Annotated in this window: 52 protein-coding genes and 3 pseudogenes (1 of these 55 running past the window's edge); 42 read left to right on the forward strand and 13 right to left on the reverse strand. The window is 56.5% G+C overall.

Features of this window, described 5'->3' with window-relative positions; translation table 11 throughout:
* Positions 1–237: pseudogene (locus ACQY4M_RS00835) on the reverse strand (molecular chaperone DnaJ); the annotation flags it as partial.
* A gap of 73 nt (positions 238–310) precedes the next feature.
* Here ACQY4M_RS00835 and ACQY4M_RS00840 point away from each other — a divergent pair.
* Positions 311–568: a BolA family protein gene (locus tag ACQY4M_RS00840; RefSeq protein ID WP_428539632.1), complete on the forward strand. Its 258-nt coding sequence runs from the start codon at positions 311–313 to the stop codon at positions 566–568.
* On the opposite strand, the gene ACQY4M_RS00845 is transcribed toward ACQY4M_RS00840, so the two are convergent.
* Entirely contained in the window at positions 569–886 is a 318-nt protein-coding gene (locus tag ACQY4M_RS00845) for a hypothetical protein (protein WP_428539635.1), read from the reverse strand.
* Between the two features lie 175 nt (positions 887–1,061).
* Between ACQY4M_RS00845 and ACQY4M_RS00850 the strand changes: the two genes are divergently transcribed.
* Entirely contained in the window at positions 1,062–2,105 is a 1,044-nt protein-coding gene (locus ACQY4M_RS00850; protein ID WP_428539227.1) for an IS5 family transposase, read from the forward strand.
* Between the two features lie 79 nt (positions 2,106–2,184).
* Here ACQY4M_RS00850 and ACQY4M_RS00855 read toward each other — a convergent pair whose 3' ends face one another.
* Positions 2,185–2,793, reverse strand: a complete 609-nt coding sequence (locus ACQY4M_RS00855; protein WP_428539638.1) for a cytochrome-c peroxidase — start codon at positions 2,791–2,793, stop codon at positions 2,185–2,187.
* 274 nt (positions 2,794–3,067) lie between these two features.
* Between ACQY4M_RS00855 and ACQY4M_RS00860 the strand changes: the two genes are divergently transcribed.
* From ACQY4M_RS00860 to ACQY4M_RS00920, 13 genes are all read left to right on the forward strand, one after another.
* Complete coding sequence (locus ACQY4M_RS00860) at positions 3,068–4,294, forward strand: IS256 family transposase (RefSeq protein ID WP_428539895.1); 1,227 nt, start codon at positions 3,068–3,070, stop codon at positions 4,292–4,294.
* Positions 4,295–4,321: 27 nt separating this feature from the next.
* On the forward strand, positions 4,322–5,221 hold the full coding sequence (locus ACQY4M_RS00865) for a chromate transporter (protein WP_428539641.1): 900 nt from the start codon (positions 4,322–4,324) through the stop codon (positions 5,219–5,221).
* 71 nt (positions 5,222–5,292) lie between these two features.
* Entirely contained in the window at positions 5,293–5,784 is a 492-nt protein-coding gene (locus ACQY4M_RS00870) for an SspB family protein (RefSeq protein WP_428539644.1), read from the forward strand.
* Between the two features lie 231 nt (positions 5,785–6,015).
* The gene (gene fumC, locus ACQY4M_RS00875; protein WP_428539647.1) at positions 6,016–7,419 is read left to right on the forward strand and encodes a class II fumarate hydratase; all 1,404 of its coding nucleotides are present in this window, start codon (positions 6,016–6,018) and stop codon (positions 7,417–7,419) included.
* On the forward strand, positions 7,419–7,598 hold the full coding sequence (locus ACQY4M_RS00880; protein ID WP_428539650.1) for a DUF4169 family protein: 180 nt from the start codon (positions 7,419–7,421) through the stop codon (positions 7,596–7,598). The genes fumC and ACQY4M_RS00880 overlap by 1 nt, the downstream gene beginning before the upstream one ends.
* Positions 7,595–7,828 (forward strand): ribbon-helix-helix domain-containing protein, encoded by a 234-nt coding sequence (locus ACQY4M_RS00885; protein ID WP_428539653.1) that lies wholly within the window; start codon positions 7,595–7,597, stop codon positions 7,826–7,828. Before ACQY4M_RS00880 ends, ACQY4M_RS00885 begins: the two co-directional genes overlap by 4 nt.
* Before the next feature lie 57 nt (positions 7,829–7,885).
* The gene (locus tag ACQY4M_RS00890) at positions 7,886–8,542 is read left to right on the forward strand and encodes an IS1595 family transposase (RefSeq protein WP_428539609.1); all 657 of its coding nucleotides are present in this window, start codon (positions 7,886–7,888) and stop codon (positions 8,540–8,542) included.
* 27 nt (positions 8,543–8,569) lie between these two features.
* Positions 8,570–9,730, forward strand: coding sequence for an MFS transporter (locus ACQY4M_RS00895; protein ID WP_428539656.1), 1,161 nt, complete (start codon positions 8,570–8,572; stop codon positions 9,728–9,730).
* Positions 9,731–9,754: 24 nt separating this feature from the next.
* Complete coding sequence (locus ACQY4M_RS00900; RefSeq protein ID WP_428539659.1) at positions 9,755–10,297, forward strand: YbhB/YbcL family Raf kinase inhibitor-like protein; 543 nt, start codon at positions 9,755–9,757, stop codon at positions 10,295–10,297.
* Positions 10,298–10,355: 58 nt separating this feature from the next.
* Positions 10,356–11,459 carry an alkene reductase gene (locus ACQY4M_RS00905; RefSeq protein WP_428539662.1) on the forward strand — a complete coding sequence of 368 codons (1,104 nt, stop codon included), beginning with the start codon at positions 10,356–10,358 and terminating at the stop codon, positions 11,457–11,459.
* Complete coding sequence (locus tag ACQY4M_RS00910; protein ID WP_428539665.1) at positions 11,456–11,809, forward strand: cupin domain-containing protein; 354 nt, start codon at positions 11,456–11,458, stop codon at positions 11,807–11,809. The genes ACQY4M_RS00905 and ACQY4M_RS00910 overlap by 4 nt, the downstream gene beginning before the upstream one ends.
* Positions 11,806–12,816 (forward strand): zinc-binding alcohol dehydrogenase family protein, encoded by a 1,011-nt coding sequence (locus ACQY4M_RS00915; protein WP_428539668.1) that lies wholly within the window; start codon positions 11,806–11,808, stop codon positions 12,814–12,816. The genes ACQY4M_RS00910 and ACQY4M_RS00915 overlap by 4 nt, the downstream gene beginning before the upstream one ends.
* A gap of 167 nt (positions 12,817–12,983) precedes the next feature.
* On the forward strand, positions 12,984–14,066 hold the full coding sequence (locus ACQY4M_RS00920; RefSeq protein ID WP_428539671.1) for a retropepsin-like aspartic protease: 1,083 nt from the start codon (positions 12,984–12,986) through the stop codon (positions 14,064–14,066).
* Positions 14,067–14,129: 63 nt separating this feature from the next.
* On the opposite strand, the gene ACQY4M_RS00925 is transcribed toward ACQY4M_RS00920, so the two are convergent.
* Complete coding sequence (locus ACQY4M_RS00925) at positions 14,130–15,173, reverse strand: IS5 family transposase (protein ID WP_428539227.1); 1,044 nt, start codon at positions 15,171–15,173, stop codon at positions 14,130–14,132.
* Positions 15,174–15,208: 35 nt separating this feature from the next.
* Between ACQY4M_RS00925 and ACQY4M_RS00930 the strand changes: the two genes are divergently transcribed.
* The 5 genes and pseudogenes from ACQY4M_RS00930 (at position 15,209) to ACQY4M_RS00950 (ending at position 19,081) form a co-directional block, all read left to right on the forward strand.
* The gene (locus ACQY4M_RS00930) at positions 15,209–15,574 is read left to right on the forward strand and encodes a PDZ domain-containing protein (protein WP_428539674.1); all 366 of its coding nucleotides are present in this window, start codon (positions 15,209–15,211) and stop codon (positions 15,572–15,574) included.
* A gap of 347 nt (positions 15,575–15,921) precedes the next feature.
* Positions 15,922–16,977: pseudogene (locus tag ACQY4M_RS00935) on the forward strand (IS256 family transposase); the annotation flags it as partial.
* Positions 16,978–17,056: 79 nt separating this feature from the next.
* Complete coding sequence (locus ACQY4M_RS00940; RefSeq protein ID WP_428539221.1) at positions 17,057–18,100, forward strand: IS5 family transposase; 1,044 nt, start codon at positions 17,057–17,059, stop codon at positions 18,098–18,100.
* 162 nt (positions 18,101–18,262) lie between these two features.
* Entirely contained in the window at positions 18,263–18,760 is a 498-nt protein-coding gene (locus ACQY4M_RS00945; protein WP_428539677.1) for a thermonuclease family protein, read from the forward strand.
* A 72-nt stretch (positions 18,761–18,832) separates the two neighbouring features.
* Complete coding sequence (locus tag ACQY4M_RS00950) at positions 18,833–19,081, forward strand: YdcH family protein (protein WP_428539680.1); 249 nt, start codon at positions 18,833–18,835, stop codon at positions 19,079–19,081.
* Between the two features lie 71 nt (positions 19,082–19,152).
* Here ACQY4M_RS00950 and ACQY4M_RS00955 read toward each other — a convergent pair whose 3' ends face one another.
* The 5 genes from ACQY4M_RS00955 to ACQY4M_RS00975 all read right to left on the reverse strand — a co-directional run bounded on the left by ACQY4M_RS00955 (position 19,153) and on the right by ACQY4M_RS00975 (position 24,329).
* A complete protein-coding gene (locus ACQY4M_RS00955; protein ID WP_428539683.1) occupies positions 19,153–19,614 on the reverse strand; it encodes a CoxG family protein in 462 nt (153 codons plus the stop codon).
* A gap of 27 nt (positions 19,615–19,641) precedes the next feature.
* Entirely contained in the window at positions 19,642–20,451 is an 810-nt protein-coding gene (locus tag ACQY4M_RS00960) for an alpha/beta hydrolase (RefSeq protein ID WP_428539686.1), read from the reverse strand.
* A complete protein-coding gene (locus ACQY4M_RS00965) occupies positions 20,448–21,854 on the reverse strand; it encodes a helix-turn-helix domain-containing protein (protein ID WP_428539689.1) in 1,407 nt (468 codons plus the stop codon). Before ACQY4M_RS00965 ends, ACQY4M_RS00960 begins: the two co-directional genes overlap by 4 nt.
* Positions 21,855–21,920: 66 nt before the next feature.
* Positions 21,921–23,135, reverse strand: coding sequence for a multidrug effflux MFS transporter (locus ACQY4M_RS00970; RefSeq protein ID WP_428539898.1), 1,215 nt, complete (start codon positions 23,133–23,135; stop codon positions 21,921–21,923).
* Between the two features lie 81 nt (positions 23,136–23,216).
* On the reverse strand, positions 23,217–24,329 hold the full coding sequence (locus tag ACQY4M_RS00975; RefSeq protein ID WP_428539692.1) for a hypothetical protein: 1,113 nt from the start codon (positions 24,327–24,329) through the stop codon (positions 23,217–23,219).
* 217 nt (positions 24,330–24,546) lie between these two features.
* On the opposite strand from ACQY4M_RS00975, the gene ACQY4M_RS00980 reads away from it, so the two are divergent.
* From ACQY4M_RS00980 to ACQY4M_RS00995, 4 genes are all read left to right on the forward strand, one after another.
* A complete protein-coding gene (locus ACQY4M_RS00980) occupies positions 24,547–26,079 on the forward strand; it encodes an acyl-CoA carboxylase subunit beta (protein ID WP_428539695.1) in 1,533 nt (510 codons plus the stop codon).
* Between the two features lie 8 nt (positions 26,080–26,087).
* The gene (locus tag ACQY4M_RS00985; RefSeq protein ID WP_428539698.1) at positions 26,088–26,486 is read left to right on the forward strand and encodes a DUF6497 family protein; all 399 of its coding nucleotides are present in this window, start codon (positions 26,088–26,090) and stop codon (positions 26,484–26,486) included.
* Between the two features lie 418 nt (positions 26,487–26,904).
* Positions 26,905–27,270 carry a hypothetical protein gene (locus ACQY4M_RS00990; protein ID WP_428539701.1) on the forward strand — a complete coding sequence of 122 codons (366 nt, stop codon included), beginning with the start codon at positions 26,905–26,907 and terminating at the stop codon, positions 27,268–27,270.
* Between the two features lie 361 nt (positions 27,271–27,631).
* Positions 27,632–27,832, forward strand: a complete 201-nt coding sequence (locus ACQY4M_RS00995) for a hypothetical protein (RefSeq protein WP_428539704.1) — start codon at positions 27,632–27,634, stop codon at positions 27,830–27,832.
* A 148-nt stretch (positions 27,833–27,980) separates the two neighbouring features.
* On the opposite strand, the gene ACQY4M_RS01000 is transcribed toward ACQY4M_RS00995, so the two are convergent.
* A complete protein-coding gene (locus ACQY4M_RS01000; protein WP_428539707.1) occupies positions 27,981–29,213 on the reverse strand; it encodes a DcaP family trimeric outer membrane transporter in 1,233 nt (410 codons plus the stop codon).
* A gap of 255 nt (positions 29,214–29,468) precedes the next feature.
* Here ACQY4M_RS01000 and ACQY4M_RS01005 point away from each other — a divergent pair, with 255 nt between their 5' ends.
* From ACQY4M_RS01005 to ACQY4M_RS01050, 10 genes and pseudogenes are all read left to right on the forward strand, one after another.
* A complete protein-coding gene (locus ACQY4M_RS01005; protein ID WP_428539710.1) occupies positions 29,469–31,469 on the forward strand; it encodes an acetyl-CoA carboxylase biotin carboxylase subunit in 2,001 nt (666 codons plus the stop codon).
* A 53-nt stretch (positions 31,470–31,522) separates the two neighbouring features.
* A complete protein-coding gene (locus ACQY4M_RS01010) occupies positions 31,523–32,641 on the forward strand; it encodes a hypothetical protein (RefSeq protein WP_428539713.1) in 1,119 nt (372 codons plus the stop codon).
* A 65-nt stretch (positions 32,642–32,706) separates the two neighbouring features.
* Positions 32,707–33,839 (forward strand): IS3 family transposase gene (locus ACQY4M_RS01015; protein ID WP_428539245.1). Its coding sequence is split into 2 segments (ribosomal slippage): positions 32,707–32,959 and positions 32,959–33,839, totalling 1,134 coding nucleotides; the frame shifts between segments, so codons are not numbered across the junction.
* Positions 33,840–34,222: 383 nt separating this feature from the next.
* Positions 34,223–35,188, forward strand: a complete 966-nt coding sequence (locus ACQY4M_RS01020) for a hypothetical protein (protein ID WP_428539716.1) — start codon at positions 34,223–34,225, stop codon at positions 35,186–35,188.
* Between the two features lie 272 nt (positions 35,189–35,460).
* Positions 35,461–36,960, forward strand: coding sequence for an IS21 family transposase (gene istA, locus ACQY4M_RS01025; RefSeq protein WP_428539289.1), 1,500 nt, complete (start codon positions 35,461–35,463; stop codon positions 36,958–36,960).
* Positions 36,957–37,687: pseudogene (gene istB, locus ACQY4M_RS01030) on the forward strand (IS21-like element helper ATPase IstB). The gene istA and the pseudogene istB overlap by 4 nt, the downstream one beginning before the upstream one ends.
* A 389-nt stretch (positions 37,688–38,076) precedes the next feature.
* Positions 38,077–39,114, forward strand: a complete 1,038-nt coding sequence (locus ACQY4M_RS01035; RefSeq protein ID WP_428539719.1) for a LysR family transcriptional regulator — start codon at positions 38,077–38,079, stop codon at positions 39,112–39,114.
* Positions 39,115–39,205: 91 nt separating this feature from the next.
* Positions 39,206–40,660: an IMP dehydrogenase gene (guaB, locus tag ACQY4M_RS01040; RefSeq protein WP_428539722.1), complete on the forward strand. Its 1,455-nt coding sequence runs from the start codon at positions 39,206–39,208 to the stop codon at positions 40,658–40,660.
* A 37-nt stretch (positions 40,661–40,697) separates the two neighbouring features.
* Complete coding sequence (locus tag ACQY4M_RS01045) at positions 40,698–41,855, forward strand: RsmB/NOP family class I SAM-dependent RNA methyltransferase (protein WP_428539725.1); 1,158 nt, start codon at positions 40,698–40,700, stop codon at positions 41,853–41,855.
* Positions 41,856–41,976: 121 nt separating this feature from the next.
* Positions 41,977–42,354: a hypothetical protein gene (locus ACQY4M_RS01050; protein ID WP_428539728.1), complete on the forward strand. Its 378-nt coding sequence runs from the start codon at positions 41,977–41,979 to the stop codon at positions 42,352–42,354.
* Positions 42,355–42,433: 79 nt separating this feature from the next.
* Here the strand turns inward: ACQY4M_RS01050 and ACQY4M_RS01055 are convergent, their stop codons facing one another.
* A complete protein-coding gene (locus tag ACQY4M_RS01055; RefSeq protein ID WP_428539227.1) occupies positions 42,434–43,477 on the reverse strand; it encodes an IS5 family transposase in 1,044 nt (347 codons plus the stop codon).
* Between the two features lie 238 nt (positions 43,478–43,715).
* Between ACQY4M_RS01055 and ACQY4M_RS01060 the strand changes: the two genes are divergently transcribed.
* The 5 genes from ACQY4M_RS01060 (at position 43,716) to ACQY4M_RS01080 (ending at position 51,055) form a co-directional block, all read left to right on the forward strand.
* Positions 43,716–45,557, forward strand: coding sequence for an ATP-binding protein (locus tag ACQY4M_RS01060; protein ID WP_428539731.1), 1,842 nt, complete (start codon positions 43,716–43,718; stop codon positions 45,555–45,557).
* Positions 45,558–45,833: 276 nt separating this feature from the next.
* Positions 45,834–46,907, forward strand: a complete 1,074-nt coding sequence (gene recA, locus ACQY4M_RS01065) for a recombinase RecA (RefSeq protein ID WP_428539734.1) — start codon at positions 45,834–45,836, stop codon at positions 46,905–46,907.
* 125 nt (positions 46,908–47,032) lie between these two features.
* On the forward strand, positions 47,033–49,696 hold the full coding sequence (gene alaS / locus ACQY4M_RS01070; RefSeq protein WP_428539737.1) for an alanine--tRNA ligase: 2,664 nt from the start codon (positions 47,033–47,035) through the stop codon (positions 49,694–49,696).
* A 3-nt stretch (positions 49,697–49,699) separates the two neighbouring features.
* Positions 49,700–49,984: a DUF1330 domain-containing protein gene (locus ACQY4M_RS01075; RefSeq protein ID WP_118942286.1), complete on the forward strand. Its 285-nt coding sequence runs from the start codon at positions 49,700–49,702 to the stop codon at positions 49,982–49,984.
* 363 nt (positions 49,985–50,347) lie between these two features.
* Positions 50,348–51,055, forward strand: coding sequence for an IS1595 family transposase (locus tag ACQY4M_RS01080; RefSeq protein ID WP_428539612.1), 708 nt, complete (start codon positions 50,348–50,350; stop codon positions 51,053–51,055).
* Positions 51,056–51,067: 12 nt separating this feature from the next.
* On the opposite strand, the gene ACQY4M_RS01085 is transcribed toward ACQY4M_RS01080, so the two are convergent.
* Positions 51,068–52,294 carry an IS256 family transposase gene (locus ACQY4M_RS01085; protein ID WP_428539582.1) on the reverse strand — a complete coding sequence of 409 codons (1,227 nt, stop codon included), beginning with the start codon at positions 52,292–52,294 and terminating at the stop codon, positions 51,068–51,070.
* A gap of 45 nt (positions 52,295–52,339) precedes the next feature.
* Here ACQY4M_RS01085 and ACQY4M_RS01090 point away from each other — a divergent pair, with 45 nt between their 5' ends.
* The gene (locus ACQY4M_RS01090) at positions 52,340–53,836 is read left to right on the forward strand and encodes a hypothetical protein (protein WP_428539741.1); all 1,497 of its coding nucleotides are present in this window, start codon (positions 52,340–52,342) and stop codon (positions 53,834–53,836) included.
* 166 nt (positions 53,837–54,002) lie between these two features.
* Here ACQY4M_RS01090 and ACQY4M_RS01095 read toward each other — a convergent pair whose 3' ends face one another.
* Positions 54,003–55,046: an IS5 family transposase gene (locus tag ACQY4M_RS01095; RefSeq protein WP_428539227.1), complete on the reverse strand. Its 1,044-nt coding sequence runs from the start codon at positions 55,044–55,046 to the stop codon at positions 54,003–54,005.
* 976 nt (positions 55,047–56,022) lie between these two features.
* Between ACQY4M_RS01095 and ACQY4M_RS01100 the strand changes: the two genes are divergently transcribed.
* Together ACQY4M_RS01100 and ACQY4M_RS01105 are read left to right on the forward strand one after the other, a co-directional pair.
* Positions 56,023–57,249 carry an IS256 family transposase gene (locus ACQY4M_RS01100; protein ID WP_428539582.1) on the forward strand — a complete coding sequence of 409 codons (1,227 nt, stop codon included), beginning with the start codon at positions 56,023–56,025 and terminating at the stop codon, positions 57,247–57,249.
* A 281-nt stretch (positions 57,250–57,530) separates the two neighbouring features.
* Positions 57,531–57,671, forward strand: the beginning of a protein-coding gene (locus ACQY4M_RS01105; protein WP_428539744.1) for a hypothetical protein. 333 nt of this gene lie beyond the right edge of the window; only the first 141 of its 474 coding nucleotides appear in the window; it begins with the start codon at positions 57,531–57,533; its stop codon lies beyond the right edge, outside the window.

Here is a 57,671-nt window from a genome sequence, read left to right on the forward strand (position 1 = left end):
AAAGAAGTTCCATTTCAGGTTATATTCGCGCACATGGGTCTTGCAGAACCATAGGTAGTCATCCACGGCATCGGGTGAGCGCGGCGCGCGGTATTTCCCGGCCTCCTGACAGCCTTCATGTTCGCAGACCCGTGTCGAGGTATCGAAAGCCCCCGACATCCCGCGCCGTCCGCGCGTGCGTTTCTTTTTGTCTGACGACACAGAGATATCAAACCCGAAGGGATCGTCTTTAACCATTTTCCTACCTTTTCGACTCGGACCAGAGAGTTTACCGTGAAATGCGCCGGATAGAAGGGGGCAAAGGAAAAAAATGTCAGTAGAAACGCAAATTTCTGAAAAATTGCAGGCGGCGTTTTCGCCAAGGGTGCTGCAAGTGATCAATGAAAGCAGCCAACATGCAGGCCACGCGGGCCATGATGGCAGCAACGAGAGCCATTTTCGAGTTGTAATTCAGGCGGATGCGTTTAGCGATATGAACCGTCTTGCCCGTCACCGCGCGGTTCATGCGGCACTGGGCGACGAATTGATCGGACGGATTCACGCATTGGCGCTGGAAATCAGCAGCTGATTATTGCCCGTCCGCCCCAAGACGCGGATCTTTGACCTCGGTTGCTTCGGTGGCGGGGCCGACAGCAGGGGCTGTGCGGGATTCCCTGGCGATGGCGCTATCCAGTTGCGGGGTGCGTTGTTCCGGTGCTTTCCTGACGGGGCGCGGGGTGACGGGTTTATGCGCTGTTGTAGCTGTTTCTGATTTGGTGGCAATCTTGCGGCGAAATACCAGCATATTGTGAAAGATAGTGGTTTTACCGCGCAGGCCCGAGCGTTCTTCGCTGGGAAGGGTGTCAGAGCGCTGGTATTCCCAGCCATCAGCCCCCAGTTCGTTCATGACCGTGGCCAATGCGTTGGCGAATTTTTCCTCGGCCCCTTTGATACCTTTGCCCTTCAGGCCCTTTTTCGGGGCGGGTACTACTTTAGGGAACCTCTAAAAATCCCCCAAAATCCGGCCTGACGGGGTAGAATCGTCATCAGGATGAAAATGATTCGACCGACGGGGTTTTGTCATGGGTCAGATGGGATTTTTTGATCTTTCCAGCCGATACGCGGGACTGGACAAATCTGGTGATCCGCTGGTGTTGCTCAACGACATGGTGCCGTTCGAGGATTACCGGGACGAGCTGAAGGCCATATGGCGCACGCCGCCCGAACAGCGCAAATCCAACGCTGGCCGCCCGCCTTGGGATGAGGTGCTGATATTCAAGACGATGGTTTTGCAGCAGCTCTACAACCTCTCTGACGATCAGATCGAGTATCAGATCCGCGACCGCCTGTCGTTCATGCGGTTTCTCGGCCTTGGCATTGAAGACAGCGTACCTGACGCCAAGACCATCTGGGCCTACCGTGAAAGGCTGGCCGGGGCCGGGAAGATGAAGGAGCTGTTTGACAAGTTCGATGCCTTTCTGCGCGAAAAGGGCTATCTGGCGATGGGCGGGCAGATTGTTGATGCGAGCATCGTTCCGGCGCCGCGCCAGCACAACAAAAGGGACGAGAACGAGAAAATCAAGGCGGGCGAAACGCCTGAAGAGTGGGAGGAAAAACCCCACAAGAAGCGCCAGAAGGACGTGGATGCGCGCTGGACGAAGAAGCACGGCAAGAGCTATTACGGCTACAAGAACCACATCAATGTCGACCGGCGGCACAAATTCATCCGCGCTTATGATGTCACCGATGCCGCCGTGCATGACAGCCAGGCGCTTGCCGGTCTGATTGATGCGAGCAACACCTCATCGGACCTGTGGGCCGACAGCGCCTATCGCTCGCAAAAGATCGAAAGCGAGCTGGAAGAGCGGGGGCTTCACAGCCATATCCATCACAAGGGCAGGCGCGGCAAGCCGCTTGGCGAGCGCCAGCAAAAGGCCAACCGGAGGCGCTCGAAAGTGCGGGTCCGGGTCGAGCATGTATTCGCTTTTCAGGAGCGCTCCATGGGCGGCAAGCTGATCCGCTCCATCGGCCTGAAGCGGGCGCGATTTCGCATCGGGATGATGAACCTGGTCTACAACATGAAGCGCTTCGTCCAGTTCGAATGCGGCCTGGCGGCGCCGGGATAAGGGTTCATGGGGTGAGGTGTGCCTGAAATACCCAAAACCGGCTTGAAACCGGTGAAAATGGGTTTATGATCCGAAGCAATCAGGCGGGACAGGCGAAAAACCGTCCACCCCGCCGCGAAGAAGGCGAAAACGGGAATTTACAGAGGTTCCCATCAGTCAATGTTTTCAAGAACGCCACAAGATTGGCTTCGTCTTGGTCTGTCAGCTTCAGGTTTCCCAATTCATCCGTGTTCACCGTTTCCGGCAGTTCGGCAGCAGGCCAACATTTTGCGGCCAAAGCATCTGCTTCCGTGACCAAATCACTTTCGCAGGCGGGCCAAACATCGCGGGTATTATAAAACCGAACAACCCCTTCAAGCGTTTTGAAATAGCCGTTGTGCATATAGGCTTTGGCAGAATTCGGTGTGGGGCGCGCATCCACATTGCGCAATGTCGGCACCTTCTGCTTCCCCATAGCCCCTGGCGACAGAATATCATAAACAGGATCGGTTGCCAGAAAACCCGCCAGCCCCGGGTCAACCCAGTCCTCCCCCGCAACCTGATAAAACGGTAACGCCGGATTGCGAGGCACTCCAAGGTTGTCATAGGTATAATCTGTAAACAGCGCCGGTTCATTATGCGGGCCACGGTCCAGAACATGACATTCTGAACAAAGCGCCTTGCCGGTAAACAGTTTAAATCCTGCCATTTCCTGATCACTCAGGGGTTTGCCACCGGCCTGCCATTGATCAAAACGCGATGAAAACCGGCCTACCTCGGTCGAGGTTTCATAGCTGGCAATTGAACGGGCAATTACAAAGAAAGCATCATCAATTGTACCGCTTAAATTCTCGTCATCTATAGTAATTTCGGCATCAACACCTGGTAGTGTCGCGAGTTTGGTGGAAATTCGAGGACGGCGTAATCTCCGGGTGCATCGAAGCCACCCAACCGGCGGCTGGAACCGCCAAGGAGATCACGCCATGACAAAGAATACAGCAACATCGACATCCGCGCTACTGGCCAATGAAGCAGGCTATGACCCGATTGAAGACCGGCTGCGCCAGAACATCCGCGCGACGATCGAGGCGGTTTTCGAAGAGGAGCTGGAGCAGTTTCTGGGCCGTTGCCGGTATGGCCGCAGCGGCGGGGCAAAGGCCGGATACCGCCACGGGCATCGCGAGCGGCAACTGGTCGGAACATTTGGAACCGAAACGGTGCGCGTGCCGCGTGCGCGGATCACAGGCGAGGCCGGCAAGGCCAGAGAATGGCGCTCGAAGGCATTGCCCCGCTACCAGCGGCTGACGAAGAAGGCCGAGGCGCTGATCGCTGCTGTCTACCTTTCGGGCACCAACACACGGCGGGTAAAACGCGCCCTGTTCGGCCTGTTTCAGGGGGCGGTCAGCAAGGATGTGGTGAGCCGCGCCTGGCGCAAGGTGAAGGTGGACTGGCAGGCGTGGTGCGCCCGCAGCCTTGCGGATGAAGACATCGTGCGGCTGATCCTGGACGGCACCGTGATCAAAACGCGGATTGACAGGAAGGCCACCAATATCTCGGTTCTGGCCGCGATTGGCGTGCGCCGGGATGGGCAGAAGGTCTTGTTATCACAGATGAACATGGGCGGCGAAAGCACCTCCGCCTGGCGTCAGTTCATCAACGATCTGGATGCGCGCGGGTTGAAACGGCCCGAATTTGTCATCGTGGACGGGGCACCGGGACTTGAGGTCGCTCTCATTGCCCTCTGGGGTGAAGATCTGCCGATCCAGAGGTGCACGGTGCACAAGCACCGCAACCTTCTGGCCAAGGCACCCAAGCGTATGCATGATGAGTTGACAGAAGATTACCGCGACATGATCTACGCCAAAACACCCGAGGAAATCGCCACCCGCCGCAAGGCATTTCTGCGAAAATGGCGGCTGAAATGCAAGGCCGTCGCTGACAGCTTGGAAGAAGCAGGAGATAAGCTTTTCACCTTCACGCGTCTGCCACAAGGCCAGTGGAAATCGGCCAGAACGACAAATGCGATCGAACGCCTGAACGAGGAATTCCGCCGCCGCATCAAGACCCAGACCGTGCTGCCATGCGCCGAGACCGTGCCGATGCTGCTTTGGGCTCTGATGGCCTCGGGGCAGATCGTCATGCGAAAGGTCGATGGCTGGGAAACGCTCGCTCAGCCCGTCGCCGACGCAACCCTTGACCAAGCCGCCTGACCGGCGCATAACTCAACCCGCTCGGAGGTGCCTGAAATCAATTTCCACCACTTTCGAGACACAACCCTGCGTGTTGCCCGCAAGGCACTAAAGGGCTGGGCGCATTGGGTGATCGCCGCGCTATCCTTTGTCGGAATCTTTTTCCTGACCCTGCCCTTCCCGCTGATCATCGCCGTGGCCGCCCTGTTCGGATACCTGACCCAGCGCAGCGCCGAAGACCCGCCGCCCCACCCGAAGGGAGCAAACCCGTTGCGCACCATTGCGATCTGGATGGCGATCTGGTGGGCACCGGTCGCGGTGCTGTGGGCTGTTGGCGCAACGTTTCTAACGCAAATCGGGGTGTTTTTCGCCAAACTGGCCGTTGTCACCTTTGGCGGCGCCTATGCGGTGCTGGCCTATATGACCCAGGCGGCGGTGTTTGATCACGGCTGGCTGACCACGCCGCAAATGATGGACGGGCTGGGGCTGGCGGAAACCACGCCGGGGCCGCTGATCTTGGTCACCGAATTTGTAGCCTTCATCGCTGGATTCGGGGAACACGGGATATGGATGGGCGTGGCCGCCGCGCTGCTGGCGCTGTGGGTTACCTTCGTGCCGTGCTATCTGTGGATATTCACCGGCGCGCCCTATATCGAATGGATCGCCACCCGCCCCCGTCTGCGCGGCGCGCTATCGGCCATCACTGCCGCTGTTATGGGCGTGGTGTTGAACCTGTCGCTGTGGTTCGCGCTGCATGTGTTCTTTGGCACTGTCAGCACCATCCGGCACGGCCCCGTCACCTTGTTCACCCCTGATCCGGCCACGCTGGACTGGCGGGTCGTCGGGTTGGCATTACTGTCGGGCGTGATGATCCTGCGGCTGCATATGGATTTGTTAAAGGTGCTTTTCCTTGTCGCCTTGGGCGGGATCGCGCTGTCATTTATTTGACCGCTTGGCCCTTCCTTTCGCGCCGGATATGTTTATGCTTGCAGGGTGATTTGCCAGGGGGACACGCAAACATGACCGACACCATTGATTATGGAAACCTGATGCACCGCGCCATGCGCAGCCTTATCAAAGAGGTTCTGGGTGACATTTCCAAAACCGGCCTGCCCGGGCAGCACCATTTTTTCATAACCTTTGACACCATGCACCCCGATGTGGAAATCGCCGATTGGCTGTCTGACCGTTACCCCGGTGAAATGACCATCGTGATCCAGCACTGGTTCGACAATCTGGTGGTGGATGACAACGGTTTTGCCATCACCCTGAATTTCGGCGACAATCCGGAACCCCTGTATATCCCTTACGATTCTATCGTCACCTTTGTGGACCCGTCTGTCGAATTCGGCCTGCGGTTTGACAGCCACGAAGAAGACGAAGAAGACGCCGAAATCGTGTCTTTGGAAAATACCGAAGACGCACCCGAGGCGCCAATGGAAGAAGCCGAAACCCCGGATGAGCCGGCCAAGGATGCCGAAGTCGTAAGTCTGGACAGTTTTCGCAAATAGCGCGATTTTGGCCGCGTTCCTGCGGAATTTCATCAAAATACGCCATTGCGACGCCAATTTCGCTTGCAAGGGAGCCACCCTTGCGGCGCTCAATTGACTTGCACTGGCGTATTTTGGATCGAAACCAGCGCGGTGCGGGGAATGTCAACAGGCCCTAATCACAAAAGCTGCTTTGATGGGCGGTATGATTGAGGTAAGAGACAGGCAACCATTTGACTTAGGGAGCCATCCATGTCCGCCACAAATAACACACGCACCGAATCCGACAGCTTTGGCCCGCTCGAGGTTCCCGCCGACAAATACTGGGGGGCGCAAACACAACGATCCTTGATGAATTTCCCGATCGGTTGGGAACGCCAGCCGATTGCCATCGTCCGCGCCCTTGGCGTAATCAAAAAGGCCTGTGCGCAGGCCAATATGGAACTGGGCAAACTGGACAAGGAAAAGGGCAACGCCATTGTCGAGGCCGCCGGCGAAGTGATCCTGGGCAAACTGGACGACAATTTCCCGCTGGTGGTCTGGCAAACAGGTTCCGGCACCCAGTCGAACATGAACGCAAACGAGGTGATCGCAAACCGCGCGATTGAAATCCTGGAAGGCGAGATCGGCTCGAAATATCCGGTGCACCCCAATGACCATGTGAACATGGGGCAATCATCAAACGACACCTTCCCCACCGCGATGCACATCGCCACCGCGACCGCCACCCATGACATTCTTCTGCCCGGTCTGGCCACGCTGCATTTCGCACTGGACGCCAAAGTGCGTGAATTTGAGGGTATCATCAAAATCGGCCGCACCCACACGATGGATGCCACCCCGCTGACTCTGGCACAGGAATTTTCCGGCTATTCGCATCAGGTGGCGATGGGGATCGAGCGGGTTAAAGGCGCTTTGGCCCGCATCCACGAGTTGGCACAGGGCGGCACCGCTGTTGGCACCGGCCTGAACACCACCAAGGGCTGGGCCGAAATGGTTGCCGCCAATATGGCGCGCATCACCGGCCTGCCCTTTGTTACCGCCCCCAACAAATTCGAGGCGCTGGCCGCCCATGATGCGATGGTGGAAATGTCGGGTGCGTTGAAAACCGTTGCCGCATCGCTTTACAAAATTGCCAATGACATCCGGTTCCTCGGGTCCGGCCCGCGCTGCGGTCTGGGCGAGTTGATCCTGCCGGAAAACGAACCCGGATCATCCATCATGCCCGGCAAGGTGAACCCGACACAGGTCGAAGCCCTGACACAGGTCTGCGCCCATGTGATGGGCAACGATGCTGCCGTTGGGTTTGCCGGATCACAAGGGCACTTTGAACTGAACGTCTATAAACCGATGATAGCCTATAATGTGCTGCAATCCATCCAGCTGCTGGGGGATGCCTCTGCGACATTCACCAAAAACTGTGTGGTCGGCATTCAGGCCAACAAAACCCGCATTGACCAGTTGCTACACGAAAGCCTGATGCTGGTCACCGCGCTAGCGCCGGAAATCGGATATGACAACGCCACCAAGGTTGCCAAAACCGCGCACAAGAACGGCACCACATTGAAAGAAGAAGCGATCAATCTGGGCTTTGTCGATGCCGAAACCTTTGACCGCATCGTGCGTCCGGAAACCATGATCGGGCCTAAAGACTGATGAATGAAATCGTTAACCTGAACCGCGCCCGCAAAATCCGTGCGCGCGAGGAAAAGCGTGTGCAGGCTGATGCCAATGCCGTAAAACACGGCCGCACCAAAGCCGAGCGCATAGCCGAAGTCGCCCGCAGCGAACAGGCCCGCCGGATTCTGGATCAGCACCATATGGACGATGAATGAGCGAAAGGCCGAAAAAACGTTCACTGACATTAAAAGGGCATCGCACCAGCGTGTCTTTGGAAGATGAATTCTGGAAGGCCTTTCGCGACATCGCGACCGAACGCGGCCAGCCGATCAATGTGCTGGCCGCCGAAATAGACAAAGCCCGCGGTCTGGACACGGGCTTGGCTTCGGCTATTCGGTTGTTTGTTCTTGAATATTATCAGGACGCTTTGAAACGTCAATCGTAGGTATTATTCCGGTTGGGGCTGACCCAGATAACCTAAAAAGAGGTTATGATGGGAAGCATGAGAAAGAGTCGCCTGAGCCACTACAAGCAAGACCGTCTTACGGAGCATTTTGTTTCGGGATCGACAGCACGAACAGCAGCCAGTTTGTGTGGTGTAAACCGCAAGACCGCAGCGTTTTATTTTCTACGCCTGCGCGAGATAATCGCCTATGAGCTGGAGGCGGAAAGCCAAGCTATGTTCGGCGGAGAAATAGAAGTGGACGAAAGCTACTTTGGCGGCAAACGCAAAGGTAAACGCGGGCGTGGTGCGGCAGGTAAAATTCCCGTTTTTGGTATATTAAAAAGGGGTGGGAAGGTTTACACCAAGATCATCCCGGACGCCAAATCCGCCACTCTGATCCCGATCATAGAGCGCAAAGTCGTGCCGGATTCCATCGTCTATTCCGATTGTTGGCGCGGTTATAATGTGCTGGATGTGTCAGACTTCCACCACTTTCGCATCAACCATTCCAAGCTCTTTGCAGACCGTCACAACCACATCAATGGCATCGAGAATTTCTGGAACCAAGCCAAGCGCCACATGCGCCGATTTAACGGTGTCCCCAAGGCTCAATTTGGGCTATATTTGAAGGAATGCGAGTGGCGTTTCAACAACAGTGACCCTTCAGCTCAGTTATTGCAGCTAAGACAATGGGTTAAGCGTTACTTGAAGTAGTTATCTGGGTCAGCCCCGAAAACAAAAATGCCGCTGCAGGTCTGGATACTGACCCTTGCGGCCTTCGCCATCGGCACCGCCGAATTCGTTATTGCCGGAATATTGACGCAAGTTGCCGACAGCCTGCATATCTCGGAAGGACAGGCCGGCAATCTGATCACCGCTTATGCGCTGGCCATCGTGTTCGGCGGCCCGGTCCTGACCCTGTGGCTGGCACGCTATGACAAGCGCAAAGTGCTGATCGGCCTGATGGGGCTGTTCGTGATCTCGAACCTCATCACCGCCTTTTCCACCGGATATAGTATGCTCTTGTTTAGCCGTGTAATGGCTGGCCTCACCCAAGGGCCGTTTTACGGGATCGGCGCTGTGGTCGCGACCCGGCTGGTGTCGGATAAAATGGCCGGGCGTGCCGTGGGGCAAATGTTTGCGGGATTGACGCTGGCCAATGTTCTCGGCGTTCCGGGCGGGGCCTGGGTCGGCAATGCGTTTGGCTGGAACACCACCTTTGTCTTTGTCGCGGCCTTCGGTGCCCTGGCTGCAATGTCGATCTACGCCATCATCCCGCGACAAGCTTTGGAGGCTCCCAAATCCCTGGCCTCGCAAGTCGGAGCCTTCCGCAACCCGCAACTGTTGGCCAGTCTGCTGTTTACCACATTAGCCTGGGCCGGGTTCATGACGTTCTACGGCTATATTGCCCCGATTGCCGAACAGGTTGCGGGCTTTGGCCGGACGGACCTGACCTGGATCCTGGTTATCGTCGGGCTTGGCTTGGTGATCGGCAATACGCTGGGCGGCAAGACGGCTGACCTCAACCTGCGCGCTTCGCTGATCCTGTGGCCGGCCGCGATGATTGCAGCACTGATACTTGTCGGTTTTGTCGCACCGTTCAAATGGCCCTTCGTCATTGCCGCCTTTGGCTTCGGGATCGTGGCCTTTGCCAATGTTCCCTCGATGCAGATGCGGGTGATGAACCACGGTGGCAATGCCCCCGAACTGGCTGCAACGGCCAATATCTCGGCCTTCAACATCGCCAATGCGCTTGGTGGATTCATCGGCGGCATGGTTGTGGATTCCCGGCTTGGTGCCGGTGCAATTCCCTTTGCCGCCATTGCCGTACCGTTCATTGGCCTTGGTTTCATCCTCTGGCTGGAACGCAGACCTGCCTTGGCACAATGCCCGGCTGAATAACCTGTAACAGAAAAGGAAAGCAAAATGAAACACTTGAAAACATCTCTCGCCGCACTGGCCCTGGCTGCGGTGTCCACGCAGGCCTTTGCCGGCGACTTTACCCTGACCAGCCCCGACGTGAGCGAGGGCAAGCCCATCACCGCGGCGCAATACTGGAACAATTTCGGCTGCACTGGCGACAATGCCCGCCCCGTCCTGGACTGGAGCGGCGCCCCCGAAGGCACCAAAAGCTTTGCCGTGACCTTCTATGATCAGGATGCCCCCACAGGCAGCGGTTTCTGGCACTGGGTGGCCTATGACATTCCCGCCGGCATCACCCATCTGGATGCCAAGGGCCTGCCCGCAGGTGTCAAGGAGGGCAATACCGATGTGGGCGTTCCCGGCTATCTCGGACCCTGCCCGCCGGTCGGGCGCAAGCACGTCTACACCTATACGGTTTACGCGCTCGACACCGATCATCTGAACCCGCCGGAAAACGCGACCGCCCCCCTGACCGGCTTTTTCATCCACCAGCACAGCCTGGGCACAGCGACGCTTTCGGTGACCGCCGGCCCGCGTTCAGAGTAACACCAGAGTAACACCAGCGGGCCAGATCATTGGCCCGCCAAACCCAAAGGAAAATCCCATGACCGACCTGTTCACCCCTGTAACCCTTGGCCCGCTCACCCTGCCCAACCGCATCGCCATGGCGCCGATGACGCGCGCGCGCACCACCCAGCCAGGCAATGTGCCCAATGTGATGATGGCCGAATACTACGCCCAGAGGGCCAGCGCCGGGCTGATCATCACCGAGGCCACGCAGATTTCGCCGCAGGGTCAGGGCTATTCCTTCACCCCCGGCATCCACACGCCCGAACATGTTGCGGGCTGGAAGCTGGTGACCGATGCGGTGCACGCCCGGGGCGGGCGCATCTTTCTGCAGCTTTGGCATGTGGGCCGGATGAGCCACGAGAGCTTTCACGCCGATGGCAAGCCGGTGGCCCCCTCGGCGCTTTCGCCAGATGCGCAGGTCTGGGTGGTCAACCCCGAAACCGGCGTTGGCGAAATGGTGGATTGCCCCCTTCCCCGCGCCCTGAGCACCGCCGAAATCAAGGACGTCATCGAGGATTTCCGCCGCGCCGCCGCCAATGCCCGGGAGGCCGGTTTTGACGGGGTCGAGATTCATGGCGCCAACGGCTATCTGATTGATGAATTCCTGCGCCGCTCCTCGAACCATCGCACAGATGAATACGGCGGAAGCCAAAAAAATCGCATCCGCTTTCTGGTCGAGGTGGCCGAGGCGGTAGCGGGCGAGATCGGCGCCGAGCGCACCGGCATCCGCATGTCGCCCTATATCACCCAGCGCAACATGGCCGATGATGAAATCATCGAGGTGATGCTGAAGGCCAGCCGCGAACTGGAGCGCATCGGCCTTGTCTATATCCACCTGTCCGAAGCCGACTGGGACGATGCCCCGCAGGTGCCCGAACAGTTCCGCCACGATCTGCGCGCCGCCTATACGGGGCGCATCATCGTGGCCGGCAAATACGATCTGGCGCGGGGCAATGCGATTGTCAGCGCAGGGCTTGCCGATATCGTCGCCTTTGGCCGCCCCTTCATCGCCAACCCCGATCTGGTGCGCCGCTACCGCGAAGACCTGCCGCTGGCAGAGTTCGACGGGGCGACCCTGTTTGGCGGGGATGAAAAAGGTTATTCGGATTATCCGGCGCTTGAAGGGAAAGGTGCATGAGCCTCACCCCCGCACAAATCGCCGCCGGGCGCGCAAATGACCGGATCGGCACCGTACTGGTGCTGGAAACGCCGCAAATGCGCGTCTGGCACCTGCGTCTTGCCCCCGGCGAGACCGCCCCGCCCCACCGCCACGACCGCCCCTATTTCTGGACGGTGCTGGGCGATGGCCGCTCGCGCTCGGATTACGACGACGGGCGCAGCGTCGAGACCACCTACAAGGCCGGAGATACCCGCCATTTCCCCGACCTGACCCCTCAAACCGGCTTTGTCCACAACCTGACCAACATTGGTGACAGCGAGCTTGTCTTTATCACCGTCGAATTCAATGCAAAAGGAGATGCAAAATGAAAGCTGTCGCCCTGAAACACTATCTGCCGATTGACGATCCGCAATCCCTGCTGGATGTCGACCTGCCCAAGCCTGCGCCCGAAGGCCGCGATATTCTGGTCGAGGTCCGGGCGGTGGCCGTGAACCCGGTCGACACCAAGGTGCGCGCGCCCAAGGACGGCGAGGAAAACCCGCCCCGTGTGCTGGGCTATGACGCCAGCGGCGTTGTCGCCGCAACTGGCCCCGATGCGACGCTCTTCAAGGTCGGTGACGAGGTCTATTACGCCGGCGACATCACACGCCCGGGCACCAACCAGCAATTCCACCTGGTGGACGAGCGTATCGTCGGGACAAAGCCGAAAACGCTTTCCTTCGCCGAGGCCGCCGCCCTGCCGCTGACCACCATCACCGCCTTTGAGAGCTTCTTTGACCGGCTGGGGATCGATCCGGACGGGGCAGGTGCTGGCCAGTCGATCCTGATCATCGGCGCGGCCGGCGGGGTCGGCTCGATCGGCATCCAGCTGGCCAGGCGCGCGGGACTTGTCGTTATCGCCACCGCCTCGCGCCCGGAAACCATCGACTGGGTGCGCGAACTGGGCGCCGATCACGTGGTCAACCACTGCAAACCGCTGGTCGAACAGGTGCGTGCGGAAGGCTTTGAAACCGTCGATCACATCGCCATTTTCAACGACATGACCCATTGGGAGGAGGCGGTCGAGCTGATCGCGCCCCAGCATGGCATCGTCACCATCGACGACACCGACAAGCCGATGCCCATGGCCGGCATGAAACCCAAGGCGGCCAGCCTGCACTGGGAATTCATGTTCACGCGCGCGATGTTCAAAACCCCCGACATGATCGAACAGCACCGCCTGCTGAGCCGCGTCGCCAGCGAGATCGACGCCGGTCACATCCGCACGACGCTGGCGCAAGTCCTCACCCCGATCAACGCCGAAAACATGCGCAAGGCCCACGCCCTGATCGAAACCGGCACCGCCAAAGGCAAGATCGTCATCGAGGGCTGGTAACCCCCCGCCCGTGGCCCGCCGCAAACCCGCGGCGCGGGCCACGGGCTGACAATGAAATACCGGATCTGTTTTCACAAGATTTGAAACACAGTAAATGGTCCCCCGAATGCCTGTCACGTCCACTTCCAAGAAGAAGTCTGAATTGTTACTGAAGAAAGAAAGCAGTCATGCCTAAGAAAAATGGAAAAACGAAATACTGTAATACGCTTGATAAACTTGCCAAAATGCACAATCTCCTGAGGCAAACCTTCGGTATTGCAACTGTAGTTTTCATGCCTTTGATGGTAAGCATTTCCCATGCGCAAAATTCTTCTTCGACCCCTGATGTCGGGGCGACAATGGTACATTCAGCGGTAAATGACTCCTGGCATATTGATAAGGATTTCTCGATTACAATCCCTTTTGAATGGGCCGGTGGTCTCCCGGTTGTAAAGGTGAATATCGGCGGAAAAGAGCACAAGTTCTTATTCGATACTGCGGCCCCTACAATTGTGCCGGAAGAATTGGTCAGTCAATTAAACCTTCAACCTGTTGGTGCGCCAAAAAAACTGTACGATTCTGCGGGCAGAGAACTGGACAAAACGCTTTATAGGCTCCCCCTGTTGAAAGTCGGGGATGTGGCGTTCAGGGATTTTGTTGTCGTCACAGGAGATTTCAAGCGTAATTTTCCTTTCTCCTGCCTTGGGTTCGATGGAATATTGGGTTATACTTTCTTCAAGGATCTGAATATAAAACTGGATTATTCGAACCAGAAAATCACACTGTCGGATAACGGGATTCCCCATGCCCGTTCAATCCCGGTCGAGATTAGCTTCGAGCCCGTTCGTGGCCCGTTGATAGAAGCCAACTTTCCTTTCGGAAATGCCTATTTCGAGATTGATACGGGCAAGAATGCAGGCATTCAGCTTGGTGATCCGGCCGTTATTCCCGAATTTGAAAAAATGGGGTACGTTTCAAGGGAAACCCGCGGTACATTTTCAAGCAGTATTGGCGGGGTCAACATCGACAGCCTTAAAGTAACCTATTTGGCGCAGAATTTTTCAATCAGCCCGGGCTTGCCGATCAAATCATTCCCGATCAGTGTGGATAAGAGTGGTTCTTTTTTGGTTGGAAATGATTTCCTAAAGCATTTTACCATCGTTCTGGATTTTCCCAACCAGAAGGGAACCTCTGTAAATTCCCGTTTTCGCCTTCTTCGCGGCGGGGTGGACGGTTTTTCGCCTGTCCCGCCTGATTGCTTCGGATCATAAACCCATTTTCACCGGTTTCAAGCCGGTTTTGGGTATTTCAGGCACACCTCACCCCATGAACCCTTATCCCGGCGCCGCCAGGCCGCATTCGAACTGGACGAAGCGCTTCATGTTGTAGACCAGGTTCATCATCCCGATGCGAAATCGCGCCCGCTTCAGGCCGATGGAGCGGATCAGCTTGCCGCCCATGGAGCGCTCCTGAAAAGCGAATACATGCTCGACCCGGACCCGCACTTTCGAGCGCCTCCGGTTGGCCTTTTGCTGGCGCTCGCCAAGCGGCTTGCCGCGCCTGCCCTTGTGATGGATATGGCTGTGAAGCCCCCGCTCTTCCAGCTCGCTTTCGATCTTTTGCGAGCGATAGGCGCTGTCGGCCCACAGGTCCGATGAGGTGTTGCTCGCATCAATCAGACCGGCAAGCGCCTGGCTGTCATGCACGGCGGCATCGGTGACATCATAAGCGCGGATGAATTTGTGCCGCCGGTCGACATTGATGTGGTTCTTGTAGCCGTAATAGCTCTTGCCGTGCTTCTTCGTCCAGCGCGCATCCACGTCCTTCTGGCGCTTCTTGTGGGGTTTTTCCTCCCACTCTTCAGGCGTTTCGCCCGCCTTGATTTTCTCGTTCTCGTCCCTTTTGTTGTGCTGGCGCGGCGCCGGAACGATGCTCGCATCAACAATCTGCCCGCCCATCGCCAGATAGCCCTTTTCGCGCAGAAAGGCATCGAACTTGTCAAACAGCTCCTTCATCTTCCCGGCCCCGGCCAGCCTTTCACGGTAGGCCCAGATGGTCTTGGCGTCAGGTACGCTGTCTTCAATGCCAAGGCCGAGAAACCGCATGAACGACAGGCGGTCGCGGATCTGATACTCGATCTGATCGTCAGAGAGGTTGTAGAGCTGCTGCAAAACCATCGTCTTGAATATCAGCACCTCATCCCAAGGCGGGCGGCCAGCGTTGGATTTGCGCTGTTCGGGCGGCGTGCGCCATATGGCCTTCAGCTCGTCCCGGTAATCCTCGAACGGCACCATGTCGTTGAGCAACACCAGCGGATCACCAGATTTGTCCAGTCCCGCGTATCGGCTGGAAAGATCAAAAAATCCCATCTGACCCATGACAAAACCCCGTCGGTCGAATCATTTTCATCCTGATGACGATTCTACCCCGTCAGGCCGGATTTTGGGGGATTTTTAGAGGTTCCCAGAAGGCTTTTTTCCAAAACACCAACACGGACGTGGTTAATGATGGTTTCACAGATACGTTCGGGTTCACGCCGTATTGGACAGCAGATCATGGACTTACCATTTCCGCAATTACGGCCAAAACACCGGCAAGTTCTGCCGGTCTGAAAGTCGGTGATCGGATCCTGTCTTTGGACAGGCGTGATGTCTCAGCCATGAAAGCCGACGGCTTTTGCCAATTGTTACGGCATCCTGTGCTGGATAAACAAAGGTCGTTGACCATCATCTATCAGCGGGCCAATGAAAACCCCAAGAGCATAACGCTCAACAAGTGAAGGAAACCCCGTGCGACAGGCAGAAACCGAGGCCCTGCCCCCTGAAGAACAGGCAGAATACTCCAGGGGCCGCATCGCTCTATGACCAATCCGCACCTTGGTGGCCACACTTATGCTGTCTCTGTCAAAGGGCGTTGCCGAGGCGCAGGAGGGCTATCCGCTGATGAAATCGCTTTTATTGAAGACCACGGCGACTGGTGCTCAATGTCGGTTGGCACAAAGTCGTTCTGGGCCATTCCTGAATGCTGGGTAGTGTCGCGAGTTTGGTGGAAATTCGAGGACGGCGTAATCTCCGGGTGCATCGAAGCCACCCAACCGGCGGCTGGAACCGCCAAGGAGATCACGCCATGACAAAGAATACAGCAACATCGACATCCGCGCTACTGGCCAATGAAGCAGGCTATGACCCGATTGAAGACCGGCTGCGCCAGAACATCCGCGCGACGATCGAGGCGGTTTTCGAAGAGGAGCTGGAGCAGTTTCTGGGCCGTTGCCGGTATGGCCGCAGCGGCGGGGCAAAGGCCGGATACCGCCACGGGCATCGCGAGCGGCAACTGGTCGGAACATTTGGAACCGAAACGGTGCGCGTGCCGCGTGCGCGGATCACAGGCGAGGCCGGCAAGGCCAGAGAATGGCGCTCGAAGGCATTGCCCCGCTACCAGCGGCTGACGAAGAAGGCCGAGGCGCTGATCGCTGCTGTCTACCTTTCGGGCACCAACACACGGCGGGTAAAACGCGCCCTGTTCGGCCTGTTTCAGGGGGCGGTCAGCAAGGATGTGGTGAGCCGCGCCTGGCGCAAGGTGAAGGTGGACTGGCAGGCGTGGTGCGCCCGCAGCCTTGCGGATGAAGACATCGTGCGGCTGATCCTGGACGGCACCGTGATCAAAACGCGGATTGACAGGAAGGCCACCAATATCTCGGTTCTGGCCGCGATTGGCGTGCGCCGGGATGGGCAGAAGGTCTTGTTATCACTGATGAACATGGGCGGCGAAAGCACCTCCGCCTGGCGTCAGTTCATCAACGATCTGGATGCGCGCGGGTTGAAACGGCCCGAATTTGTCATCGTGGACGGGGCACCGGGACTTGAGGTCGCTCTCATTGCCCTCTGGGGTGAAGATCTGCCGATCCAGAGGTGCACGGTGCACAAGCACCGCAACCTTCTGGCCAAGGCACCCAAGCGTATGCATGATGAGTTGACAGAAGATTACCGCGACATGATCTACGCCAAAACACCCGAGGAAATCGCCACCCGCCGCAAGGCATTTCTGCGAAAATGGCGGCTGAAATGCAAGGCCGTCGCTGACAGCTTGGAAGAAGCAGGAGATAAGCTTTTCACCTTCACGCGTCTGCCACAAGGCCAGTGGAAATCGGCCAGAACGACAAATGCGATCGAACGCCTGAACGAAGACCTCTGCATAACATCGGGATTCCCCCGGGTTGGCCGTTTTGGTAAGCTAGCCGGGAAATCTCTGGGGTGAATAGATGGACCTTTTCCTGCACGAAGCGGCGGCACGGATCGGCGCGGATGACGTTCTGTCGAAGATCGACGCGCTGATGGATTGGAACTCGTTTTTGCCGATCCTGCGGCGCGGTCTGGGGCGCTCGGGGATCGGGCCTCAGGGCTATGATCCGCTGGTTCTGTTCAAGTGTCTTCTGGTTGGCCAGTGGCACGGGCTGAGCGACCCGAAGCTGGAGCGGGCCTTGAAGGTGCGGCTGGATTTCATGCTGTTCTGCGGGCTCGATCTGCACGCGTCGGTGCCGGATGAGACGACCCACTGCCGGTTCCGCAATGCGCTGGTCCGGGGTGGCGTTTACGATGAGCTGCTGGCCGAGGTCTGCCGCCAGATCGAGGCGCATGGGCTGAAGCTGAAAGAGGCTGAGGCGGCGATCATTGATGCGACCCTGATCGCGGCGGCGGCGCGCCCGCGCACCCATATCGACGCCCCGCAGGACCGGGCAGAGGACGGGGCAAGGGAAGGGACGCCGGATGATCCGCCCGAGGTCTCACCCGACGGGGCACAGCTGCATTTCAGCGCCGACCCTGATGCCCGCTGGGTCAAGAAGGGCCGCAAGAGCACGCTCGGCTACAAGGGCTTTGCCCGCTGCGACGAAGAGGGCTTTATCGACAAGGTGCACACCACGCCCGCCAATGCCGCCGAAAGCCCCGAATTCGCCACCATGATCGCGGGCGCAAAGGCGCAGCGGGTGCTGGCCGACAAGGCCTATGCGAGCAAGGCCAACCGCCAGATGCTGCGCGGCAAATACCGCGACGGCATCCTGCGCAAGGCAGCGCGCGGCCGCCCCCTGCGGCAATCGGAGAAACGCTTCAACCGGCTGATTTCGAAACGCCGCTTCCGCATCGAGCAGACTTTCGGCACGATGAAACGCCTCTTCGGCCTGCAGCGGGCGAGATATTTCGGGCGCGCCAGGGTGCATGCCCAGATGGTCATGGCCGCCATCGCGCAAAACCTGCTCAAGGCCGCAAACAGGATCACCCTCAACCCGCAAACCCCCGCAATCGCATAGCCCCAAACCCCGCCACCCGTCTGTCCGCCGGACCCGCAGGGGCGCAAGGTGGGCGGCCGAAATCTTGCTTCAACCGAAAGCCATGGCCTCATGCAGAGGTCTTTTTAAAGATTTCGGGGACTGCACTGGTGATGTGCGGTGGGCGGGGGTATGTCCTTTGACATGAACAGGATTATTTATGTGCTGCTGCTGTGTGTGGCGATTTATACGGTGATGAACAACGCCGGTGCGCCCCCGCGCCAGCAGGTGCAGGGGATAGCACACGTGCATGATGGCGATACCTTTACCGTTGCCGGTGTGAAAATCCGTCTGTTCGGGGTGGATGCGCCGGAATACGACCAGACCTGTAAAATGCCCGATGGCAGCAATTGGGCCTGCGGAATCTGGTCGCGCGATCAGGTGCGCCGCTTGCTGAAAGGCAGGGAACTGCGCTGTGTGAAACGCACCTATGACAAATACGGACGCATGGTGGCGCGCTGTTATCTGGGCGATCAGGATCTGGCAGAAATGCTGGCGCGGGATGGCATTGTGTTTTCCTACGCCAGTTTTTCACACGACTATATCGCGGTTGAAAAACAGGCAGCGGTAGCAGGGCGGGGTCTGTGGCAAGCCGAAGTGATGTCACCTGCCGAATTTCGCCGCCAAAAACGGCAAAACTGATCAGGATCAAAGCGCGGGATTTGTGCTGTGTCTAGTCTGTGTTCAAGACATCGGGACACGAAAGGAAACCAAATGTCACATACCCCCAATGAACTGCCAGAAGAATTCCCCGACCGCGTGGATCAGATGAGCAACCTAAAGCAGTCGGATGCGCATTTTGCCAAGCTGTTTGACGACTACCACGAAATCAACCGTGCGGTTCACCGCGCCGAAACCGATGTAGAGCCGACCGACGATCTGCATATGGCCGAGATGCGCAAGCAGCGGTTGTCGCTTAAGGACGAAATCTGGGCGATACTACTGGCACAAGACAAGGCGTAAAGCGGGGTTTCTGAAAATGCCCTGCCGATAAGGTTCTTCCGGCAGGGATACCAAGGTCTGGTGTAGCGGCTTTAGGCCGTTTCTTCCTCGGCAGGCCCCTCGACCTGTTCCTGAAAACTGTCAAAGAACTTGTCAGCCATTTTGCGCGCAAATCCGGCGATCAGGCGGTTGCCTAATTGGGCAATCTTGCCACCAACCTTGGCCTCGACTTCATAGGACAGCTCGGTTCCCTCTTCGACATCCACCAGCGTGACATTCGCGCCGCCTTTGGCAAATCCGGCAACACCGCCCTTGCCTTGACCGCTGATCTTGTAGCTTTGGGCGGGCACCACATCGGATAATTCAACACGGCCCTTGAAGGTGGCTTTTACGGGGCCGACCTTTTGTTTGACCACGGCGTCAAACCCTTCTTCGGGGCTGCCGGTCAGTTCCTGACACCCGGGGATACAGGCCATCAGCGTTTCGGCGCTGTTCAGGTGTGCCCAGACGGTGGCGCGGTCGGCCTTGATTGTTCTTGTGCCGTTCAGTTCCATTGATATTCCTCCCTGTTGCGGATCATTCTAGAAGCGATTGAGGAAGGCGTAAAGCGCCACTTTGGCGTCGGTTTGCCACACGTTGTTGTGGCCAGCGCCCTGAACGGCAAAGAAGGTTTTGTCCGTCGCAGGCGAGGCATCAAATATTTCGCGGCCCATTTCGATCGGGATCAAGGGATCATCGGTGCCATGCAGGATCAACAGCGGGACATGCAGATTACCGATATGGCGAATGCTGGGCCAGCGGTTTTTCATCAGGAACAGCAGCGGTTTCAGTTTGGGATAGATGCGACGGGTGACATCGGGGATCGAGGTATAAGGCGCCTCAAGCACCATTGCCGCGGGCTGAGTGTTGGCCAGTTCGGGGCTGTCGGCGGTCAGCACCGCAACGCCGGTGCCAAGGCTTTCGCCATACAGGATCACGGGGGCCGGGCCGACCAGATCGGGCAGGGCTTGATAGACGTTGATCGCATCCCGCAGGATCCCCCTTTGAGAAGGTTTCCCCGTGCTGCCGGATGATCCGCGATAGGCCATCGCCACAACGCCAAACCCGCGTTTTTCAAAACTGGCAAAGCGGGGGGCGCGGTTGGCAAGGTTTCCGGCGTTGCCGTGGAAATACAGGATCACCGGCTTGCCCGCCGCAGGTTTTGCCACCCACAGCACAAGGGTTTCCTTGCCGCTGTCAAAGCGGATGGCCTGCATCTGTGGCACACCTGCGTTAGCGGGGGACACCTCGGTCGGATCCAGCGGATAGACCATGGTTTGCTCGAACTTCCCCAGCAGGCCAAAAGACGTCAGACCCAATAGCGCCGTGATGCCAAGGGCTTTCAGGATCATTGTTCCACCTCGTAAGGTAGCAATCCGCGCATGTTCGGGTCAGCCTTTAGCCGGCGTTCCAGTGGCGGGACGGATCGTTGATGGCAATCCACCCGCTCGCAGATGCGACAGGAAATGCCGATCGGCTCGAACACCTGTTGTTTGCCGGCAATCAGGTCATCCGCATAGACCACCGCATCGGCATGTTTCACCTCGCAGCCCAGCCCAATGGCATAGCGGCGCACAGGGGCCTTGAACGAGCCGCCGGATTTCGACACATCGCGGGCAAGGCAGAAATACCGTGCCCCATCGGGGGTTTCGGCCAACTGCCGCAAGAACCGGCCCGGTGTTTCAAAGGCCCGGTGCACGTTCCACAGCGGGCAGGCCCCGCCGAAACGGGCGAATTGCAGGCGGGTGGCGGAATGGCGTTTGGTGATCGTGCCCGCCTGGTCGACCCGCACGAAAAAGAACGGGATGCCCTTGGCACCGGGGCGTTGCAGGGTGGACAGCCGGTGCGCCACCTGTTCGATCGAGGCGCCGAACCGTTCGGCCAGCAATTCCAGATCGTGGCGCACCTCGTGGGCGACAGACAGGAACCGGCTGTAGGGCATCATTGCCGCGCCGGCGAAATAATTGGCCAGCCCGATCTTGGCAATATCCCGCGCGGTGCCGGTTTTGAAACGGGCCAGATCAAGGGTGGCTTCGATCAGTTGTTCCTGAGTGATCAGCGCCAGTTGCAGCAGCAGTTGAAACTGCTGCGTGGCGCGCGGGGCGCGGGTTGAAATGGTCAGGACACCGGCGGGTTTGTCATAGTGGCGCAGGGTGCCGGTGTCAGTGAATTTCACCATAACCGGAAGCTTCGACAGGACGCGTTCGGCCTGTTCCTGCAAATCTATGCCCGCATCCTGCGCCATGCCCGCGAAATGCTCGGCGGCGTGATCGACCGCATCGATATAGTTGTCGCAGTAGTGAAAGAAATCGCGCACCTCTTCCCACGGGCTGGCCTGCACACGGGCGTCCTCGCGGCCCAATGCCTCGTCCAGCGAGGCCAGCCGTTCGTGGGTTTGGCGGTAGGCGCGGTGCAGCTCCAGAAAGGCCCGCGCAAGGGCCGGGGCGTTTGACGCTGTCAGGCGCAGGTCGGCCAGTGGCGGGATGTTGTCGGCAAACACCGGATCGGCCAGCGCCTCGCGCATGTCCGTGACCATGCGCTCGCTGTCACCGACCGACAGTTCGGTCACGTCAAAGCCGAATTCCTGCGCCAGTGCCAGCACCACGCCGGTGCTGACGGGGCGGTTGTTGTTCTCCATCTGGTTCAGATAGGGCAGGGATACGCCCAGCTTTTCCGCGAATGCCTTTTGCGTCAGGTTCAGGCCGGTGCGCACCTCGCGCAGTTTGACACCGGCGTATAGTTTCTGGGTGGCCATCGGCGCGTCCTTTGCAGCTTTGCGGTTTCGGGTAGTAAACTTTGCAAAGCGATGCAATGCAATAGGCTACATCGCCAACTTCCGTTCGCGGCGCATCACATAAAGGATCGCAAGGATGGCCAGAACCGAACTGGCAACCATGAGCCACAGCAATGGATAAACACCGGTATCCACAGATAACTGGCTACCGGAAAAGGCCGATAACGCCGCCCCGCCGCCAATCAAAATTGCCCCGCCAAGGCCCGAGGCCGAACCGGCCAGATCAGGGCGCACGGACAACATGCCGGCACTGGCGTTGGGCAGGGTCATGCCGTTGCCAAGGCCCACCGCCGACATGAAGGCGAAAAAGGTGAAAGCATTGCCAAGGCCCAGATAAAACAGGGCCATCGAAATGCTGATACCCGTCGCGGCAATGATACCGCCAAACAGGATCATCCGGTTGATGCCGATGCGGGTGGAAAAGCGGCCCGATATGAAGTTGCCCATCATATAGCCAAAGGATACTGCGCCAAACGACAGCCCCAGCCAGATCGCGTTCATATGGAAGATTTCCTTGCCCACAAAAGGCGCGCCGCCCAGATAGGCGAAAAACGCACCCGAGGCGAAAGTGGCGGACAGGCAATAGCCCCAGAACCGGCGCGACATCAGCAATTCGGGATATTGGCGGAACTGTTCGGCAAAGCTGCGGTTGGTGGTGGTCGAGGTTTCGCCAAGGTCGTGCCAGGACAGCACGAACAGCGCCACGCCCAGCCCGAACAACAGCCAGAACACCGAATGCCATCCGAAATAGCTGTCCAGCACCCCGCCCAGCAACGGCCCCAGCATCGGCGCCAGCGACATGCCCATGGTGACATAGCCGATCATCGAGGCGGCTTCGGCTTCGGGCACCATATCGCGCACCACGGCGCGGGAAATGGCCATGCCGGTGGCAATCACCGCCTGCGCCATACGAAACATCAGAAAGATTTCGGCGGTGGGCGCCCAGATACAGCCCAGCGTAGCCAGCAAAAATAGCGCACCACCGGCAAGGATCAACGGACGGCGGCCAAAACGGTCGGACAATGGGCCGATCATCAATTGCAAAACAGCGCTGACCCCGAGGTAAAGCGCGACCGATAGCTGCATCAGCCGGTAATCAACCGCGAAATATTCCGCCATCGCGGGCAACGAGGGCAGAAACATGTTCATTGACAATGCGGGCAGGGATGCCAGCAAGATCAGGGTCGAGATATGCGGGGGCGTGGTGCGGTCAAGATAACGCACCGCTGTGTTTGGCGTCATGGAAACGGGGTAGCGGGTTTGGTTGACAATGTCCACTATTGGCGCCGCAGGGCGGGGCCTGCGTAAATGCACAGCTTTGGGTTACGGGTTGGAAGGTTGCTCTGTCGTTGGTTCTTCTGCGGCTGATTTGTCTATGTTCGTGTAACGCAAACCATAAGGTGTTTGTTTTCCCGTCAGGGTCAGCTTGTCACCCGTTGCAAGCGTATCGCGGATGCTGCCCGGAACGCCACAGATATTGATTGCCGTTGCAGGCGCGTTTTCTGCGGTGGCCATTGTGCCATTAATACATCCGTCGCCTTGGTCGGGATTGTCGATGCTTTGGACGACAACGGTTTGGCTGCCGGTTTTCCCAGCAACCAGATTTGATTGAAGGGCTGGCAAACCGGTGGTGAAAAAGGGTTTGGCCAAGGCCATGACACCTGCTGACAAAATCAGGAAAACGGCAATATTCTGGACCATGGCCGCCCCAAAGATCCCTTTGCCTGCCTCGGGTTTGCTAAAGAAAACCAAAACACCAAGGGCACTAACGGCCATGGCAATCAGGATAGGCAGTTTTCGGGCAACCCAGTCCAGATGATCCGGGGAAGGTATAAAGCGGGTCGCAGTTGTTCCATAAAGACCAATGCCAATAAACAGGATGGCAAGGGTCCACAGGATCGGTCGAATAATGCGTGAAACAAGGCCTTGTTGATAATGCGGGATCATCACTTCGATCTGTTGCGGGACGATGTAGCGTTTTACGGAAGGGTCCGAGAATACCTCGACTTTGCTTTTGGCGTTGCGCAATTCCAGAAACGCAATGCCGGGGAAGATGAATGTCAAAAAGAACAAGGCAATAACCCCGCCGCCCACCGGCAGGATATAGGATTTCGGGATGTTGGTCGGGATGTCCGATTTAATGATCGTATTACCTACAAATGCGATGCCGGCAATGATGCCCAGACACAGCAGGATAAACAGAATACGGCCTTTGGAGTTATAGCTACGAACCAACAGGTTTTTACGCATCGTCGGCATCGCGAATACAAGCGCCAACAGGAACGAGATAATCGCCAGCGCAAGTGGCAAGACCGCAGCATTGGGATTTTGGTTCTGGATTTGGGCTGCGACATACCCCGCCTGCCGAAAGGAAATGGCGGCAAGGAGGATTGCAATCAATAAAGAGGCAATGGTTGTTATGGTGCGAAACAGCAAATGCGTTGCTCCTCGGGGAATTGTCAATATGTTTTCATCTATTGGGGAAAGTTAGGTCAGATGGGTGAGGGGGAGTCAATATTGCGAACTATAATTAGCAAATTTGCAGTTAGCAGATGTATTTCTGTCAAGGATTTGCAAATATTCATGAATTTGCTTTGTTCAGCCGCTCTGCGGGTATAACCTGTCCGGCAAAGCCAAAACCGGAGATGTGCTCGTGAAAGATATTCTGCAACAGCTGGAAACCCGTCGTGAAGAGGCCCGTCTGGGCGGAGGAGAGCGACGGATCAATGTGCAGCACTCCAAAGGTAAGCTGACGGCACGCGAGCGGATTGACCTGCTGCTGGACGAAGATTCCTTTGAGGAATTCGACATGTTCGTATCCCATCGCTGCACCGATTTCGGCATGGAGAAACAAAAGCACGCAGGCGACGGGGTGATCACCGGCTGGGGCACGATCAACGGGCGGATGGTCTATGTCTATAGTCAGGATTTCACCGTGTTCGGCGGGTCCCTGTCGGAAACCCATGCGCAAAAGATTTGCAAGATCATGGATATGGCCGTGCAAAATGGCGCACCGGTGATCGGGCTGAATGACTCCGGCGGCGCGCGAATTCAGGAAGGTGTTGCATCGCTGGCCGGTTACGCCGAGGTGTTCCAGCGCAACATCATGGCATCCGGCGTGGTGCCGCAGATCAGTGTGATCATGGGGCCGTGTGCGGGCGGGGCGGTTTACAGCCCGGCGATGACGGATTTCATTTTCATGGTCAAGGACAGTTCCTACATGTTTGTCACCGGTCCCGATGTGGTGAAAACCGTGACGAACGAAGTGGTCACCGCCGAAGAACTGGGCGGCGCCATCACCCACACAAAAAAATCATCCGTGGCCGATGCTGCGTTCGAGAACGATGTCGAAGCGCTGTCCGAAGTCCGTCGTCTGGTGGATTTTCTGCCGTTGAACAACCAGTCCAAGGTGCCTGTGCGCCCGTTCTTTGACGATCCAAACCGCGTTGACGCCAGTCTGGATACGCTGGTGCCGGAAAATCCCAATTCGCCTTACGACATGAAAGAGTTGATCGCCAAATTGGCCGATGAAGGCGACTTTTACGAAATTCAGGAAGAATTTGCCAAAAACATCCTGACGGGGTTCATCCGTCTGGAAGGCTCGACCGTCGGTGTGGTGGCCAACCAGCCGATGGTTCTGGCGGGCTGCCTTGACATTGATAGCTCTCGTAAGGCGGCCCGCTTTGTTCGTTTCTGTGATGCGTTTGAAATCCCGATCCTGACGCTGGTCGATGTGCCCGGCTTTTTACCCGGAACCTCGCAGGAATTTGGCGGGGTGATCAAACACGGTGCGAAACTGTTGTTCGCCTATGGCGAGGCCACAGTGCCCAAGGTGACGCTGATCACCCGCAAGGCTTACGGTGGCGCATATGACGTGATGTCGTCCAAACATCTACGCGGCGATTTCAATTACGCGTGGCCCACCGCGGAAATCGCGGTGATGGGGGCCAAAGGCGCCACCGAGATCATCCACCGCGCCGATTTGGGGGATGCCGAAAAGATTGCCCAGCATACGGCTGACTATGAGGACCGCTTTGCCAACCCGTTTGTGGCGGCGGAACGCGGGTTCATTGACGAGGTTATATTGCCTGCGTCCTCGCGCAAGCGGATTTGCCGTGCCTTTGCGTCGCTGCGGAACAAGAAACAGCAAAACCCGTGGAAGAAGCACGGGAACATCCCTTTGTGAGGTAACTGATGCGTGCCCGCCGCCCATTTCTTGTTGCCATTGTTATGGCCGCCGCTGGCCCTTTGCTGGCTGGCGCAATTGATGTGCCATCAGGTCAGCCCATCACCTTTCAGGATGTGATCTGGGAGGCGGAAGGGGGCGAGAATACCTTTAGGTTTCGTTACATAACACCAGAAATTTCACGCGATGGTGGCAGTGTTGAATTTGATCAGGCGGAAGGGGACATGCGCTATTTATGTGAGCATTCCGCCTTGCCCGCGTTGATCGAACAAGAAAGGGATGTAGACCACATAGTGATAAGTCTTTCGGATCGTCCTGTGGAATTCGGAAAAGCCGATCCGGCTGCAACACAGTTTTTTGATTCTTATTCCCCCCAAGGGAATAACTGCATATGGGAGGGATTTTGAAGATGCCACTATATGTAGCGGAAATGCCACGCAGAAGTGGGTATTATGATGCAATCGAGTCACAAAATCGCCGATCTGCAATGCAAAGGTGTTTTTCTTTTAATTTATCCGCTATCGTCACGGAAGGTTACGCCCAAGTAGCCAATAACTCGACTGTGGTAATTGCGTGGCTTATCAGCTGCGTTTCTGCCAATTCACACAATAGGAGACAAATATGTCGAACGGTTTCAAAGCAGTACTGGCACTGGTTCTTTTCTCGACTATCGCTGCTTGCGCACAGCAAGAAGAAGTTGTTATGGACCCAGTGGTTGTTGAGCAGCCCACAACAAAGTACTAATATAGTACCGGAGCGGGCTAACAGGCCCGCTCCATACTACCTTGCGAATTCGCACAACCCTTTGATTACAGGAGGGAAATTGTGCTGAAACATCGCGGTTTCCCTGGCCGACTGCCGGGAACAGATTTCCAATTTACAATTCGCAGACCGAATAAAAAGGGCGCTACCCCTTTGACCGCACGCGAGCGATTTGCCGATCGACGCCCGGCAGATCGCAAGGCCGATACCGCTTTTATGATGGCGCTTTGGTTCCAGTTTGGCGATCAGCCGTTTGAACGCGGTAATCTGGATGCCGGGCGTTTATCGTGGATGTTTGGCCGCGAAGTGATTCCCGCAGAAGACCCGTTTGATTCTGAAAGTTACGAGGCGTTGTTAATGATCGACGAGCGAAGAGCGCGTGCATCGTTTCCGGATGCGTTTGACCCTGACGATACCGGGGACAAATAGGCGTGAAATCGCTTGCAACATATCCAATCCGGCAGAAAACAGCCCAAATTTCACCTTTTGCGGGTAAGGGCTTTGTCGTGCCGAGTGTTTCGGGCAGTGTTGTTTCCATAGCAGGCGCCTCCAGCAAGATGTCTGCTTGTACTAGTCAAAACCGTTACCCTTCCCCTTCTGAACGGTCCGGTCCCTTTTGGGCCGGACCGTTTTTTTTGCTTGCCGTTTTAGCTTGCGCTTATCGGCAGGTTTCGGGGCGGGGTGGGCTAAAAACAGCCGATAATTGCAATACTGATCTGGGGGATTCTCAAGCGAATCCCGGCATGTTAGAATCAGCCTTAATAACAATAATTGTTGGAGGCAGAAAACAATGCAGATCAAACACCTTGTCTATGTGGCTATCCTTGCCATGCCACTTGCCGGATGTCTGGACAATGACATCGAACGTGCCGCTGCAGGTGCAGCAGCCGGTGCCGTTATTGCCGATGTTACAAACGGGAATGTGCTTACCGGTGCCGTCATCGGGGCGGGCGCAGGTGCGCTCTGCGATGACGCAGGGGTGTGTCACTAAGACAGCGAACAGTTTTCGGGTTACGTACCCGTTTATTACCACTCATGAAACAACCACTGCGGGGGCAACCTTGCAGTGGTTTTTTGCGGGGGGCGTAAAAGTGCAAAAGACGGGCCGTGCACCATGGCCCGCCTTTTGCCCGGCAGGTTCAAAAGCTGAACTGCACCGAAGTTTGCAGCCGCGAGGCATCATCCGATGCGCCATTGGCAATTTCACGGCGCCCGTAGATCAATTCCGCGCCGACCGTCATGCGTTCGGTCGGTTTGTAGAACAGGCTAAGGTGGGCCGTAGAAATATTGTCGGTATCGGTTGGGGCGAAGGTATCGTTGACTTCATAATAGCCCACAGCCAATGCACCGGTCAATTTCGGGCTAATGGCTTGCGAAACGCCAAAGGTTGCGCCAATTGCCTCGATGGTTTGCAGATTCCCTGCCGCATCAACAAAGGCATCCTGGGCAAAACCGTTGATCAGGTATCGCCCGATCCCGTCACCATAGGTCAACGAGCCATAAAGCGTGCCACCTTCCCACAGGGACGCATTGCCGGACAGATTCACACCCCAGCCCGTCGCCGTGTCATTCGAGGTGGGCGAATCGAATTTACGCAAGACACCGGCAAGTTTCACCAGCGCTTTTTCGCCTTTCCATGTAGCGGCCAGTGTGAAATCCGGCGCTTGGTCAATCCCTGCGCGGATACCCGACGTTGTGCTTTCCGAAATCGTTCCGGCCGCATCGCGCCCGCTGAATTCGGAGTTTTCCAGAGAGGCCGAGATGCTTACGCTATCGGAGACTGGAAAAGTATAGCGGATCTGTGCCTGACGGACGAAGGGAATCCCTGCAGGGCCATTGAAGTCAACCGTGGTGGGATAGCTTTCGATCGGCATAAAGTTCGACCACGTCTGCCCAACCGTCCAGCCGTTCCATGTGCCATAAGCATGGCGCAGGCGCGGGCTGTAGGAATTCGAGAATATTTCATTGCCGCCCCCGCCGAAGAAATCGAATTCAAGGTGGGTTTTAAGCGGGCCGCTGTTGGTTTGTGTCGTGGTTTTGATGAACAGACGCGATTGGCGGGCCTGCGCGCGGAAACGCGAATTATCGCCAACGTCACTAATTGTAATGCCATCCACACCGAAAGCATCGCCGAGGGCCTCGTCAAAATCATAGATAAAGTCGGTTTTGATGTAACCGCCGATTTCAACAACGGTACCGCTGGGGAATTTCAGCCGCCCTTCGCTTTCCAGCCCGTCAACCCGCGCTTCCAGCGCCTTGATTTGCTGTTTCAGTTCGGCTGGGGTTTCGGCCAACGCCGGACCTGCCGCAGCGGACGCAAGCAGCGCGACAAGCACTGGACGGCTGTATCTGTGAAGCGGGAAAATCTTCATCGTCTTCCTCCTGTATTCAGGGCACCGGAATTGGCGCACCCATGTATTGAGTTTGGCAGAGATATTCGATCACCGGTTGTCACGAAGGAGGCCGGAATTCGCACGAATTCCGGATTGGATTTTCACGGAAAATCCGCGTTTCGTGTTTGGACCGTGATTGGCAAAAATGCGATTTGGCGCGCGCGAGGGGCGCGTGCTGGATCAAGAACAACAGGTGCCGGTCTGGCACGAATTGAATTGGGGAAGGCCTGTTAGATGTTCAAAAAGATACTGATAGCAAACCGTGGTGAAATCGCCTGTCGGGTGATCAAATCGGCACAGAAGATGGGGATCAAAACGGTCGCCATCTATTCCGAGGCCGACAAGCACGCGTTGCATGTTGCAATGGCAGACGAGGCGGTTTTGATCGGCCCGCCGCCTGCCAATGAATCGTATATCGTGATTGACAAGGTGATGGATGCCATCCGCCAGACCGGCGCCGAGGCCGTGCATCCCGGTTACGGTTTCCTAAGTGAAAACAAGCTGTTCGCCGAAGCCTTGGCGCGGGAAGGTGTGGCGTTCATCGGCCCCCCCGTTGGCGCAATCGAAAGCATGGGTGACAAGATTACCAGCAAGAAGATTGCCCAAGAAGCGGGTGTGGCCACGGTCCCCGGTCACATGGGTTTGATTGCGGATGCCGAGGAGGCGGTCAAGATTAGCCGCGAGATTGGCTATCCGGTGATGCTCAAGGCCTCTGCTGGCGGTGGTGGCAAGGGGATGCGGATTGCCTGGAATGACGAAGAGGCCCGCGAGGGCTTTCAGAGCTCGAAAAACGAGGCCGCCAGCAGCTTTGGCGATGATCGCATTTTCATCGAGAAATTCATCACGCAACCGCGACACATCGAGATTCAGGTGTTGGCCGATGCTCACGGAAACGCGATCTATCTGGGCGAGCGTGAATGCTCGATCCAGCGGCGCAATCAAAAAGTGATCGAAGAAGCGCCCAGCCCGTTTCTGGACGAAAAGACCCGCAAAAAGATGGGCAATCAGGCCGTGGCACTGGCGCAGGCTGTGGGATATTCCAGTGCGGGCACGGTGGAATTCATCGTTGATGGCGACAGGAATTTCTATTTCCTTGAAATGAATACCCGCCTGCAGGTGGAACACCCTGTGACCGAGTTGATCACCGGCATTGATCTGGTGGAACAGATGATCCGTGTGGCCGATGGCGAAGAGCTGGCGCTGCGCCAGAAGGATGTGAAACTGAACGGCTGGGCGGTGGAAAGCCGTCTCTATGCCGAAGATCCCTATCGCAACTTCCTGCCGTCAATCGGCCGTCTAAGCCGTTATCTCCCGCCCGAAGAGGTGGCCGATGCCACCCATGTGGTGCGCAATGATACCGGCGTTTACGAGGGCGGCGAGATTTCGATGTATTACGACCCGATGATCGCCAAACTGTGCACATGGGCGCCCGACCGTGCCGCCGCCATCGAGGAAATGCGCGTGGCGCTGGACAGTTTCGAGGTTGAGGGGATTGGCCACAACCTGCCGTTCCTGTCCGCCGTGATGGACCATGAGAAATTCACCTCGGGCAACATGACCACTGCCTTTATCGAGGAAGAATTCCCCGACGGGTTTGACGGGGTGGAATTGCCCGAGGACATGTTGCGCCGTGTTGCCGCGTCGGCTGCCGCGATGTACCGCGTTGCCGAAATCCGCCGCACGCGGGTGTCGGGCCGGATGGACAACCACGAACGCAAGGTCGGCACCGATTGGGTGGTTTCCTTGCAGGGGCAGGAATTTCCCGTGGTGATCGACGCCGATCCGATGGGGGCGACAGTCACCTTCAAGGATGGCAAAAGCCACCGTGTATCGTCCGACTGGGTGCCGGGGCAGAGTTTGGCAAAGCTGGATGTCGATGGTTCGCTGGTGGTGATCAAGGTTGGCAAAATACCCGGTGGTTTTCGCATGCGTCTGCGCGGGGCAGATATGAAGGTATTCGTGCGCACCCCGCGTCAGGCCGAACTGGCCCGTCTGATGCCGGAAAAAATGCCGCCTGATACTTCGAAACTGTTGCTATGCCCGATGCCGGGTCTGATCGTTTCGGTCGCGGTTGAAGTTGGCGACGAGGTGCAGGAAGGTCAGGCGCTCTGCACAGTCGAGGCAATGAAGATGGAAAACATCCTTCGTGCCGAAAAGAAAACCGTGGTGACCAAAGTCAATGCTGCCGCAGGCGACAGTCTGGCAGTGGATGATGTGATCATGGAGTTCGAATAACAGCAATGCCGTTTTTGTCACTTAGATGGGTCTCAATCGTATCGGCATTTCTGGTGTTTGCCGCACTCGAGGCCGCCGCGATGTATCAGACCGGCGGGTATTTCGAGTACCCGCTGGATGATACCTATATCCATCTGGCGATGGCGGAATCCATTTGGTCCGGCGGGTATGGTGTAAACATTGCAGAGCCATCGGCGGCGTCCTCGTCGGCCTTGTATCCGGTTTTGTTGGCGCCGGTCTTTTCGCTGGAATTTCAGCGCTACATGCCCCTGATCTGGAATATAATCGGGTTGGGCCTGTCTGCATGGCTGTGGGCAGAACTGTTGCTGGAAGGCGGCTATGGCAAGGGCACATTGCGTCGTTACGGGGTTATGCTTGCCGCTTTGGGGCCTACGGCTATTCTGATGCCGAGTAACGCGATGATCGGTATGGAGCATACGCTTCATGCCGCCGCGAGTCTGGCCATTCTGTTAGGGTTGGTGCGCTTGCTGAAGGGCACTCCGTCTTGGGGGATTTTATACGCCGGTATCCTGTTTGCCCCGCTTTTGCGGTTCGAAGGATTGGCGCTTTCCCTGTTAGCCGCGCTGGTTATTTTCAGTTGCAAAGAGAAACGCCGCGGCGTGGTGGCCCTTGTATTGGCCCTTGTCCCCATTTTGTTGTTTTGCAGTTTTTTGGTTTCACTCGGGCTGGATCCCTTGCCCAGTTCCGTACAGGCAAAAATCGCCAGTGCAGTTCGCTATGAAATGCCCGTATATCTGCGGATTATCCGGACGTTTACAGCAAATCTGGCGGAACCCGGTGGCATCCTGCTGATGCTGTATCTGATCGTGCTATTGGCTATGTGGCTATTTTCAGAACCCTTGCGCCGCAGCCCCTTGGCCAAACTATGGGTCGTTCTGGTGGGGGCCACCGGGGCACATTTGCTTTTGGGGCATGTCGGGTGGCTGAACCGGTACGAGCATTATATCCTGTCAGTCGTAACTGCGGGTATACTCGTTCTACTACCGATTGTGATGCAGGGAAGGGACCTTAGACGTGTTGGTATGCGGGCTATCATTGCTGTTTTAATCCCGCTCGCGATCTATGCAAAATCAAATGTTACGATACTGGTCGAGTCCCCTAAATCCATTTACCTGCAACAGCGGCAGATGTCCGAATTTGCCAAGAACTAAGAGGTGGTCGCGGAAATTCGGACCAGTTGTTAAGGTGGATCGACTTATGAGAAAGACGATTCAAAATGACGAAACGAAAGAACCATTCTCCCGAATTCAAAGCCCGCGTTGCGCTTGAAGCAATCCGCGAGGAAATGACGATGGCGGAGCTGTCGAAGAAGTATGGTGTGCATCCAACCCAGATTGGCACATGGAAACGAGCAGCGATTGAAAACATGGCCACGGCATTTTCCAGACGGGGCCGTGATCCTGATCGGGTTGATGAAGCCCAGATTGAGAAGCTGCACTCCAAGATTGGTCAGCTGGTCGTGGAACGGGATTTTTTAGCCAACGCCTCGCAACAGTTGCTCGGGAAGCGAGGCAAAAAATGGTGAGCCGTGAGCATGATCTGAGTGTGCGACGACAATGCGGGCTACTTTCTCTGGCGCGCTCGAACCTGTATTACCAGCCAAAAGGCGAAAGTGCTGAAAATTTGCGGTTCATGACAATAATCGACAAGCAATTCTTGCAGACGCCGTGGTATGGATCACGGCAAATGGCCCGGCACATGCAGCGCCAAGGTTACAAGTGTGGTCGCCACAGGGTCCGCCGTTTGATGCGGCTGATGCGGTTGGTTCCGATCTACCAGACGCCCAACACGAGCAAGAAACATCCGCAGCATAAGATCTACCCGTATCTGCTGCGAGACCTGACGATTGATCGTCCAAACCATGTGTGGTGCGTAGATATCACCTACATTCCGATGCAGCGCGGGTTCCTCTATTTGGTCGCGATCATGGACTGGCACAGCCGCAAGGTTTTGAGCTGGAGATTGTCAAACAGCATGGAGGCAGATTTTTGCGTTGAAGCCCTGAAAGAGGCTATGGCCAAATACGGCAAGCCCGATATCATGAACAGCGACCAGGGCAGCCAGTTCACCGGGTTTGAATGGACGCAGGCGCTGAAAGAAGCCGACGTGAAAATCTCGATGGATGGCAAAGGTCGCTGGGTCGATAACCGGATGATCGAGCGGCTTTGGCGATCCTTGAAATACGAATGCATTTACCTCAACGCATTTGAAACGGGTTCGCAGACCCGCGCCGGGATCGGGAAATGGTTGGCTTACTACAACACCGAGCGCCCGCATTCCACCCACGGAATATTGACCCCGGATGAAGCCTATGACAGAAAAACAAAACCAATGAGTTTGGCAGCCTAAATGAAACCCTGATCCATCTTAAACTGGCTGCTGACTGGTCAAAAAAGTGGGACCACCTCTTAGTGCTGATGAACTCCATGTTATTGCCATTCAGATCAACAGTGAATTTCCCGATTTCTTCGGCATCATCTTTGCAGGCAGGCAGGGCCAGAAGGGTCGTTGCCACAAGGGCGGTAATAATACGCATGTTCCAATCCTTTTCATTTATATTGACCAAGTTAAGCAGATCGAGGCGCCGTTAGCGATACTGGAATTCCATACCTAACACCGGTAATCAGGATGCCAGTTTACATGGCAAAATAACCTAAGCCTTGATCGAAACTGCATTTTCCACTTAGGGTGAAAACACGACGCGTGAAAACAAGCAGCTGACTGGAGATCAAATGCTACTAGAAACACCCCTATGGCGGCAAACGCCACCTGCCGCTTTTCCTGTTTGTCTCGGGTTTATGTCCCTTGCACTGGGCTGGACCAATGCATCCCATGTTATGCCAGAGATTTCCGAAGATATCGGTCATTTATTGCTGGCGGCCTCAACGGGTTATTTTATCTGGTTCTTTGTATTTTATCTGCGAAAGGTGCTGTCGCGCCCGAAAGTTATGTTGGAAGACATGCAAACAGCGCCTGCGCGTGCAGGAATTGCAGCGATGGCGATGGCGATGATGCTGCTGGCGGCGGCACTGCTGTTGCCCTTTGGCATTTCGGTGCCTCTAGTCTGGTGGACAGGTGTTATTCTGCAAATCATTGCTAGCATTGTTGTGTTACATGCCATCTGGGACGAGCCGCCTGAAAAGCGTCATTTCACAACATTTCAGTATCTAACCTTCGTCGGGCCGGTTGTCGGCCCGATTGCGGGTGTGCCGCTGGGGTATGTTTGGGAAAGCAAACTGCTGATTGACGCGGCTCTGGTGGCTTATGTGATTGTCACCGCGGGTATTATTCTGACGATCCGCCGCGATCCTGTTCCGGATAAACTGCGCCCTTCGGTGATGATCTTTTTAGCACCTCTTTGTCTGTTTGCACTGGGGTATGGCACCTTGGGATATGACACAGCGTTTACCGTATTTTACTGGGTTGGCAGTGTCGTCGCATTTGGATTGATATTCCTAGTGCCCTGGATGACGCGCGGTGGTTATACACCTGTTTGGGGCGCGTTTACCTTTCCGATTGCGGCGTTTTTGAATGTGCAGGTGATGGCCGTTGCCAAAGGGCACGGTCTATGGGCCGAAGTCGGGGTATATGCAGGTCTGGTCATAGGCACGCCTGTGGTTCTCTATATGGTTTACAGAACCGTGATGGAGTGGGTTACTGGTGACTTGTCCAGAAAATCCGGGGCCGCAACAGCCTGATTTGGAAAATAAAATTAGTGAAAGAAAACAAAAGCCTATCCTTTTGGATAGGTTTTTTAATTGATCATAAAAACCGCACATTTCCTCCGCAATCATGACAGCTTTGCACCGTTGTAGGACAAAGTGAACAATGGAAACGTGATTTGTGAACTAGTATGTGAATCGGCGTGCAAAACTGACCCACTTGGGTGGGTTATGAGCGAGTAAAATTGACCCACCTGTTTCGTTAACATCCGCGCAAAATTGTGCGGAGGAAAGAGCAGGTGATATTGATGGAAAGCGTATCGAAGATCCGGCGCTGGGTGCTGGTTGAAGGGCGCAGCATCCGGTCTGTGGCGCGGGCGACGGGACTGTCGCGGAACACGATCAAGAAGTATTTGAAGGACGAGAATCCGCCGAGCTACCAGCGCCATGCGCCGCCAGTTCGGCACAAACTGTGCAATGGGTTTGATCTTCGGCTGCAGGAACTGTTTGATCAGGACTCGAGGCGACCACGCCGGGAGCGGCGGACGGCCCAGAAGCTATACGAGCAGCTTGTGGCAGAGGGCTATACCGGGTCCTATTCGCCGGTTCAGCGTTTTGTTCGTGAGTTGAAGCGCGCCGGGGCCTGTTCGGGAGATGCGTTTATCCCGCTGCATTTTGCGGCGGGTGACGCGCTGCAATTTGACTGGAGCGAAGAACGGGTCGTACTGGGTGGTGTCGAGCAGAAGGTGAAGGTCGCTCATTTCCGCCTGTGTCACAGCCGCAAGCCTTTCGTGATTGCCTATCCCGGTGAAGCCCAGGAGATGGTGCTGGATGCTTTCGTGCAGGCGCTGTCCTTTTACGGAGGCGTTCCGCGCAGGGTGATCATCGACAACCCCAAGACCATGGTGACCTACGTTTCGCGCTCGAAGGAGCGGATATTCCATCCCCGGTTCCTGGCCTTGATGAACCACTATGTGATGGAGCCGGTGGCCTGCACGCCCGCTGCGGGCTGGGAGAAGGGACAGGTCGAGAACCAGGTCCAGTTCTTGCGGGGCCGGTTGTTCGTTCCCGAACCGGCCTTTGATGATCTCGAGGCGCTGAACGCGTGGCTGCGTCTGCGTTGCGAAGATCTGGCAGAGCGTCCCCATCCCGAGCAGCAGGATCGCACGATTACCGAAGTGTTCGAAGACGAGCGCGCCGAACTGCGCCCCCTGGGTCGGGCCTTCGACGGCTACGTGGAAAAGACCGTCCGTGTCCGCTCCACCTGCCTGGTTCAATATGCCAGCAATCGCTACAGCGTGCCCTCCCGCTTTGCCGGGCATCATGTGTCGCTACGCGCCTATGCCGGCCGGATCGTGGTGGTCTCCGGTCAGGATGTGATTGCCGAGCACAGGCGTCATTTTACCCGCAATATCAGCTATTTCGAGCCCTGGCATTACGTTCCCCTGCTGGACCGCAAGCCTGGTGCCCTGCGCAATGGCGCCCCCTTTGTGGGCTGGGAACTGCCCGAGGCCATGCATCGGATCAGGGAACATTACATGGCTGGTAAAGGCGGGGATCGGGAGTTCGTCGACCTGCTCCTGCTGGCACAGGATCACGGGATCGAGGTGGTCGAGACGGCCTGCAATCTGGCGGTGGCACAAAACACCCTGCGGCTGCCCGCCATCATCAATCTGATCAACCAGTTGGTGGAACCGGTCATCACACCGCTCAGCGATGCCTGCGCTTATCCGCAGCTGACCTTGCGGCCCGAAGCCGATTGCAAACGCTATGAGACCCTGTGCTCGGCTGAGGAGGTTGCCGTATGAATGCCTTGATCGACCAACTGACAGCCCTCAGGTTGCATGGAATGGCAGCTTGCGCCCATGATCTGCTGTCCGCGCGCAAGCCGCCAAGTCTGACCACAGCGATAAGGCAACTGATCGACGCCGAGACTGTAGAGCGCCGGGTGCGCTCCATCCAGTATCAAATGAGGGTTGCGAAGTTCCCCCATCACAAGGACTTCGCCACCTTCGATTACAGCGCCGCCGCCCTCACCCAGGCCCAGATCGAACCATTCTGCACCGGCCAGTTCACAGAGGAGGCCCATAACCTCATCCTGGTGGGCGGAACCGGCACGGGCAAAACCACATCGCCATCGCGCTGGGAACGACGCTGATCAACAACGGCAAGAAGGCGCGCTTCTTCAACGCCGTCGATCTGATCAACGCCCTGATCAAGGAACAGGCCGACGGCAATGCAGGGAAGATCATCCGGCAGCTCTCGGCTTTGGACTGCGTCATCATCGACGAGCTGGGCTACATCCCGTTTCCCAAATCCGGTGGCGCGTTGCTCTTCCATCTGATCAGCAAGCTCTACGAGAAGACCAGCATCATCATCACAACCAACCTTGAGTTCGGTGAATGGGTCTCGGTCTTCGGGGATGCCAAGATGACAACCGCCCTTCTGGATCGCGTCACTCATCACTGCAACATCATCGAAACCGGCAATACCTCATACCGGTTCGCCCAGAGTAAACGCCGTAGAAAAAACTAGCCGTTCCGCAAGCAAAGCCCCCAGACGGACTCGCTACATGAAGGCGGCCCGACTGGGGGCTTTGCGCCACAAAGGGGGGGGCAAATTTAAATGCCGAAACCGGGTCAGTTTTAAATGCTCATTGACACATTAGCAGGTAACACCCCGTAGGTTGCCTGTTCAACATTTTTTCAATTTTGGCCCATTGACCGCTCTCTTGCATCTGCACAACATGATCTTGATGCAGGGGTTTTGAATCCCACGTTTCAAACAATGTGAATTTGTTACTTTCAGGGTCATCGTGCCTGAAAATATTGACGTTCTGGCATCCCTCGACTTTTGGCAACTCGGTTTGAACCGAACCAAGCATGTCTTCAAAACTGGAAATGCTGTTTTGATTAACCTCGAAGGTGATTAGGAACTGGCATTTATCTGGCATTGGCATATGTCCCGATTTTTGTTTTGTTTCTGAATATGATCGTATAAGCCCCCTTATTGTCAGTATTAATCCAGGGATAAACGAGAAAATACGAAATATGCCTTTTGAATATGGAAAGATAAATTGGGACGATATCCGCCTGTTTCTAGCCATCGCAAAAGCCGGTGGTCTGTCAGCGGCGATGCCTGAAACCGGGCTTAGTGCACCCACTCTGAACCGGCGAATATCCGAGTTTGAAAGAGCATTAGGAGTGCAACTGTTCGAGCGCAAAGCCAAAGGATATACGTTGACCGGCGCGGGTCAGGACCTTTTGGAGCAAGTAGAGCCAATGGCGGGTCACGCAAAAAAGATAGGGCTGTGGCGCGAAGGGTTAGATCCGCGTCCACGCGTGCGGATTGCCTGTGGTTACTGGACCGGTGTCTATATCGCCCGCAAACTGGCTGTTTTGCAGGATAGTTTAGATGGTGCTGTGCGCATTGATATTTTATCGGGTGCCGGTTTTCTGAACCTGTCACGTCGCGAGGCAGATTTGGCTGTGCGTAATGTTCTGCCAACGCAACAAGGGTTGGCACGACGCCGAATTGGCCGCGTTGATTTTGCGCTGTATGCGGCCCCGGCATATCTGGACTCCCACCCGGACGCGCAAACACCCCAACGCACGAAAACCTGCGACTGGGTGGTGCCAACCCCTGCAGCGGCGACCGGTGCTTCTGCGCGTTGGCTATCGCAACATTTGGAACGACCCGCATCTATAACCTGCGACACGCCGCACGCTTTGCTAGAGGCGGCTTGCGCGGGTGCGGGTCTGTGCGTGTTGCCCTGTTTCGTTGGAGAAGGGGATATGCGATTGCAACGGTGCTCGGAGGCGATCGAAGGGTTGGGTCACACCCAGTGGTTGGTCAGTCATGATATCAGCCGCAAAGAACGTCCGATCAGACGTGTGGCGGCGGCACTATATGATCTGTTCGCGCGGGATTTGGAGCTGTTCACGGCACCAGATACAGTGTGAATTTCCGCGTATTCCACAATCAGGGCTTCCCACCGCGCGAAATCCATGCGATAGGGACGCGTCAAATGATGCTTTAGCAAGGAGGCTCCCCATGGAGATTCGCGAAGCCCTTTCGTTTGACGATGTTTTGCTGGTTCCGGCCGCGTCAAACGTGCTGCCGTCCACCGCCGACACTTCCACCCAAGTGACCAAAACCATCCGTCTGAATATCCCGTTGCTCAGTTCCGCGATGGACACCGTGACCGAGGCCAAGATGGCCATCGCCATGGCACAGGTGGGCGGTATGGGTGTGATCCACCGCAATCTGGATATCGAGGAGCAGGCCACGCAGGTGCGCCGCGTGAAACGATTTGAAAGCGGCGTGGTTTACAACCCGATCACCCTGACCCCTGATCAGACGCTGGCAGATGCCAAGGTCTTGCAGGACCGCTACCGCGTCACCGGTTTTCCGGTGGTTGACGAAACGGGCCGCGTGGTGGGGATTGTCACCAACCGCGATATGCGCTTTGCCACCGACGAAAAAACCCCGATCTCCGCGATGATGAGTTCGGATAATCTGGCGCTGCTGCACGAACCCGCCGACCTGCACGAGGCCCGCAGCCTGATGCAGGCGCGGCGCATTGAAAAGCTGTTGATCACCGACGGGCAGGGCAAACTGACCGGACTGATGACGCTGAAGGATCTGGAACAGGCCGTGCTGAACCCGCAGGCCTGCAAGGATGATCTGGGCCGCCTGCGGGTGGCGGCGGCCAGCACGGTTGGCGATGCGGGTTTCGAGCGCACCAAGGCACTGGTCGAGGCGGGCGTGGATATGGTGGTGATCGACACGGCCCATGGTCATTCCGAAGGGGTGGCTGTGGCGGTGGAACGGGCCAAAACCCTATCCAATGACGTGCAGATCGTGGCGGGAAATGTGGCCACGGCTGAGGCGACCAAAGCACTGGTTGCGGCAGGGGCGGATGCAGTCAAAGTGGGTATCGGCCCGGGCTCGATCTGCACCACGCGGATCGTGGCCGGTGTGGGTGTTCCGCAACTGACCGCGATCATCGACAGCGCCCGTGGAGCGGCCGAGTCCGGCACGCCGATTATTGCCGATGGCGGCATCAAGTTTTCCGGTGATTTTGCCAAGGCGATTGCTGCCGGTGCCAATTGTGCAATGGTGGGTAGCATGGTGGCCGGCACCGATGAAAGCCCCGGAGAAGTTATTCTATATCAAGGCCGTAGCTTCAAAAGCTATCGTGGAATGGGTAGCCTTGGCGCTATGGCGCGTGGCTCGGCCGATCGTTATTTCCAGAAAGACGCGGCGACCGACAAACTGGTGCCCGAGGGGATCGAAGGGCAAGTGCCCTATAAGGGGTCCGCGGGGGCTGTGATCCATCAATTGGTTGGCGGTTTGCGGGCGGCAATGGGCTATACCGGTTGCGCCACGGTGGATGAAATGCGCACCAAGGCCGAGTTCGTCAAGATCACCGGCGCGGGCCTGAAGGAAAGCCATGTGCATGACGTGCAGATCACGCGGGAAAGCCCGAATTACCGGATGTCGTAGGGCGGGGTGAACCCCGCCCTACATGTGGAACCACCCTATGACTCCTGCTGCACGCCTTTCCGCTGCCATCGAAATTCTGGACCATATTCTGGACGGTGACGCCGCCGAAAAGGCGCTGACCAACTGGGCACGCGGTTCGCGCTATGCCGGCTCCAAAGACCGTGCGGCGGTGCGGGATCATGTGTTCTCGGCGCTTCGCTGCAAGCGGTCGTTCGCTGCCCTTGGCGGGGCACAAACCGGGCGTGGCATTGTGTTGGGTCTGCTGCGTGCCCAAGGGGTGGAGCCGGAAGAAATGTTCACCGGCGTCGGCCATGCGCCGACGCCTTTGACCGCAGAGGAACTGATGCAAGGGGATACACCCGAGGGCAATGCCGCGCTGGACATCCCCGACTGGATTGCCCCGCAACTGGCAGCCTCTCTGGGTGATGATTTCGCCCCCGTCTGCCATGCGCTGCAAAAACGCGCGCCGGTGTTTCTGCGGGTCAACACCTTGAAAACAAATCTGAAACAGGCCACTATTGATCTGGCCGAAGAAAACATCCAGACCACCCCGCATCCCCTGTCCCCGACTGCACTCGAGGTCACCGAGAACCCCCGCCGCGTACATCTGAGCGCGCCCTATAATGACGGTCGGGTGGAACTTCAGGACGCGGCCTCGCAAGCGGTGGTCGATCTGTTGCCGCTGCGCCATGATATGCGGGTTCTGGATTATTGTGCCGGTGGCGGTGGCAAGGTTCTGGCGATGGCCGTGCGCGCGCCAGCCAGCTATTTCGCCCATGACGCCAACCCGCAGCGCATGAAAGACCTGCCCGATCGTGCGGAACGTGCCGGAGCGGTTGTCACGCTGCTTGAGCCGGAGCAGGTGGCCGATAGCGGCCCCTATGATCTGGTGCTGTGTGACGTGCCCTGCTCCGGTAGTGGTGCATGGCGGCGCTCGCCTGCGGGGAAATGGGAGTTCACGCCGGAAAAGCTGGAGCAATTGCGCGAAATCCAGGCTGAAATCCTGACCAAAGCCGCCGTTCTGGTCGCGCCAAACGGGGTGCTGGCCTATACCACTTGTTCGCTGCTGGATGCGGAAAATAGCGAACAGATTGAAGCGTTTACTGCCGATAGCGACTGGAAATGCACCAGCCAGACCCGCTTTACCCCGATGGATGGTTGCGACGGATTTTTCTGCGCTCTCTTGACGCGGTAGGAAAACTGGACATAATCAACCGTAAGTGGCGCATCTCCGCTTTTCTGATTCAAGCTTAACGCATGCTTAAGACCTTGTGTTGGAGATTAAGAGTCCACGAATCAATCAGCGGGGGCTTTCGGTGGCTCACACGGCGCAAACGCCCGAAATTCAAATCCGCAAAGCGGGGTTTACCACAGGCAGGGTGTTTTACCTTGGCCTGATGGCGGTGGCGTTGATCGTTGCGGCTGTCTTTGTGCCCGATCCGGTGGCGGGCCTGATAATGATAGCCAGTGGTATGACACTCGGGTTTGTCGGGCTGGCCGTGATGGTGCGTGCCTATTGGAAGGTTCGTGTGCAAAAAGCGGACATTGACACGCTGGCTGGCATTGTTGGCAATGATGCCTCGCCCTGTTTTATCACCGATCTTGATGATGAAATCATATATGGGAACCTCTGTAAATTCCCGTTTTCGCCTTCTTCGCGGCGGGGTGGACGGTTTTTCGCCTGTCCCGCCTGATTGCTTCGGATCATAAACCCATTTTCACCGGTTTCAAGCCGGTTTTGGGTATTTCAGGCACACCTCACCCCATGAACCCTTATCCCGGCGCCGCCAGGCCGCATTCGAACTGGACGAAGCGCTTCATGTTGTAGACCAGGTTCATCATCCCGATGCGAAATCGCGCCCGCTTCAGGCCGATGGAGCGGATCAGCTTGCCGCCCATGGAGCGCTCCTGAAAAGCGAATACATGCTCGACCCGGACCCGCACTTTCGAGCGCCTCCGGTTGGCCTTTTGCTGGCGCTCGCCAAGCGGCTTGCCGCGCCTGCCCTTGTGATGGATATGGCTGTGAAGCCCCCGCTCTTCCAGCTCGCTTTCGATCTTTTGCGAGCGATAGGCGCTGTCGGCCCACAGGTCCGATGAGGTGTTGCTCGCATCAATCAGACCGGCAAGCGCCTGGCTGTCATGCACGGCGGCATCGGTGACATCATAAGCGCGGATGAATTTGTGCCGCCGGTCGACATTGATGTGGTTCTTGTAGCCGTAATAGCTCTTGCCGTGCTTCTTCGTCCAGCGCGCATCCACGTCCTTCTGGCGCTTCTTGTGGGGTTTTTCCTCCCACTCTTCAGGCGTTTCGCCCGCCTTGATTTTCTCGTTCTCGTCCCTTTTGTTGTGCTGGCGCGGCGCCGGAACGATGCTCGCATCAACAATCTGCCCGCCCATCGCCAGATAGCCCTTTTCGCGCAGAAAGGCATCGAACTTGTCAAACAGCTCCTTCATCTTCCCGGCCCCGGCCAGCCTTTCACGGTAGGCCCAGATGGTCTTGGCGTCAGGTACGCTGTCTTCAATGCCAAGGCCGAGAAACCGCATGAACGACAGGCGGTCGCGGATCTGATACTCGATCTGATCGTCAGAGAGGTTGTAGAGCTGCTGCAAAACCATCGTCTTGAATATCAGCACCTCATCCCAAGGCGGGCGGCCAGCGTTGGATTTGCGCTGTTCGGGCGGCGTGCGCCATATGGCCTTCAGCTCGTCCCGGTAATCCTCGAACGGCACCATGTCGTTGAGCAACACCAGCGGATCACCAGATTTGTCCAGTCCCGCGTATCGGCTGGAAAGATCAAAAAATCCCATCTGACCCATGACAAAACCCCGTCGGTCGAATCATTTTCATCCTGATGACGATTCTACCCCGTCAGGCCGGATTTTGGGGGATTTTTAGAGGTTCCCATATTTCAACCGTGCGGCAACAGACCGGTTTTCGGCAGTGACCGGCAGGCCCTTGTCCTATGTGCTACGCTATATGGTGGCCAATCCGTCCGCCATGCTTTTTCGCCTTCAAAACAAGGCTCAGGCGCTTGGTGCCGCGCAGGAAGATATTGTGACGCGGGACGGAATGCTTGGGCTGATGGTGCACCAGATATCCGGTGACCGCTATCTTTGGCGGCTGGAGGCAGAACAAACGGGGCAGGGGCGCGGCGATATTGGCCTGCCGATGCTGACGGTTTCCAAATCGGGAACGGTTCTGTTTATGAACGATATCCTGTGCCGCTTGTTGGGGGGGCGGGTCGAGACGCTGGAGGCTGTGTTTAACGACCTGCCTTTGGTCAGCGGTCAGGAGCACCAGATTGCGGGTAAGGACGGGGTTATCCGGGCGCTGGTGGCGGAACTGGAAGTGGCCTCGGACCGGCGCGAGATTTACTTGCTGCCAAGCGTTTCGGATGGGCAAAACTGCAATGGCTGGCAGTTTTTTGATGAACTGCCGATTCCGATGATCAAGATATCGACCGATGCCAAAGTTGTTCAGGCCAATCGTCTGGCGCGTAAATTGTTGAATGATCCGATGTCCGGTGCCACGGACCTAGGGGATTTGGTCGAAGGACTGGGGCGCTCGATTTCCGACTGGATTGCGGATGCGATTGCCGGGCGTGGTTTGTCGCGCTCCGAGGTGCTGCAGGCGCGTAAGACCGATAAGGAAGTCTATTTGCAAGTCAGTCTGAGCCGGATCGAGGAGAATGGCAATCCGGTGCTGATTGCGGTGCTGAATGACGCAACCGAATTGAAAACCCTCGAGGCGCAATTCGTGCAAAGCCAGAAAATGCAGGCAATCGGCCAGTTGGCGGGGGGGGTGGCCCATGATTTCAACAATCTGCTGACGGCGATTTCCGGCCATTGCGATTTACTGTTGCTGCGGCATGATCAGGGGGATCCGGATTATGGCGATCTGATGCAGATCAACCAGAATGCCAACCGTGCCGCCAGTTTGGTCGGCCAGTTGCTTGCATTTTCGCGCAAACAGAATCTGCAACCCGAGGTTCTTGATCTGCGGGATACATTGTCGGATCTGACCCATTTGTTAAACCGTCTGGTCGGGGAAAAGGTAACGTTGTCGCTGTCGCATGATCCGGGATTGCGCCCGATCCGTGCCGATAAACGCCAATTGGAACAGGTTCTGATGAATCTGGTGGTGAATGCCCGCGATGCGATGCCGGAGGGGGGCGAAATCCGGATTCAAACCGAAGGTGTGACATTGCAGCACGATATGGAGCGGGATCGCGCGCGGGTCATTGCCGGTGATTATGTTGTTGTGAAAGTCAGCGATGTGGGGATCGGGATATCTCCGGATAAAATCCACAAGATATTCGAGCCGTTTTATACCACCAAACGGGTTGGCGAGGGAACCGGACTTGGGCTGTCTACGGTTTACGGCATTGTGAAACAATCCGGCGGATTCGTATTTGTGGATAGTGTCCCGGGGAAAGGCACCTGCTTTTCACTGTATTTCCCGGCCTATGACAAACACGACCTGGTTGGGCTGAAATCTGACGCTCAAAAAACCAAACCCAAAAACAAGCAAGGCGAGGGGATCATCCTTCTTGTTGAGGATGAAGCCCCTGTGCGGGCCTTTGCGTCGCGCGCATTGCGATTGCGGGGATATACAGTTCTGGAAGCGGAAAACGCGGAAGAGGCGCTAAAAACGCTCGAGGACGAGGGGTTGAAGATCGACGTCTTTGTAACCGATGTTATCATGCCCGGAATGGACGGGCCTAGCTGGGTTCGCAAAGCACTGGAAAAACGACCGGATGTTAAAGTGGTGTTTGTATCGGGTTATGCGGAAGAAGATGTAGTCGATCAGCAGTCAAAAATTCCCAATTCGGTATTCCTGCCGAAACCATTTTCTTTGGGTGATCTAACCGCAACGGTCCAAAAACAGCTTCATTAGCGGGTCTTCGATGTGATGTTTGGATGCTGTCCTATTAATGGGGGTAGCTTTTGATGCTCATAAAATCATGTTATTATAAGGGGTTGTTGGGTAAAATTAAGGCAATCACCTATTAACTTATCGCGGGTAATCTCTTTTTAACCATTTTATATAAAATTGTAATTATGAAAAATGGGATTGCAATGTTCTCTTTTTACCCCCATAAGAAATGAGAACATGATAGGAACATTTATAGATTGCCGCGCATGCGTGGTTATGAAATAAGGGACGGGAACAATGGCAACGGCAGATCTTTTGAAAATGGCAGACAAGCGCGAGACAGATAAACAAAAGGCGCTGGATTCAGCGCTGGCCCAGATTGAACGCCAGTTTGGCAAAGGCTCGATCATAAAACTGGGACAGGAGGGCGCGGTTCAGGAAATCGAGGCCACCTCGACGGGCTCACTGGGGCTTGATATTGCGCTGGGGATTGGCGGCATTCCCAAAGGGCGGGTGGTCGAAATCTACGGTCCGGAATCCTCGGGCAAAACCACCTTAACTTTGCATTGCATTGCCGAAGCCCAGAAAAAAGGTGGCGTATGTGCATTTGTTGACGCGGAACATGCGCTGGATCCGCTTTATGCAAAAAACCTGGGTGTGAACACGGATGAATTGCTGATCTCGCAGCCTGACACCGGTGAACAAGCACTGGAAATCACCGACACACTGGTGCGTTCGGGGGCTGTGAGTATGGTGGTGGTTGATTCAGTCGCCGCACTGACGCCGAAATCGGAACTGGAAGGCGACATGGGGGATGCCAGTGTTGGCGTTCATGCCCGTTTGATGAGCCAGGCGATGCGTAAACTGACCAGCTCGATCTCGCGATCCGGTTGCACGGTTATTTTCATCAACCAGATCCGCATGAAAATAGGCGTGATGTTCGGCAGCCCCGAAACCACGACCGGTGGCAATGCGCTGAAATTCTACTCCTCGGTGCGTCTGGATATCCGCCGGATCGGTGCGCTGAAGGACCGCGATGAAATTGTCGGTAACGCCACCCGCGTGAAAGTGGTGAAAAACAAGGTCGCCCCGCCATTCAAACAGGTGGAATTCGACATCATGTATGGCGAAGGCATTTCCAAGATGGGCGAATTGCTGGATCTTGGGGTAAAGGCCGGCATCGTTGATAAATCCGGCTCGTGGTTTTCCTACGGAGATGAACGCATCGGGCAGGGCCGCGAAAATGCCAAAACTTATCTGAAGGAACACAACCGCATCGCTTATGATATCGAGGATAAAATCCGCGCGGCCCACGGGCTTGACTTCGAGATGCCGGAAATTTCCGAGGACGGGGACGTTCTGGAAGCCTAAACAACGCAAAGTTTGCAGACGGGGCCGCAGGCAAATTGCCTTTGCGGCCCTTTCTTACTGTGGACAGGCGTGGCGGGGGGCGATAAACGGGTTTGACCCGAACTTCAGCCCAAAAAGAGCCTGATATGCGAAGCCTGAATGATATCCGAAGCACATTTCTGAACTACTATGGAAAGCAGGGGCACGAGATCGTGCCAAGCTCGCCCCTGGTTCCGCGCAATGACCCGACGTTGATGTTTGCCAATTCGGGCATGGTGCAGTTCAAGAACCTGTTCACCGGCGTTGAAACCCGCGACTACAAACGCGCGGCTTCGGCGCAAAAATGTGTGCGGGCAGGCGGCAAGCACAATGATCTGGACAATGTGGGATATACCGCCCGCCACCATACATTTTTCGAAATGCTGGGCAATTTTTCCTTTGGCGATTATTTCAAGGACGAGGCGATTGCCTTTGCCTGGGAGTTGATCACCAAAGAGCTGGAAATTCCGGCAGAAAAACTGTTGGTGACAGTCTATCACACCGATGACGAGGCGGCGGCGATCTGGAAAAAGGTTGCGGGCATTTCGGACGACAAGATTATCCGCATCCCGACCAGTGACAATTTCTGGTCGATGGGGGCAACAGGCCCCTGTGGCCCATGCTCCGAGATTTTCTATGATCACGGCGACCACATCTGGGGTGGCCCACCGGGCACGCCGGAAGAGGATGGCGACCGCTTCGTGGAAATCTGGAATCTGGTGTTCATGCAGTACGAACAGCACGAGGACGGCAGCCGCACCGATCTGCCGAACCAGTCGATTGATACCGGCATGGGGATTGAACGGGTGGCGGCGCTGTTGCAGGGCACCAATGACAACTATGCGACCGACCTGATGCGCAGCCTGATCGAGGCCAGCGCGCATGCAACCTCGACCGATCCGGACGGGCCGGGCAAAACCCACCATCGGGTGATTGCCGACCATCTGCGCTCGACCTCTTTTCTGTTGGCCGACGGGGTGATGCCCAGCAATGACGGGCGTGGGTATGTGCTGCGCCGGATCATGCGCCGCGCGATGCGTCATGCGCATCTTCTGGGGGCCAAAGATCCGCTGATGTATCAACTTGTGCCCGAACTGGTGAAACAGATGGGCGCGGCCTATCCGGAACTGGGGCAGGCGCAGGCCTTGATCGAGGAAACCCTGCATCAGGAAGAAACCCGTTTTAAACAGACGCTTGACCGTGGTCTGAAGCTGCTGGATGACGAATTGGCAGCCCTGCCCGAAGGGGCGGATTTGCCCGGCGAGGCGGCGTTCAAACTGTATGACACTTACGGGTTTCCACTGGATCTGACGCAGGATGCCTTGCGTGAAAAGGGCCGTGCGGTGGATACCGACGGGTTTGACGCAGCAATGCAGGCACAAAAGGAGAAGGCGCGCGCGGCATGGGCGGGCACCGGCGAGGCGGCGGATGCCGCGATCTGGTTCGATCTGGCGCAGGAACATGGCGCCACCGAATTTCTGGGCTATGACACCGAGGCTGCCGAAGGGCAAATTCTGGCATTGGTGCAGGACGGTAAGCCGGTTCAATCTGCCAAGGCTGGGGAAAAGGTGCAGATCGTGCTGAACCAGACCCCGTTTTATGCCGAAAGTGGCGGGCAGGTCGGGGATAGTGGCGTGCTGAAGGTTGATGGTGGCACAGCGCAGATCACCGATACGAAAAAAACGGCCAATGTGTTCATCCATATCGCCGAAGTGACCGAGGGCGAATTGCGCGTCGGGCAGGGGGCGGAACTGGAAGTGGACCATGCGCGTCGCGGGGCCATTCGGGCAAATCACTCGGCCACGCATTTGTTGCACGAGGCGTTGCGGCAGGCGCTGGGGGATCATGTGGCGCAGCGTGGATCGTTGAATGCGGCGGACCGGTTGCGGTTTGATTTCTCGCACGGCAAGGCGTTGACGGGTGAACAGTTGCAATCGGTCGAGGCCGAGGTGAATGATTACATACGCCAGAATACGGCGGTGGAAACCCGGATCATGACGCCTGATGATGCGCGCGCATTGGGGGCACAAGCGCTGTTTGGCGAAAAATACGGCGACGAGGTGCGCGTGGTGTCGATGGGCACACAAGAGGGCAGCGGCAAGGGCGCCGATAAAGACACTTATTCGCTGGAGCTATGCGGTGGCACCCATGTGAAACAGACCGGTGATATCGGGCTGTTTGCGCTGCTGGGTGATAGTGCTTCTTCGGCTGGAGTGCGCCGGGTCGAGGCGCTGACGGGTGCTGCGGCGCTGGAGTATCTGGCCGGTAAAGAACGGGCCTTGGCCGAGGTTGCGGGGCTGTTGAAGGCGCAATCATCAGAGGTAGGCGCACGGGTCAAGGCGCTGCTGGACGAGCGCAAGGCGTTGCAAAACGAAGTGGCGCAATTGCGGCGCGAACTGGCGATGGCCGGTGGCGCGGGGCAGGGCGGCGCGCAGGATGTTAAGGAAATCAACGGCATCAAATTTGTAGCGCAGGTATTGAGCGGTGTCAGCGGCAAGGATTTGCGGGCGCTGATTGACGAGCATAAGGCCAAGATCGGCTCGGGTGCGGTTCTGTTGATCGCCGATACCGGCGGAAAGGCCGCTGTGGCGGCGGGGGTTAGCGATGATCTGACCGGCCGCATTTCTGCGGTGGATATCGTCAAGGCGGCTGTTGCGGCTTTGGGCGGTATTGGTGGCGGTGGCCGCCCTGATATGGCGCAGGGTGGCGGTAAGGATGTTGATAATGCAAAGGCTGCGATCAAAGCGGCAGAAGAAATTCTGAAAGGGTAGAGAATGGTTGCTTATGCGATGGTGCACATTGATGTGAACGACGCCGAAAAATATGCGAAATACGCGGAATTGGCGGGGCCGGCCGTGGCGAAATACGGCGGCGAGTTTTTGGCCCGTGGCGGCGAGTGTTTCCACATGGAAGGCAAGGGACGGTCGCGCAATGTGATTATCCGTTTCAAGGATATGGAAACGGCAAAATCATTCTATCATTCGCCCGAGTATCAAGAAGCGCTTTCCTATGGCCTGCCCGCAGCGGATCGGGAATATACCTTTGTCGAAGGTGTGTAACGTCGTTTGAAAACCTGAACGGGGCTTTATGGCCCCGTTTGATTTGTTGAAGCACTGATTCACAGTTGCTGGCATAAAAAACATAGGGGAAATCTCGGATTCCCGCCCTAATAGGCAAGAACATTCCCTAACGTAAACCAAATCAAGAAAAACCGAAAATATATCGTGAATATTTCGTGTATCCGCGAGGATTCCCGAATTCACGCTCGGTCGGTATCCCGGCTTGTGCTATCTGTATTGTACTGGATAGTCGGATCGGAATTTGATCCAAAATTTATTGAACGGTTAATATAAGAACAAGTTTTTTAAGCATTATTTTAGGGGCTGACCCAGATAACCTAAAAAGAGGTTATGATGGGAAGCATGAGAAAGAGTCGCCTGAGCCACTACAAGCAAGACCGTCTTACGGAGCATTTTGTTTCGGGATCGACAGCACGAACAGCAGCCAGTTTGTGTGGTGTAAACCGCAAGACCGCAGCGTTTTATTTTCTACGCCTGCGCGAGATAATCGCCTATGAGCTGGAGGCGGAAAGCCAAGCTATGTTCGGCGGAGAAATAGAAGTGGACGAAAGCTACTTTGGCGGCAAACGCAAAGGTAAACGCGGGCGTGGTGCGGCAGGTAAAATTCCCGTTTTTGGTATATTAAAAAGGGGTGGGAAGGTTTACACCAAGATCATCCCGGACGCCAAATCCGCCACTCTGATCCCGATCATAGAGCGCAAAGTCGTGCCGGATTCCATCGTCTATTCCGATTGTTGGCGCGGTTATAATGTGCTGGATGTGTCAGACTTCCACCACTTTCGCATCAACCATTCCAAGCTCTTTGCAGACCGTCACAACCACATCAATGGCATCGAGAATTTCTGGAACCAAGCCAAGCGCCACATGCGCCGATTTAACGGTGTCCCCAAGGCCCAATTTGGGCTATATTTGAAGGAATGCGAGTGGCGTTTCAACAACAGTGACCCTTCAGCTCAGTTATTGCAGCTAAGACAATGGGTTAAGCGTTACTTGAAGGGTTGTGTCTCGAAAGTGGTGGAAATTGATTTCAGGCACCTCCGAGCGGGTTGAGTTATGCGCCGGTCAGGCGGCTTGGTCAAGGGTTGCGTCGGCGACGGGCTGAGCGAGCGTTTCCCAGCCATCGACCTTTCGCATGACGATCTGCCCCGAGGCCATCAGAGCCCAAAGCAGCATCGGCACGGTCTCGGCGCATGGCAGCACGGTCTGGGTCTTGATGCGGCGGCGGAATTCCTCGTTCAGGCGTTCGATCGCATTTGTCGTTCTGGCCGATTTCCACTGGCCTTGTGGCAGACGCGTGAAGGTGAAAAGCTTATCTCCTGCTTCTTCCAAGCTGTCAGCGACGGCCTTGCATTTCAGCCGCCATTTTCGCAGAAATGCCTTGCGGCGGGTGGCGATTTCCTCGGGTGTTTTGGCGTAGATCATGTCGCGGTAATCTTCTGTCAACTCATCATGCATACGCTTGGGTGCCTTGGCCAGAAGGTTGCGGTGCTTGTGCACCGTGCACCTCTGGATCGGCAGATCTTCACCCCAGAGGGCAATGAGAGCGACCTCAAGTCCCGGTGCCCCGTCCACGATGACAAATTCGGGCCGTTTCAACCCGCGCGCATCCAGATCGTTGATGAACTGACGCCAGGCGGAGGTGCTTTCGCCGCCCATGTTCATCAGTGATAACAAGACCTTCTGCCCATCCCGGCGCACGCCAATCGCGGCCAGAACCGAGATATTGGTGGCCTTCCTGTCAATCCGCGTTTTGATCACGGTGCCGTCCAGGATCAGCCGCACGATGTCTTCATCCGCAAGGCTGCGGGCGCACCACGCCTGCCAGTCCACCTTCACCTTGCGCCAGGCGCGGCTCACCACATCCTTGCTGACCGCCCCCTGAAACAGGCCGAACAGGGCGCGTTTTACCCGCCGTGTGTTGGTGCCCGAAAGGTAGACAGCAGCGATCAGCGCCTCGGCCTTCTTCGTCAGCCGCTGGTAGCGGGGCAATGCCTTCGAGCGCCATTCTCTGGCCTTGCCGGCCTCGCCTGTGATCCGCGCACGCGGCACGCGCACCGTTTCGGTTCCAAATGTTCCGACCAGTTGCCGCTCGCGATGCCCGTGGCGGTATCCGGCCTTTGCCCCGCCGCTGCGGCCATACCGGCAACGGCCCAGAAACTGCTCCAGCTCCTCTTCGAAAACCGCCTCGATCGTCGCGCGGATGTTCTGGCGCAGCCGGTCTTCAATCGGGTCATAGCCTGCTTCATTGGCCAGTAGCGCGGATGTCGATGTTGCTGTATTCTTTGTCATGGCGTGATCTCCTTGGCGGTTCCAGCCGCCGGTTGGGTGGCTTCGATGCACCCGGAGATTACGCCGTCCTCGAATTTCCACCAAACTCGCGACACTACCGCAAGCCTGCGCCACGAGCTTTCGACCTTGCGTAAGATATTCGGGCCACAGGAAACCAGCCCGATCGAGATCAGGCGTGATTGTGTGCGGTTGATCAAGGACCGGATCCATGTTGATGCCCTGGAAGGCGATGCAGACGGCGAATTGCTGGAGGGGATCGATATCGTCGGCGAGGACGGGTTCGAGGACTGGTTGCGCACGGCCCGTTCCGCGACCATGCAACCGGCGCACCGTAATCCGTTGCTTCACAGGTTATCCGGTGCCAGTGCCCCGTGTCATACGATCAAGATAGGTTTGCAAAATGTCATGACGGCCCCCGAAGACATGCGGGCCTCTACGACGGGGAATATATTGCTTGGAAAGATCACGCATTTCTTTATGGAATTTGGCGGTTTCGAGGTGGTCGATCTACGCGGTCCTGACCAGAATACCGCGCCCTGTGTTATTCCGGATGTGTATTTACAACTATTTGCCCAAAGCAATGATCTGCGGGTCGAAATATCACTCAGCCTGCTGCGCTCCTCGGACAAATCAACCATCTGGTCGCAGGTCCGGCACATACCGGTTACCGAACAAGGCAACATTACAGACTGGAGTCTGGCAAACGAATTATCTGATCAGATATTCACCAAACTGGCCGCCCAACCCGAACAATTCTCGACCGAGCCGCATCTGGCCGCTGCATTGGCGGTTCAGGGGATAAACAGCATGTTTTCACTGACGGCCCGAAACCTGAATCTATCGGACAAAAGCTTTGCTTTGGCATGTGATTTGAATGAAAGTTCCAGCATTCTGGCATGGCGGGCCTATTTGGGCGCCCACTGGATGGAAGAGCAGGACAGTTGCGAGCGCGATGATATTCTGGCGCGCACATATGAATACGCGGAACGGGCACTGGCGCTGGACCCTTATAATGGCCTGACGCTATCGCTTCTGTCCTTTGTATCCGCCTTTGTTTTTCGTGATTTCGAACAAGCCACCGAGCTGATTGACAGGGCGCATATGGTCCAGTCCGATCATGTCATGACCCATGATGCGCAGGCGCTTTTGTTATTATACAAAGGCGATCTGGTCGCAGCGCGTAAATCTGCGATGAAGGCAGCCATGCTGGGGCGTTTCCTGCCGCATCGCTATGCGTTTGTCACCACCCTGTGCATGATCGACACCCTGAACGGGGATTACCGGTCCGGTATTCGAAATGGCAATCTGGCCCTGTCGTTACAGCCAAAGAATACCGGCAAATACTATCCGCCAACCCTGCGCTATCTTGGGGCCTGTTACGCGCAAATGGGGCAGATTGGGCGTGCGCGCGAAACATTCGGACATCTTGCACGGGTCGAGCCGCATCTATCGTCGGCAATCATCGGCACGCAGGAATATCCTGTCCCCTCTACACAGGCGGCAAATGTGATCGGCAACAGCCTGTTGCTGTGCGATTTATAGACGCTTTTATTTAAGGGGAACCTCTGTAAATTCCCGTTTTCGCCTTCTTCGCGGCGGGGTGGACGGTTTTTCGCCTGTCCCGCCTGATTGCTTCGGATCATAAACCCATTTTCACCGGTTTCAAGCCGGTTTTGGGTATTTCAGGCACACCTCACCCCATGAACCCTTATCCCGGCGCCGCCAGGCCGCATTCGAACTGGACGAAGCGCTTCATGTTGTAGACCAGGTTCATCATCCCGATGCGAAATCGCGCCCGCTTCAGGCCGATGGAGCGGATCAGCTTGCCGCCCATGGAGCGCTCCTGAAAAGCGAATACATGCTCGACCCGGACCCGCACTTTCGAGCGCCTCCGGTTGGCCTTTTGCTGGCGCTCGCCAAGCGGCTTGCCGCGCCTGCCCTTGTGATGGATATGGCTGTGAAGCCCCCGCTCTTCCAGCTCGCTTTCGATCTTTTGCGAGCGATAGGCGCTGTCGGCCCACAGGTCCGATGAGGTGTTGCTCGCATCAATCAGACCGGCAAGCGCCTGGCTGTCATGCACGGCGGCATCGGTGACATCATAAGCGCGGATGAATTTGTGCCGCCGGTCGACATTGATGTGGTTCTTGTAGCCGTAATAGCTCTTGCCGTGCTTCTTCGTCCAGCGCGCATCCACGTCCTTCTGGCGCTTCTTGTGGGGTTTTTCCTCCCACTCTTCAGGCGTTTCGCCCGCCTTGATTTTCTCGTTCTCGTCCCTTTTGTTGTGCTGGCGCGGCGCCGGAACGATGCTCGCATCAACAATCTGCCCGCCCATCGCCAGATAGCCCTTTTCGCGCAGAAAGGCATCGAACTTGTCAAACAGCTCCTTCATCTTCCCGGCCCCGGCCAGCCTTTCACGGTAGGCCCAGATGGTCTTGGCGTCAGGTACGCTGTCTTCAATGCCAAGGCCGAGAAACCGCATGAACGACAGGCGGTCGCGGATCTGATACTCGATCTGATCGTCAGAGAGGTTGTAGAGCTGCTGCAAAACCATCGTCTTGAATATCAGCACCTCATCCCAAGGCGGGCGGCCAGCGTTGGATTTGCGCTGTTCGGGCGGCGTGCGCCATATGGCCTTCAGCTCGTCCCGGTAATCCTCGAACGGCACCATGTCGTTGAGCAACACCAGCGGATCACCAGATTTGTCCAGTCCCGCGTATCGGCTGGAAAGATCAAAAAATCCCATCTGACCCATGACAAAACCCCGTCGGTCGAATCATTTTCATCCTGATGACGATTCTACCCCGTCAGGCCGGATTTTGGGGGATTTTTAGAGGTTCCCATTGGATGAAGATGCCTCGCATATCAGCATTGGCACCGCGCGATTCACAGCGGCCTCTGTGCCGTGCCAAGGTATTGGCAGTGATCATCTAAGCTGTGTGCTGGACGGATCAACCATGTCTTCACCCGAAGTTGTACATGTTAATCTGTTCACCGCCCAAGTCAGCGATGACGAGGTTATCGAGTGGGAAAACTGTGCCAAGGGTGCGGCCAATTCGGCCAATGGTGAAATGGGAACCGAGGCAAGCTGTGTGCAAACGCGGATCAAGCCGATACCTACGACTTGGGGGGCACCAAAAGAGCTGTTCTTGAAAAAATCATGTGGAGAGCCTGAGGCGGCGACGCACAATGGTGAGACCGGCGTTGCGTGGTCTTGCGAGATTACGGCGATCGCTTTGACGGCTCCATTCGCGGGGACATATACATTTACCGAAGATGCAACAGGTGTTTCCGGCAGCAATAATGCTAACATTATTGGTATTCATCCCGCAAACAATGCGTGGGCATGTTCGCCTACAGTGCCGACGCAACAAACCGATTGTACAATTTTTGGCGGGGCCTTTAACCCCTCAGGGTTTGAAACAGTTGTGTTTGATCTGTTCGCACAAACCCACGGGGATAAACTTGTGGAATGGGAAAACTGCGCCGGCGGTGCTTACGCGTTTGACGGTGATAAACGCGAGATCAAGGGCAATTGCGAAAACATGACGTGGAAGCCTACGGGCACACCGGTTGATCCAACGTTCCGCATTCGTAAGGAGTGTAAGCTTGTAGACTTTGGGGTAAATGCTGGTAGTGTCGCGAGTTTGGTGGAAATTCGAGGACGGCGTAATCTCCGGGTGCATCGAAGCCACCCAACCGGCGGCTGGAACCGCCAAGGAGATCACGCCATGACAAAGAATACAGCAACATCGACATCCGCGCTACTGGCCAATGAAGCAGGCTATGACCCGATTGAAGACCGGCTGCGCCAGAACATCCGCGCGACGATCGAGGCGGTTTTCGAAGAGGAGCTGGAGCAGTTTCTGGGCCGTTGCCGGTATGGCCGCAGCGGCGGGGCAAAGGCCGGATACCGCCACGGGCATCGCGAGCGGCAACTGGTCGGAACATTTGGAACCGAAACGGTGCGCGTGCCGCGTGCGCGGATCACAGGCGAGGCCGGCAAGGCCAGAGAATGGCGCTCGAAGGCATTGCCCCGCTACCAGCGGCTGACGAAGAAGGCCGAGGCGCTGATCGCTGCTGTCTACCTTTCGGGCACCAACACACGGCGGGTAAAACGCGCCCTGTTCGGCCTGTTTCAGGGGGCGGTCAGCAAGGATGTGGTGAGCCGCGCCTGGCGCAAGGTGAAGGTGGACTGGCAGGCGTGGTGCGCCCGCAGCCTTGCGGATGAAGACATCGTGCGGCTGATCCTGGACGGCACCGTGATCAAAACGCGGATTGACAGGAAGGCCACCAATATCTCGGTTCTGGCCGCGATTGGCGTGCGCCGGGATGGGCAGAAGGTCTTGTTATCACTGATGAACATGGGCGGCGAAAGCACCTCCGCCTGGCGTCAGTTCATCAACGATCTGGATGCGCGCGGGTTGAAACGGCCCGAATTTGTCATCGTGGACGGGGCACCGGGACTTGAGGTCGCTCTCATTGCCCTCTGGGGTGAAGATCTGCCGATCCAGAGGTGCACGGTGCACAAGCACCGCAACCTTCTGGCCAAGGCACCCAAGCGTATGCATGATGAGTTGACAGAAGATTACCGCGACATGATCTACGCCAAAACACCCGAGGAAATCGCCACCCGCCGCAAGGCATTTCTGCGAAAATGGCGGCTGAAATGCAAGGCCGTCGCTGACAGCTTGGAAGAAGCAGGAGATAAGCTTTTCACCTTCACGCGTCTGCCACAAGGCCAGTGGAAATCGGCCAGAACGACAAATGCGATCGAACGCCTGAACGAGGAATTCCGCCGCCGCATCAAGACCCAGACCGTGCTGCCATGCGCCGAGACCGTGCCGATGCTGCTTTGGGCTCTGATGGCCTCGGGGCAGATCGTCATGCGAAAGGTCGATGGCTGGGAAACGCTCGCTCAGCCCGTCGCCGACGCAACCCTTGACCAAGCCGCCTGACCGGCGCATAACTCAACCCGCTCGGAGGTGCCTGAAATCAATTTCCACCACTTTCGAGACACAACCCAAATGCTTCGAACTACGCGTGTTCGATCCATATTGACCAAACCAACTCTGATCCTTTTAGTGGCACTTTGGTTGTGCAGGATTTGCTACATTATCTAAGCGGCACAAACACTTCACAATACATTTCGGGCCTGCAAGGCCTTCCGGCCAATTGGACGTGTGATAATGCGCCTTTTACCAATGGTGCAAGTTGTGAGATTTCGGCGGCAAACTTTATGGCCAATACCGGAAACCGGATCGATGTGCTGTTGTCGATTCCGCATAATGCTTTTGCCAAAGGTGGTTTTGAAAATTGCGCGGCGCTTGAGCTGAATGGCAAGGTTGTGGCCAATTCGAACTGTGTGCCGATTGAGCCA

Source organism: Profundibacter sp., from assembly GCF_965277155.1.
Taxonomy (GTDB): Bacteria; Pseudomonadota; Alphaproteobacteria; order Rhodobacterales; family Rhodobacteraceae; genus Profundibacter.

Bases quoted from the DNA above. Each gene is read 5' to 3' on its own strand.
- ACQY4M_RS00840 (WP_428539632.1), top strand. From the start codon at position 311: ATGTCAGTAGAAACGCAAATTTCTGAAAAATTGCAGGCGGCGTTTTCG.
- ACQY4M_RS00845 (WP_428539635.1), bottom strand. From the start codon at position 886: ATGAACGAACTGGGGGCTGATGGCTGGGAATACCAGCGCTCTGACACC.
- ACQY4M_RS00850 (WP_428539227.1), top strand. From the start codon at position 1,062: ATGGGTCAGATGGGATTTTTTGATCTTTCCAGCCGATACGCGGGACTG.
- ACQY4M_RS00855 (WP_428539638.1), bottom strand. From the start codon at position 2,793: ATGGCAGGATTTAAACTGTTTACCGGCAAGGCGCTTTGTTCAGAATGT.
- ACQY4M_RS00860 (WP_428539895.1), top strand. From the start codon at position 3,068: ATGACAAAGAATACAGCAACATCGACATCCGCGCTACTGGCCAATGAA.
- ACQY4M_RS00870 (WP_428539644.1), top strand. From the start codon at position 5,293: ATGACCGACACCATTGATTATGGAAACCTGATGCACCGCGCCATGCGC.
- fumC (WP_428539647.1), top strand. From the start codon at position 6,016: ATGTCCGCCACAAATAACACACGCACCGAATCCGACAGCTTTGGCCCG.
- ACQY4M_RS00880 (WP_428539650.1), top strand. From the start codon at position 7,419: ATGAATGAAATCGTTAACCTGAACCGCGCCCGCAAAATCCGTGCGCGC.
- ACQY4M_RS00885 (WP_428539653.1), top strand. From the start codon at position 7,595: ATGAGCGAAAGGCCGAAAAAACGTTCACTGACATTAAAAGGGCATCGC.
- ACQY4M_RS00890 (WP_428539609.1), top strand. From the start codon at position 7,886: ATGAGAAAGAGTCGCCTGAGCCACTACAAGCAAGACCGTCTTACGGAG.
- ACQY4M_RS00895 (WP_428539656.1), top strand. From the start codon at position 8,570: ATGCCGCTGCAGGTCTGGATACTGACCCTTGCGGCCTTCGCCATCGGC.
- ACQY4M_RS00900 (WP_428539659.1), top strand. From the start codon at position 9,755: ATGAAACACTTGAAAACATCTCTCGCCGCACTGGCCCTGGCTGCGGTG.
- ACQY4M_RS00905 (WP_428539662.1), top strand. From the start codon at position 10,356: ATGACCGACCTGTTCACCCCTGTAACCCTTGGCCCGCTCACCCTGCCC.
- ACQY4M_RS00910 (WP_428539665.1), top strand. From the start codon at position 11,456: ATGAGCCTCACCCCCGCACAAATCGCCGCCGGGCGCGCAAATGACCGG.
- ACQY4M_RS00915 (WP_428539668.1), top strand. From the start codon at position 11,806: ATGAAAGCTGTCGCCCTGAAACACTATCTGCCGATTGACGATCCGCAA.
- ACQY4M_RS00920 (WP_428539671.1), top strand. From the start codon at position 12,984: ATGCCTAAGAAAAATGGAAAAACGAAATACTGTAATACGCTTGATAAA.
- ACQY4M_RS00925 (WP_428539227.1), bottom strand. From the start codon at position 15,173: ATGGGTCAGATGGGATTTTTTGATCTTTCCAGCCGATACGCGGGACTG.
- ACQY4M_RS00930 (WP_428539674.1), top strand. From the start codon at position 15,209: ATGACGATTCTACCCCGTCAGGCCGGATTTTGGGGGATTTTTAGAGGT.
- ACQY4M_RS00940 (WP_428539221.1), top strand. From the start codon at position 17,057: ATGGACCTTTTCCTGCACGAAGCGGCGGCACGGATCGGCGCGGATGAC.
- ACQY4M_RS00945 (WP_428539677.1), top strand. From the start codon at position 18,263: ATGAACAGGATTATTTATGTGCTGCTGCTGTGTGTGGCGATTTATACG.
- ACQY4M_RS00950 (WP_428539680.1), top strand. From the start codon at position 18,833: ATGTCACATACCCCCAATGAACTGCCAGAAGAATTCCCCGACCGCGTG.
- ACQY4M_RS00955 (WP_428539683.1), bottom strand. From the start codon at position 19,614: ATGGAACTGAACGGCACAAGAACAATCAAGGCCGACCGCGCCACCGTC.
- ACQY4M_RS00960 (WP_428539686.1), bottom strand. From the start codon at position 20,451: ATGATCCTGAAAGCCCTTGGCATCACGGCGCTATTGGGTCTGACGTCT.
- ACQY4M_RS00965 (WP_428539689.1), bottom strand. From the start codon at position 21,854: ATGGCCACCCAGAAACTATACGCCGGTGTCAAACTGCGCGAGGTGCGC.
- ACQY4M_RS00970 (WP_428539898.1), bottom strand. From the start codon at position 23,135: ATGACGCCAAACACAGCGGTGCGTTATCTTGACCGCACCACGCCCCCG.
- ACQY4M_RS00985 (WP_428539698.1), top strand. From the start codon at position 26,088: ATGCGTGCCCGCCGCCCATTTCTTGTTGCCATTGTTATGGCCGCCGCT.
- ACQY4M_RS00995 (WP_428539704.1), top strand. From the start codon at position 27,632: ATGCAGATCAAACACCTTGTCTATGTGGCTATCCTTGCCATGCCACTT.
- ACQY4M_RS01000 (WP_428539707.1), bottom strand. From the start codon at position 29,213: ATGAAGATTTTCCCGCTTCACAGATACAGCCGTCCAGTGCTTGTCGCG.
- ACQY4M_RS01005 (WP_428539710.1), top strand. From the start codon at position 29,469: ATGTTCAAAAAGATACTGATAGCAAACCGTGGTGAAATCGCCTGTCGG.
- ACQY4M_RS01020 (WP_428539716.1), top strand. From the start codon at position 34,223: ATGCTACTAGAAACACCCCTATGGCGGCAAACGCCACCTGCCGCTTTT.
- istA (WP_428539289.1), top strand. From the start codon at position 35,461: ATGGAAAGCGTATCGAAGATCCGGCGCTGGGTGCTGGTTGAAGGGCGC.
- guaB (WP_428539722.1), top strand. From the start codon at position 39,206: ATGGAGATTCGCGAAGCCCTTTCGTTTGACGATGTTTTGCTGGTTCCG.
- ACQY4M_RS01045 (WP_428539725.1), top strand. From the start codon at position 40,698: ATGACTCCTGCTGCACGCCTTTCCGCTGCCATCGAAATTCTGGACCAT.
- ACQY4M_RS01055 (WP_428539227.1), bottom strand. From the start codon at position 43,477: ATGGGTCAGATGGGATTTTTTGATCTTTCCAGCCGATACGCGGGACTG.
- recA (WP_428539734.1), top strand. From the start codon at position 45,834: ATGGCAACGGCAGATCTTTTGAAAATGGCAGACAAGCGCGAGACAGAT.
- alaS (WP_428539737.1), top strand. From the start codon at position 47,033: ATGCGAAGCCTGAATGATATCCGAAGCACATTTCTGAACTACTATGGA.
- ACQY4M_RS01075 (WP_118942286.1), top strand. From the start codon at position 49,700: ATGGTTGCTTATGCGATGGTGCACATTGATGTGAACGACGCCGAAAAA.
- ACQY4M_RS01080 (WP_428539612.1), top strand. From the start codon at position 50,348: ATGAGAAAGAGTCGCCTGAGCCACTACAAGCAAGACCGTCTTACGGAG.
- ACQY4M_RS01085 (WP_428539582.1), bottom strand. From the start codon at position 52,294: ATGACAAAGAATACAGCAACATCGACATCCGCGCTACTGGCCAATGAA.
- ACQY4M_RS01090 (WP_428539741.1), top strand. From the start codon at position 52,340: ATGCACCCGGAGATTACGCCGTCCTCGAATTTCCACCAAACTCGCGAC.
- ACQY4M_RS01095 (WP_428539227.1), bottom strand. From the start codon at position 55,046: ATGGGTCAGATGGGATTTTTTGATCTTTCCAGCCGATACGCGGGACTG.
- ACQY4M_RS01100 (WP_428539582.1), top strand. From the start codon at position 56,023: ATGACAAAGAATACAGCAACATCGACATCCGCGCTACTGGCCAATGAA.